The 49,825-nt window shown below is 65.7% G+C and carries 45 protein-coding genes and 6 pseudogenes (1 of these 51 running past the window's edge); 21 read left to right on the top strand and 30 right to left on the bottom strand.

The window, feature by feature from the left end; all coding sequences use genetic code 11:
- A partial coding sequence (locus MSIMFI_RS28140) for a hypothetical protein (RefSeq protein WP_263597380.1) occupies positions 1-187 on the top strand: 187 nt, incomplete at its 5' end.
- 35 nt (positions 188-222) lie between these two features.
- On the opposite strand, the gene MSIMFI_RS13860 is transcribed toward MSIMFI_RS28140, so the two are convergent.
- The 3 genes from MSIMFI_RS13860 to MSIMFI_RS13850 are packed head-to-tail and all read right to left on the bottom strand — an operon-like array spanning position 223 to position 1,958.
- Positions 223-657, bottom strand: coding sequence for a type II toxin-antitoxin system VapC family toxin (locus tag MSIMFI_RS13860; protein WP_191497627.1), 435 nt, complete (start codon positions 655-657; stop codon positions 223-225).
- A complete protein-coding gene (locus MSIMFI_RS13855; protein ID WP_191497626.1) occupies positions 644-910 on the bottom strand; it encodes an antitoxin in 267 nt (88 codons plus the stop codon). Before MSIMFI_RS13855 ends, MSIMFI_RS13860 begins: the two co-directional genes overlap by 14 nt.
- Positions 911-968: 58 nt before the next feature.
- Positions 969-1,958, bottom strand: coding sequence for a malate dehydrogenase (locus MSIMFI_RS13850; protein WP_191497625.1), 990 nt, complete (start codon positions 1,956-1,958; stop codon positions 969-971).
- 185 nt (positions 1,959-2,143) lie between these two features.
- Here MSIMFI_RS13850 and corA point away from each other — a divergent pair, with 185 nt between their 5' ends.
- On the top strand, positions 2,144-3,271 hold the full coding sequence (corA, locus tag MSIMFI_RS13845; RefSeq protein ID WP_191498190.1) for a magnesium/cobalt transporter CorA: 1,128 nt from the start codon (positions 2,144-2,146) through the stop codon (positions 3,269-3,271).
- A gap of 77 nt (positions 3,272-3,348) precedes the next feature.
- Here corA and MSIMFI_RS13840 read toward each other — a convergent pair.
- From MSIMFI_RS13840 to MSIMFI_RS13815, 6 genes and pseudogenes are all read right to left on the bottom strand, one after another.
- Positions 3,349-3,870 (bottom strand): annotated as a pseudogene (locus MSIMFI_RS13840) (suppressor of fused domain protein); the annotation flags it as partial.
- A complete protein-coding gene (locus tag MSIMFI_RS13835; RefSeq protein WP_191497623.1) occupies positions 3,867-5,045 on the bottom strand; it encodes an ABC transporter ATP-binding protein in 1,179 nt (392 codons plus the stop codon). The pseudogene MSIMFI_RS13840 and the gene MSIMFI_RS13835, both read right to left, overlap by 4 nt.
- Before the next feature lie 4 nt (positions 5,046-5,049).
- Positions 5,050-5,874: a carbohydrate ABC transporter permease gene (locus MSIMFI_RS13830; RefSeq protein ID WP_191498188.1), complete on the bottom strand. Its 825-nt coding sequence runs from the start codon at positions 5,872-5,874 to the stop codon at positions 5,050-5,052.
- 4 nt (positions 5,875-5,878) lie between these two features.
- Positions 5,879-6,760, bottom strand: coding sequence for a carbohydrate ABC transporter permease (locus MSIMFI_RS13825; RefSeq protein WP_191498189.1), 882 nt, complete (start codon positions 6,758-6,760; stop codon positions 5,879-5,881).
- A 14-nt stretch (positions 6,761-6,774) separates the two neighbouring features.
- A complete protein-coding gene (locus MSIMFI_RS13820; RefSeq protein ID WP_191497622.1) occupies positions 6,775-8,187 on the bottom strand; it encodes an extracellular solute-binding protein in 1,413 nt (470 codons plus the stop codon).
- Between the two features lie 31 nt (positions 8,188-8,218).
- Entirely contained in the window at positions 8,219-8,746 is a 528-nt protein-coding gene (locus MSIMFI_RS13815; protein WP_186244208.1) for a general stress protein, read from the bottom strand.
- Between the two features lie 181 nt (positions 8,747-8,927).
- Here MSIMFI_RS13815 and MSIMFI_RS13810 point away from each other — a divergent pair, with 181 nt between their 5' ends.
- The 5 genes from MSIMFI_RS13810 to MSIMFI_RS13790 all read left to right on the top strand — a co-directional run bounded on the left by MSIMFI_RS13810 (position 8,928) and on the right by MSIMFI_RS13790 (position 14,034).
- A complete protein-coding gene (locus MSIMFI_RS13810) occupies positions 8,928-9,476 on the top strand; it encodes a DUF4190 domain-containing protein (RefSeq protein WP_191497621.1) in 549 nt (182 codons plus the stop codon).
- Positions 9,477-9,537: 61 nt separating this feature from the next.
- Positions 9,538-10,845 carry a magnesium transporter MgtE N-terminal domain-containing protein gene (locus MSIMFI_RS13805; RefSeq protein ID WP_191497620.1) on the top strand — a complete coding sequence of 436 codons (1,308 nt, stop codon included), beginning with the start codon at positions 9,538-9,540 and terminating at the stop codon, positions 10,843-10,845.
- Positions 10,842-11,396: a DUF1003 domain-containing protein gene (locus tag MSIMFI_RS13800; protein WP_191497619.1), complete on the top strand. Its 555-nt coding sequence runs from the start codon at positions 10,842-10,844 to the stop codon at positions 11,394-11,396. The genes MSIMFI_RS13805 and MSIMFI_RS13800 overlap by 4 nt, the downstream gene beginning before the upstream one ends.
- Before the next feature lie 114 nt (positions 11,397-11,510).
- Entirely contained in the window at positions 11,511-12,851 is a 1,341-nt protein-coding gene (locus MSIMFI_RS13795) for a lytic transglycosylase domain-containing protein (protein WP_191497618.1), read from the top strand.
- A 31-nt stretch (positions 12,852-12,882) separates the two neighbouring features.
- On the top strand, positions 12,883-14,034 hold the full coding sequence (locus MSIMFI_RS13790) for an Mrp/NBP35 family ATP-binding protein (RefSeq protein WP_191497617.1): 1,152 nt from the start codon (positions 12,883-12,885) through the stop codon (positions 14,032-14,034).
- Positions 14,035-14,107: 73 nt separating this feature from the next.
- On the opposite strand, the gene tatB is transcribed toward MSIMFI_RS13790, so the two are convergent.
- The 4 genes from tatB to sigE form a co-directional block, all read right to left on the bottom strand.
- Complete coding sequence (tatB, locus tag MSIMFI_RS13785; protein ID WP_191497616.1) at positions 14,108-14,491, bottom strand: Sec-independent protein translocase protein TatB; 384 nt, start codon at positions 14,489-14,491, stop codon at positions 14,108-14,110.
- Between the two features lie 160 nt (positions 14,492-14,651).
- On the bottom strand, positions 14,652-16,187 hold the full coding sequence (gene htrA, locus MSIMFI_RS13775; protein WP_191497615.1) for a serine protease HtrA: 1,536 nt from the start codon (positions 16,185-16,187) through the stop codon (positions 14,652-14,654).
- A 77-nt stretch (positions 16,188-16,264) separates the two neighbouring features.
- A complete protein-coding gene (gene rseA, locus MSIMFI_RS13770) occupies positions 16,265-16,666 on the bottom strand; it encodes an anti-sigma E factor RseA (RefSeq protein WP_186244216.1) in 402 nt (133 codons plus the stop codon).
- Positions 16,667-16,824: 158 nt separating this feature from the next.
- Positions 16,825-17,574: an RNA polymerase sigma factor SigE gene (gene sigE / locus MSIMFI_RS13765; RefSeq protein ID WP_396819959.1), complete on the bottom strand. Its 750-nt coding sequence runs from the start codon at positions 17,572-17,574 to the stop codon at positions 16,825-16,827.
- Between the two features lie 186 nt (positions 17,575-17,760).
- Here sigE and MSIMFI_RS13760 point away from each other — a divergent pair, with 186 nt between their 5' ends.
- Positions 17,761-18,438: an O-methyltransferase gene (locus tag MSIMFI_RS13760; RefSeq protein WP_191497614.1), complete on the top strand. Its 678-nt coding sequence runs from the start codon at positions 17,761-17,763 to the stop codon at positions 18,436-18,438.
- Between the two features lie 77 nt (positions 18,439-18,515).
- Here the strand turns inward: MSIMFI_RS13760 and MSIMFI_RS13755 are convergent, their stop codons facing one another.
- Complete coding sequence (locus tag MSIMFI_RS13755) at positions 18,516-21,125, bottom strand: LuxR C-terminal-related transcriptional regulator (RefSeq protein WP_191497613.1); 2,610 nt, start codon at positions 21,123-21,125, stop codon at positions 18,516-18,518.
- Positions 21,126-21,395: 270 nt separating this feature from the next.
- Between MSIMFI_RS13755 and MSIMFI_RS29260 the strand changes: the two are divergent.
- From MSIMFI_RS29260 to MSIMFI_RS28130, 6 genes and pseudogenes are all read left to right on the top strand, one after another.
- Positions 21,396-22,872: pseudogene (locus tag MSIMFI_RS29260) on the top strand (PE family protein).
- A 98-nt stretch (positions 22,873-22,970) separates the two neighbouring features.
- Complete coding sequence (locus MSIMFI_RS13740) at positions 22,971-23,621, top strand: TetR/AcrR family transcriptional regulator (RefSeq protein WP_191498186.1); 651 nt, start codon at positions 22,971-22,973, stop codon at positions 23,619-23,621.
- On the top strand, positions 23,611-24,528 hold the full coding sequence (locus MSIMFI_RS13735) for an ABC transporter ATP-binding protein (RefSeq protein ID WP_191497610.1): 918 nt from the start codon (positions 23,611-23,613) through the stop codon (positions 24,526-24,528). The genes MSIMFI_RS13740 and MSIMFI_RS13735 overlap by 11 nt, the downstream gene beginning before the upstream one ends.
- Positions 24,525-26,171: an ABC transporter permease gene (locus MSIMFI_RS13730; RefSeq protein WP_191497609.1), complete on the top strand. Its 1,647-nt coding sequence runs from the start codon at positions 24,525-24,527 to the stop codon at positions 26,169-26,171. The genes MSIMFI_RS13735 and MSIMFI_RS13730 overlap by 4 nt, the downstream gene beginning before the upstream one ends.
- An 8-nt stretch (positions 26,172-26,179) precedes the next feature.
- Positions 26,180-26,854 carry a methyltransferase family protein gene (locus tag MSIMFI_RS13725; protein ID WP_191497608.1) on the top strand — a complete coding sequence of 225 codons (675 nt, stop codon included), beginning with the start codon at positions 26,180-26,182 and terminating at the stop codon, positions 26,852-26,854.
- 196 nt (positions 26,855-27,050) lie between these two features.
- Positions 27,051-27,332: pseudogene (locus tag MSIMFI_RS28130) on the top strand (CocE/NonD family hydrolase); the annotation flags it as partial.
- A 31-nt stretch (positions 27,333-27,363) separates the two neighbouring features.
- Here the strand turns inward: MSIMFI_RS28130 and glgC are convergent.
- Positions 27,364-28,578, bottom strand: a complete 1,215-nt coding sequence (gene glgC / locus MSIMFI_RS13720) for a glucose-1-phosphate adenylyltransferase (protein WP_191497607.1) — start codon at positions 28,576-28,578, stop codon at positions 27,364-27,366.
- A 295-nt stretch (positions 28,579-28,873) separates the two neighbouring features.
- Between glgC and glgA the strand changes: the two genes are divergently transcribed.
- Positions 28,874-30,037: a glycogen synthase gene (gene glgA, locus MSIMFI_RS13715; RefSeq protein ID WP_191497606.1), complete on the top strand. Its 1,164-nt coding sequence runs from the start codon at positions 28,874-28,876 to the stop codon at positions 30,035-30,037.
- A 7-nt stretch (positions 30,038-30,044) separates the two neighbouring features.
- On the opposite strand, the gene MSIMFI_RS13710 is transcribed toward glgA, so the two are convergent.
- The 7 genes from MSIMFI_RS13710 to MSIMFI_RS13680 all read right to left on the bottom strand — a co-directional run bounded on the left by MSIMFI_RS13710 (position 30,045) and on the right by MSIMFI_RS13680 (position 35,712).
- The gene (locus MSIMFI_RS13710) at positions 30,045-30,212 is read right to left on the bottom strand and encodes a DUF3117 domain-containing protein (RefSeq protein WP_003406247.1); all 168 of its coding nucleotides are present in this window, start codon (positions 30,210-30,212) and stop codon (positions 30,045-30,047) included.
- 177 nt (positions 30,213-30,389) lie between these two features.
- Entirely contained in the window at positions 30,390-30,971 is a 582-nt protein-coding gene (locus tag MSIMFI_RS13705; protein WP_191497605.1) for a DNA-3-methyladenine glycosylase I, read from the bottom strand.
- A gap of 5 nt (positions 30,972-30,976) precedes the next feature.
- Entirely contained in the window at positions 30,977-31,330 is a 354-nt protein-coding gene (locus tag MSIMFI_RS13700) for a DivIVA domain-containing protein (protein WP_191497604.1), read from the bottom strand.
- Between the two features lie 38 nt (positions 31,331-31,368).
- Complete coding sequence (locus MSIMFI_RS13695; RefSeq protein WP_191497603.1) at positions 31,369-32,337, bottom strand: glucosyl-3-phosphoglycerate synthase; 969 nt, start codon at positions 32,335-32,337, stop codon at positions 31,369-31,371.
- Positions 32,334-33,233, bottom strand: a complete 900-nt coding sequence (gene folP, locus MSIMFI_RS13690; protein ID WP_191497602.1) for a dihydropteroate synthase — start codon at positions 33,231-33,233, stop codon at positions 32,334-32,336. The genes MSIMFI_RS13695 and folP overlap by 4 nt, the downstream gene beginning before the upstream one ends.
- A 66-nt stretch (positions 33,234-33,299) precedes the next feature.
- A complete protein-coding gene (gene fadD6, locus MSIMFI_RS13685; protein WP_191497601.1) occupies positions 33,300-35,093 on the bottom strand; it encodes a long-chain-acyl-CoA synthetase FadD6 in 1,794 nt (597 codons plus the stop codon).
- Between the two features lie 55 nt (positions 35,094-35,148).
- Positions 35,149-35,712 (bottom strand): TIGR00730 family Rossman fold protein, encoded by a 564-nt coding sequence (locus MSIMFI_RS13680; RefSeq protein ID WP_191497600.1) that lies wholly within the window; start codon positions 35,710-35,712, stop codon positions 35,149-35,151.
- A gap of 89 nt (positions 35,713-35,801) precedes the next feature.
- On the opposite strand from MSIMFI_RS13680, the gene MSIMFI_RS13675 reads away from it, so the two are divergent.
- A complete protein-coding gene (locus MSIMFI_RS13675; protein WP_191497599.1) occupies positions 35,802-37,931 on the top strand; it encodes an AAA family ATPase in 2,130 nt (709 codons plus the stop codon).
- Between the two features lie 134 nt (positions 37,932-38,065).
- Here the strand turns inward: MSIMFI_RS13675 and MSIMFI_RS13670 are convergent, their stop codons facing one another.
- Genes MSIMFI_RS13670 through dapE form a run of 3 tightly spaced genes read right to left on the bottom strand, consistent with a single transcriptional unit; the run spans position 38,066 to position 39,806 of the window.
- A complete protein-coding gene (locus MSIMFI_RS13670; RefSeq protein ID WP_191497598.1) occupies positions 38,066-38,461 on the bottom strand; it encodes a type II toxin-antitoxin system VapC family toxin in 396 nt (131 codons plus the stop codon).
- Position 38,462: 1 nt separating this feature from the next.
- Positions 38,463-38,708 carry a type II toxin-antitoxin system Phd/YefM family antitoxin gene (locus MSIMFI_RS13665; protein WP_191497597.1) on the bottom strand — a complete coding sequence of 82 codons (246 nt, stop codon included), beginning with the start codon at positions 38,706-38,708 and terminating at the stop codon, positions 38,463-38,465.
- A 24-nt stretch (positions 38,709-38,732) separates the two neighbouring features.
- Complete coding sequence (gene dapE, locus MSIMFI_RS13660) at positions 38,733-39,806, bottom strand: succinyl-diaminopimelate desuccinylase (RefSeq protein WP_186242333.1); 1,074 nt, start codon at positions 39,804-39,806, stop codon at positions 38,733-38,735.
- Positions 39,807-39,891: 85 nt separating this feature from the next.
- Here dapE and dapD point away from each other — a divergent pair, with 85 nt between their 5' ends.
- A complete protein-coding gene (gene dapD / locus MSIMFI_RS13655; protein WP_191498185.1) occupies positions 39,892-40,845 on the top strand; it encodes a 2,3,4,5-tetrahydropyridine-2,6-dicarboxylate N-succinyltransferase in 954 nt (317 codons plus the stop codon).
- Here dapD and MSIMFI_RS13650 read toward each other — a convergent pair.
- The 4 genes from MSIMFI_RS13650 to MSIMFI_RS13635 form a co-directional block, all read right to left on the bottom strand.
- Positions 40,842-42,098: an MFS transporter gene (locus tag MSIMFI_RS13650; RefSeq protein ID WP_191498184.1), complete on the bottom strand. Its 1,257-nt coding sequence runs from the start codon at positions 42,096-42,098 to the stop codon at positions 40,842-40,844. The genes dapD and MSIMFI_RS13650 overlap by 4 nt on opposite strands.
- A gap of 119 nt (positions 42,099-42,217) precedes the next feature.
- The gene (locus MSIMFI_RS13645; protein ID WP_191497596.1) at positions 42,218-43,633 is read right to left on the bottom strand and encodes an acyl-CoA synthetase; all 1,416 of its coding nucleotides are present in this window, start codon (positions 43,631-43,633) and stop codon (positions 42,218-42,220) included.
- 39 nt (positions 43,634-43,672) lie between these two features.
- Positions 43,673-44,512: an esterase/lipase family protein gene (locus MSIMFI_RS13640; RefSeq protein WP_191497595.1), complete on the bottom strand. Its 840-nt coding sequence runs from the start codon at positions 44,510-44,512 to the stop codon at positions 43,673-43,675.
- A gap of 80 nt (positions 44,513-44,592) precedes the next feature.
- Positions 44,593-45,507: an alpha/beta fold hydrolase gene (locus MSIMFI_RS13635; protein ID WP_191497594.1), complete on the bottom strand. Its 915-nt coding sequence runs from the start codon at positions 45,505-45,507 to the stop codon at positions 44,593-44,595.
- A 257-nt stretch (positions 45,508-45,764) separates the two neighbouring features.
- On the opposite strand from MSIMFI_RS13635, the pseudogene MSIMFI_RS28125 reads away from it, so the two are divergent.
- From MSIMFI_RS28125 to MSIMFI_RS13615, 4 genes and pseudogenes are all read left to right on the top strand, one after another.
- Positions 45,765-46,034, top strand: a pseudogene (locus tag MSIMFI_RS28125) (PE family protein); the annotation flags it as partial.
- Positions 46,035-46,110: 76 nt separating this feature from the next.
- Positions 46,111-46,899: pseudogene (locus MSIMFI_RS13625) on the top strand (IS630 family transposase); the annotation flags it as partial.
- A pseudogene (locus MSIMFI_RS13620) lies at positions 46,890-47,570 on the top strand (NAD-dependent epimerase/dehydratase family protein); the annotation flags it as partial. The pseudogenes MSIMFI_RS13625 and MSIMFI_RS13620, both read left to right, overlap by 10 nt.
- A 148-nt stretch (positions 47,571-47,718) precedes the next feature.
- Positions 47,719-48,783, top strand: a complete 1,065-nt coding sequence (locus MSIMFI_RS13615; RefSeq protein ID WP_224770265.1) for a hypothetical protein — start codon at positions 47,719-47,721, stop codon at positions 48,781-48,783.
- On the opposite strand, the gene MSIMFI_RS13610 is transcribed toward MSIMFI_RS13615, so the two are convergent.
- Positions 48,767-49,825: the 3' portion of a peptidoglycan DD-metalloendopeptidase family protein gene (locus tag MSIMFI_RS13610; RefSeq protein ID WP_191497593.1), read on the bottom strand. The gene runs 162 nt beyond the window's last position; only the last 1,059 of its 1,221 coding nucleotides appear in the window; its start codon lies off the right edge, out of view; it ends in the stop codon at positions 48,767-48,769. The genes MSIMFI_RS13615 and MSIMFI_RS13610 overlap by 17 nt on opposite strands.

Below are 49,825 nucleotides of genomic sequence, written 5' to 3'. Positions count from 1 at the left end.
GGCCTATCCGGCGTTGTTCGGCCAGGCGGGCGGCTCCGGCGCCGGCGCCGCCGGGGGTCTCGGTGGCGCGGGCGGCGCGGGCGGCGCCGGCGGCACCGGCGGGGCCGGATTCAACCCTGGCACCAATGGCGCCATCGGCGGTCAAGGTGCCATCGGCGCCAACGGTCAGCACGGACTGAATGGCTGACTTGGAATCCGGAGTGCGGCCAGGAGCGGCAGCCGTCACCAGTCGCGCAGCGGATCGGTCCACCTCAAGCCGGCGAATCGGGCAAAGTCGGTGTCGCTCGAATGGATCTCGGCGTCGTGTTCGATGCCGTACGCGGCCAGTTGCACGTCGGTGGTCAGGTTGCCGGCGGTGCCGAGTTTTTCAAGCAGCCCCAACGCGATGTCCAGATGGCGCGGGCCCGCGGGGAGCAGGTCCACGTTCGGCTGCGAAAGCCAGTCGCGCACATAGGCGATCGCGTCCGTGGTAGCTAGCGGCGCGGCGAGCACGCGGGCGTTGGTGGCGATCCGGAGGAAGCCGAACAACGCCGGATAGGCCAGCCCGATGCGGGTGGGGCCGTTGACGGCGTCTTGCCACCACGCATGCGCGCGCTTGTGCTGCGGAAAGCCGGTGATGACCGCGTAGAGCAGCAGATTGACGTCAGGGATGATCACGGGTGCGCGCGGTGTCCAGGATCGCCTCGTTCTCCAGCTCGTCGACCAAGCGGTTGTAGCCTGCCAGATCAAATCCAGATCGCAGCGCGGACTCGTGCGGCTTCAACCGATACGGCGCCTGGCGTGCCGGCTGCGGCGCCAAGGCGCTCCGCAACGCGTCGTTGATGACGTGCTTCATGGGGCGGCGTTCGCGATGAACCGCCTCCTCGATCAAGCGGACCACATCGTCGTCGAGCGTCAAGGTGGTACGCATAAAAGTCATCATGATGCCGACGTGTACGCGCGTCAAGATGCTACATACACTCGACCGCTTAAATCAGGCCCAGCTCAGTGACCGCCTTGCGCTCGTCGGCCAGCTCGCCGGTAGACGCGTCGATGCGCCCGCGGGAGAAGTCGTCAATCTCCAAGCCCTGCACGATTGACCAATTGCCGTCCTTGGTGGTCACCGGGAACGAGGAGATCAGGCCCTCGGGCACGCCGTACGAGCCGTCGGAGACCACCGCCATCGACACCCAGTCGCCTTCGGGGGTGCCCAGCAGCCAGTCGCGGGCCGCATCCACAGTCGCCGACGCGGCCGAAGCGGCAGACGATGCGCCGCGCGCTTCGATGATCGCCGCGCCGCGCTTGGCGACGGTCGGGATGAAGTAATCCTCGATCCAGGACTGGTCGCCCACGACCCCGGCGGCGTTCTTGCCGCCGACCTCCGCGTGGAACAGGTCGGGGTACTGGGTCGCCGAGTGGTTGCCCCAGATCGTCATCTTCTTGATGTCGGTGACCGCGGCGCCGGTTTTGGTGGCCAGCTGTGAGATCGCGCGGTTGTGGTCCAGGCGCGTGAGCGCGGTGAACCGCTCCTTCGGAATGTCGGGGGCGTTGGTCATCGCGATCAACGCGTTGGTGTTGGCCGGGTTGCCGGTCACGCCGACGCGGACGTCGTCAGCGGCGACGGAGTTGAGTGCCTTGCCCTGAGCGGTGAAGATCGCGCCGTTGGCCTCGAGCAGGTCGCCGCGCTCCATACCTTTGGTGCGCGGACGGGCGCCGACCAACAGCGCCAGGTTCACGCCGTCGAAGATCTTGTTGGGATCCGCGCCGATTTCCACGCCGGACAGCAGCGGGAACGCGCAGTCGTCGAGTTCCATCACGACACCCTCAAGCGCCTTGAGCGCGGGCTCGATCTCGAGGAGTCGGAGCTCGATCGGGCGGTCAGGGCCCAGCAGCGAGCCGCTGGCCAGACGGAACAACAGGCTGTAGCCGATCTGGCCGGCGGCACCGGTGACGGCGACCTTGAGTGGACTTGCGCTCACGTCGGTTCTGCTCCTTATGGATCCTGGATTGGTTTCCGGTCGAAACTAGCGCACCTCGGCCGCGCCGAAATCGCCGGTCCATTACGCACCGCTGCTGACGGCCACGCTCCGCCCCCCACCGTTCGGCGAGGACGCGTACCATGGACGACCGCCCAGCCAGACCTGCGGTGCGATCGGAGGTAGATGTGTTTCCAGGATTCGACGCATTGCCCGAAGCTCTTAGGCCGATCGCGCGGCCCCGGGTTCACCAACCCCACCAGCACCCCGTCGCCGGCCGCGCCGAGGCCTTGGTCGATTGCGGGGTCTATGTCGACGGTCACCGATTGCCCGGCAAATACCCATATACCGAAGCCCTGGCCAAAGTCCGCGAAGTGGGACAGCCCGCACCGGAGGCGACCGAGCAGCCTGGGCCGGGCTCGTTCGTATGGATCGGCCTACACGAGCCCGACGAGCGCCAAATGCAGGAAGTGGCGGACGTTTTCGGGCTGCACCCGTTGGCGGTCGAGGACGCCGTGCACGCCCATCAGCGGCCCAAGCTGGAGCGATACGACGAGACACTGTTTTTTGTGCTGAAGACCGTCAACTATGTGCCACACGAATCGGTGGTGCTGGCCCGCCAGATCGTCGAAACCGGCGAGATCATGATCTTCGTCGGCAAAGACTTCGTGATCACGGTTCGCCATGGCGAGCATGGCGGGCTCTCCGATGTGCGCAGCAAGATGGATGCCGACCCGGACCACCTGCGGCTAGGTCCATACGCGGTGCTGCACGCCATCTCCGACTACGTGGTGGACCACTACCTCGCGGTGACCACCTTGATGGAGGACGATATCGACAGCATCGAGGAGGTGGCTTTCGCGCCTGGCCGCAAGATTGACGTCGAACCGATCTACCTGCTCAAGCGCGAGGTTGTCGAGCTGCGCCGGTGTGTGGCCCCGCTGTCGGGTGCGTTCGCGCGAATGCAGACCGAAAACAAGGACCTGATCTCGAAAGAAGTACGGCGGTATCTACGCGACGTCGCCGACCACCAGACCGAGGCCGCGGATCAGATTGTCGCCTATGACGACATGCTCAACTCGCTGGTACAGGCGGCGCTGGCGCGTGTCGGCATGCAACAGAACATGGACATGCGCAAGATATCGGCCTGGGCCGGTATCGTCGCGGTGCCCACCATGGTCGCTGGGATCTACGGCATGAACTTCCACTTCATGCCCGAGCTGGACTCAAGGTGGGGCTACCCGACGGTGATCGGCGCAATGATCGTTGTCTGCCTGTTCCTCTACCGCAACTTCCGAAAACGCGGCTGGCTCTAACGCGCGAGCAGACGCTAAATCGCCCTGGAACGCTCGGTCCAGGGCGATTTAGCGTCTGCTCGCGGCTACTACGTGCCGGCGCGCTTGAGCCGGATCCGGGCTGCCTCGGTCGCGGTGATCGGCGTCGCCGACAAGAATCGCACCGCGTCGCGCGGCGGCTGCAGCGGCAAATCCGGAATGTCACTGCGGCCCAACAACACCGCGGTAAACGGCACTTGTTGCCACAGTGGTTCCCCGAGGTCGATCAGTGCATCGGCTGTTAGCACCACACCGTCGACCGCAGGCGTCGCCGCCACTATCGCCAGGCTGCGCGCCAGCCCGGTGGCCGGCCCGGGATTGCGCAGGCTCAGCACAAGTTCGGCCCGCGGGCCACGTTGCGGATCGGCGACGATCTCGGTTGGATCGACCATGGGATGGCGTGAGCAGCCAAGCGACACGTAATGCACCAGCCCTTCTGGCCCGTCCGGTCCGTCCGTCCCGGAACGAAACCGGAGCACCTCAATGGGTTCGGTACCCAGAAATGTCACACTCGCGGCATCGGGCTCGGTCCCGAAATGCCCGCGCAGGTGTGCCCGTACTTGGTCAAGAATCCGGGTCACTGCGCTGCAGGAACTCCGATGGTCAGGTTGGCACCGGACTCGGCATCGAATACCGCCAGCTTGCTAGTGTCGACGGCCAACTCTATCGACTGACCGATAGCCGCCTTCGACTCGTTGGGAACCCTTGCCACGAACTGGTTTTCGTGCGGCTCCCCCTCGGCCTCCAGCTCGTCCAACTGGGTGGCGTGCACAGCCGGACCCGACGTAGTGAAGTACGCGTACTTGTCCGAGCCCAACGATTCGACAAAATCCACCTTGACCTCGAAGGTCAGCGCTTTGATGCGTTGGTAGCCGTCGATCAACGCGGCATCGGCGATGTGCTCGGGCCGGACCCCGACGATCACATTCTGTGGTTTCGGATGCTGCGCGATCGCCTCCTGAACCTCCGGCGCCAGGGTCACCTCACCGAAGGGCAGTGTCAGCCCGATCGACGTCAACGTGGCGGGAAAGAAATTCATCGCCGGAGAGCCAATGAACCCCGCGACAAACAGATTGGCGGGACGTTCGTAAAGCTCAGTGGGAGTGCCGATCTGCTGTGCGACGCCGCCGTGCATCACCACCACTCGGTCGCCCAACGTCATTGCCTCGGTCTGATCATGGGTGACATAGACGGTGGTAGTGCCCAGCCTCTTTTGCAGCCGGGCAATCTCACCGCGCATCTGCACCCGCAGTTTCGCGTCCAGATTGGACAACGGCTCGTCCATCAGAAACGCCTTGGGATGGCGCACAATTGCGCGGCCCATCGCGACCCGCTGTCGCTGTCCACCCGACAGTTGGGATGGCTTACGATCCAGAAGCCCGGTCAGGTCAAGGATTTTGGCAGTTTCCTCGACCTTCTGCGCGATTTCCGCCTTCCTCATCTTCGCCAGGGTCAGCGGAAACGCGATATTCTGCCGCACGGTCATATGCGGGTAAAGCGCGTACGACTGAAACACCATGGCGATGTCGCGGTCCTTGGGCGCCTTCTCGTTCACCCGCTCGCCGCCGATGCGCAACTCGCCCGACGAGATATCCTCAAGTCCGGCAATCATATTCAGCGTCGTGGTTTTGCCGCAGCCAGAAGGCCCTACCAGGATCAGGAATTCGCCGTCGGCAATGGTGATGTTGAGGTCGCGCACCGCGGTGTGACCGTCGGGGTAACTCTTGTTGACATGCTCCAGCACAATCTCGGCCATCGCGCTATCCCTTCACAGCGCCAGAGGTCAGCCCGGCGACAATCCGTCGTTGGAAAATCAGAACAAAGACAATGATCGGGACCGTGATCACGATAGCGCCGGCAGCGATCGATCCGGTTGGCTCCTCGAACTGCGAACTGCCGGTGAAGTTGGCGATCGCCACCGGCGCGGTGATCGCCGCCTTGGTGGCCGTCAACGACAGTGCGAGCAGCAGGTCGTTCCACGCGAAGATGAACACCAGGATCGCCGCCGTCACCAATCCCGGAGCCGCCAGCGGCGCAATCACTTTGCGGAAAGCCTGGCCCGGCGTGGCGCCATCCATCTTGGCCGCCTTTTCCAGATCCCACGGGATCTCCCGGAAGAACGCCGACAGCGTGTAGATGGCAAGCGGCAACGCGAAGGTGATGTACGGCAGGATCAACCCCGGCCAGGTGTCGAACAGGCCGACGGCGCGTTCGATGTTGAACAACGGCGTCACCAACGAGATCGCCGGGAACATGGTGATCAGCAAGGTGACACCGATCAGCAGCCGCTTGCCCGGGAAGTCCAGCCGGGCAATGGCATACGCGGCCATCGCGCCGAGCAGGACCGCAATCACCGTGGTGATCAATCCGATTCCGATGGAGTTGACCAGAGCCGAGCTAAAGAAGTCACCCCGGAAGATGCCACGGTAGTTGTCGAAAGTCACCGACGACGGAATCAGCTTGCCGTCCTTGACCATTGACGTCGGTTTGAGCGACAGGCTGAAAATCCACAGCACCGGAAGCAACGCGTATACCACCACTAAAGTGTCGACGACGGCCCAAAATGCGGCGCGCCGCGCGCCCATAGACTCAGCCGCCATTGGTAGCACCCCCAGGCGCTGATGCCCCGAACAGCTTGATGAAAATGAACGCGATCAGGGCCACGCAGCCGAAGATCAGCACGCTGATCGCCGAACCGAGGCCCACGTTGAAACCCTTGAATAGGTTGTCGTAGCCCAGGATTGACACCGACGCGGTGTTGTTCTCGCCCGCGGTGAGCACGTAGATGTTGTCGAAAATGCGGAAGGCGTCGAGGGTCCTGAATAGCACGGCAACCACGACCGCCGGCTTGATGATCGGCAATATGACCTTCGTCAGCCGGCGCCAGGCGCCCGCGCCGTCCACCTGCGCGGCCTGCAACAAATCCTCGGGGACCAGCGCCAACCCGGCCAGCAGCAGCAGCGACATGAACGGCGTCGTCTTCCAGACCTCGGCGATGACGACGACGGCCAGCGACGGGATCTGCTGGGTCAGCGGCGCTTGCCCAAAGGGCGAGCCGGTCGGCAGCAGGTTGGCCAGGTACCCGGTGCCCGGCGTCCAGGCGTAGTACCAGCTGTAGGACGCGGCCACGGTGACGATGCCGTACGGGATCAGCACGGCGGTGCGGACCAGTCCCTTGCCGATGAGGGTTCGGTGCATCACCAATGCGAGCGAAAGACCCAGCAGGAACTCGAAAGTCACCGAAACCACCGTGATCGCCAGCGTCACCGCAAGCGCCGTCCACCAGTACCGGTCGGACAGGATCGTTTGGTAGTTGCCCAGCCCGATGAACGCGGTGTCGTTGGGGGTGGCCAGGTTATTGCGCTGCAGGCTCAGCCACACCGCGTACCCGATCGGATAGGCCGTCACCGCCAACATCAAGATCGCCGCCGGCGCAACCAGCAGGAACGCCAACCGCCGCTCGGCGCTCATTGCCCCGGCGCGCGTCACGGCAGCAGGCCCTTGCCGTCGATGGCCTTTTGCACCTGCGTGGCGAGTTCGTCGGCCGTGCGTTCCGGATCGATCGCGGTGATGGGGCTCAGCGCCGTCGCGAGCCGGATGGACAACGCCTGGTAGACCGGAGTCGCCGGACGCACCGCGGCATCGGTGAGTTGCTGGCGGATGATGGTGTACATCGGATACGTCGCCTGGAATTGCGGGTCGGAGTACAGCGAAGACCGCACCGCCGGCAAACCCCCCTCGATCGACATGTACTTCTGATTCTGCAGATTCCGCAGGCACCTCACCGCCTCGAACGCTTCTGCTTTGTGACGCGTGGTGCTGGCCACCGCCAGGTTCAGCCCGCCGATCGTCACCTTGGCCGGCCGGCCGGGCAAGACACCCGGATAGGGCGCGAAACCGAACACCTTCTGGCTGGCCTGGTACGCGATGCGGAACTGTTCCTCGGTTGGCTCGAAGGTCCCAACGTTATTCACGCTGCCGGCCAACTCCGGAATCCGGTTGAGCGGCAAGAACGGTACGCCGCCCTTCACCGCATTCTCGAGCATCGACGCCAGTACGAACGGCCAGTTGACCTCCAGCGCGGCCTTACCCTGTTCCACCGCTAACCGGGCGCTGCCCTCGTCGGTGCGGGTTATCGAAGGGTCGGCGCCGGGCGCGGTGGCCACCGACTTCAGGATCTGCAGCGCGCTGACGGTGGCCGCACGGTGCGCCCGGGTATCGGTTAGGGTGACGCGCTTGCCGTCCTCGGAGAGCACCTGGCCGCCGGCGCTAACCAGCAACGTGTTGAACCACACGACCAGACCCTCGCCCTCGTTGGCCTGTACGGCGATCCAGCTGGGCTGACCCGCGGTGTGCAGGCGGCTCGCCTCGGACACCATGCCGGTCCAGTTCGGTGGCGGTTGCTTCACCAAATCTGTTCGGTACCAAAGCAACTGGGTATTCGTGGTAACGGGTGCAGCATATAGACGGTGCTTCCATGTGGCCGTAGCCAGAGGGCCCGGCAGCGTGTCAATGGTGGCGTCGTCCTCGGCTTGCCCGGCGGGGTCCTCCGATAGCGGCAGCGTCCACCCGGCTTCGGCGAACTCGGCGGTCCACACCACGTCCATCGCCATCACGTCCAGGGTGCGGTCGTTGCCAGTCAGCCGTCGAGCCAGTTGCAGCCGCTGTTCATCGGGCGATCTGGGCAGGCTGATCTGCTGGATGGCGAACCGGCCACCGAATTGCTGCGTGCAGCGCTGCGCAATGGCGGTAAAAGTCGTCCCGTCGGTGGCCGGTGTATAGAGACTGATCACCAGCCCGCCACCGCCGGATCCGCACGCCGACACCACCGACGCGGTGCTCAGCGCCGCCAGCACGATCGTGATTAGCTTGCGCGCGCGCCCGATGTGACTCACCAAAGACAAGCACAGTAACACCCAGCCACCCAGGTCAGATCGCCAGACGCGCCAACAGATCCCGTGCCTTCTCCGCGTTTTGCGGATCGCAGAGTACGTCGTAGCGGCCGGCAACCAATTGCATGGTCGAGCTGAAATCCCTGGTACCGCGGGCCATCGCGTACGGGACCGCGGAGGTGATCAGTCCAAAGAACACCCCTGCGACCAAACCCGTGATGAGCGCGGCCCATGGGTTGGGACTGAAGAAGCCGAGCACCAACCCGATAAACAAGCCAAGCCAGGCGCCACTCAGCACGCCGCCGCCCAGCACTTTGGCCCACGTCAGCCGGCCGGTGACGCGCTCCACCTGCATGAGGTCGACGCCCACGATGGTCACCTGCTGAACCGGGAACTGTTGCTCGGAGAGGTAGTCGACCGCACGCTGCGCCTCGGCATACGTGGGATACGACCCAACCGGCCAGCCTTTGGGCGGGGTCGGTAATCCGGGCACACCGTGCCGACCCGACGCCGCCGCGCCGGGGTTTGCACCGGGTACCTGTCCGGGCTGGAATGGGCTAGTCATCGGTCTTTATTCTCCTCTGCCTCAGCCATCGTTTCATGTCCAGGCAAGGTGCGGTACCTCCGCACACCGTCCACGACGCCGGCGAGCAGCCGTTATCTCGCGGATATCCCCTGGCCCGGGCGTTGTTTTTGCGGAGTTTCACGGCCACCCCGCCATCGGCGCATAGGTTAGGTTGAACTCCATGACAGCTCCCGGCGGCTCCTACGACGAGAGTGCGCACGGTGCACCAGAGGGCGCGGCTTGGGCCTCTCCGGCCGGTGAGCAGCCCTACCCGCCCCCGGCGTATCAACCACCCGGCTATCCACCTAGCTATCCCGTCGACCCTGCGGCCGGCTATCCCCCGCCCGGCTACCAGCCGTCATACGGCGGGCCGCAATACGGGGCGCAATACCCTCCGATGCCGCCGCCGTACGGCGGTTTTCCACCTGGTCCACCAGGTCCGCCCGGCTTTGGACCCTCGTATCCGGGCGGGTATTACCCGGACTACCTGGGCGGCTACGGGACCATGCAGACCGGGACCAACGCCCTGGCGATCGCATCGCTGGTCACGTCCATCGTCGGTGTGCTCAGTTGTGGCATCGCCTCGATCGTGGCCATCGTGCTCGGCGCGGTCGCGCTCAACCAGGTCAAGCAGACTCGGGAAGAGGGCTACGGCCTGGCCGTGGCCGGCATCGTGATCAGCGTCGCGACCCTGCTGGTCTTTCTGATCATCGCGTTATTCACCCTTTAGCGAAGCCCGCAGGACCCTGCGCCGGCTGCCAGCCCGCTCACGACTGCCTACGCTCTCAACCATGGGATCGGTCAACCGGGTCTATTTGGCGCGGCTCTCGCGGATGATGGTGCTGGGGCCACTGGGCGAATCCTTCGGGCGTGTCCGTGACGTCGTCATCAGCATCAGCATCGTCCGCCAACAACCGCGCGTCCTGGGACTGGTCGTCGATTTGGCGACCCGCCGCAGCATCTTCATACCGATCCTGCGCGTAGCCGCGATCGAGCCCAAAGCGGTGACACTCAACACCGGCAACGTGTCATTGCGTCACTTCGAGCAGCGCCCGGGCGAGGTGCTGGCGATGGGGCAGGTTCTCGACACTCCCGTGAAGGTCACCGATCCGGACCTGCCCGAACTCGCCGGCGCCGATGTCGTGATCACCGACCTCGGCGTCGAACAAACAAGAACACGCGACTGGGTGGTGACCCGGGTCGCCGTCCGCACCTACCGACGGCTGGGGCGGCGTGGTCCGGTGCACATCGTCGATTGGCAAAACGTGCACGGGTTGACGCCATCCGCCTTGGCAATGCCGGGTCAGGAAGTCGCGCGGCTGCTGGACCAGTTCGAGGGGCGGCGGGCGGTCGACGTAGCCGACGCCATCCGCGGACTTCCGAGCAAGCGCCGCTACGAGGTTTACAAGGCGCTCGACGACGAACGGCTGGCCGACATTCTGCAAGAGTTGCCCGAGGCGGACCAGGCCGAGGTGCTGTCACAACTGGGCACCGAACGGGCGGCGGATGTGCTGGAGGAGATGGATCCCGATGACGCCGCCGACCTGCTGGGCGTGCTGAATCCGACCGACGCGGAGATGCTGCTGACCCAGATGGATCCCGACGATTCCGATCCGGTGCGACGACTGCTGAAGCACTCCCCCGACACCGCGGGCGGATTGATGACCTCCGAACCGGTGGTGCTGACCCCGGACACATCGGTTGCCGAGGCGCTCGCCCGGGTACGCGATCCCGACCTGACGCCCGCACTGTCATCGATGGTGTTCGTGGCACGTCCGCCCACCGACACTCCCACCGGGCACTACCTGGGCTGCGTGCCGCTGCAGCGACTGTTGCGCGAGCCACCCGCCGAGCTGGTTGGCGGACTCGTCGACACCGACCTGCTTACCCTGAACCCGGAGACCCCGCTGGGTGCCGCCACCCGCTACTTCGCCGCCTACAACCTGGTGTGCGGGCCGGTGGTCGACGACGAAAACCACCTGTTAGGAGCGGTGACCGTGGACGACCTGCTCGATCACCTGCTACCCCATGACTGGCGCGTGGACGTGCAGAAGCTGGACCCCGCCGGCAGACCCGCGAGATCAGGAGGATTGCTGTGAGCAGGTCCTCAACGACGCGGGGCCTGTACACCCCCCGGACATCGCGCCCGTTTGCGCCGCGGCTCGATCCCGAGGCCGTCGGGAAGACGACTGAATCCATCGCCCGGTTCTTCGGCACCGGCCGTTACCTGCTGGTGCAGACGCTCTTCGTCTTGACGTGGATCGTGCTGAACGTGTTCGCAGTCCGCCTGCGCTGGGACCCCTACCCATTCATCCTGCTCAACCTGGCTTTCTCCACACAGGCCTCCTATGCCGCCCCGCTGATTCTGCTCGCGCAAAACCGCCAGGAAAACCGCGATCGCGTTGCGTTGGAGGAGGATCGTCGGCGGGCCGCGCAGACCAAGGCCGACACCGAGTACTTGGCCCGCGAGCTGGCCGCGCTGCGGCTGGCCATCGGCGAGGTCGCCACGCGTGACTACCTGCGCCACGAATTGGAGGGCCTGCGCAACCTGCTAGCCGAGCTGCAGCCGGCTTCCCAAACAAAAGCGCCCGAAGCCGGGCGGATCCGGCTGACTGACGGCGCGGAGCGGCGTGCTAAGAAATCCAGGTGAGAACCAACTCCGCCATTGCGCAACTCCTGTAACAAGAGTTATGTATGGTGATCTAGTTCACGAAGCTAAGAAAAAGGTCAGTTTCCGGACAGCTCACATACTGAGGACGGTCGAGTGCGCATAGGCGGACGCTGGGGTGCCCACCCGGCCGTCGCTGCGGTGCGGCGGCGGGCAATTCGCCTGGCGCAGCCGGCATTCGGTGTAGCGGTGATCACCCCTTTAGTGTTCGCCGGAGCGGTCGGCGGCGCGGCTCCCTCATTCCGCGGCAAGACCCCGCCGTTGCGCACCGCAATCACCCCGGTAGCCGCGGTCGCCCCCTCCCCGCACACTGACCTGTCCGGCCCGGTCGTCATCTCCGTCGAGCGTCCACCAACCAGCTTCCACGTCGCCGCCGCTACCACATCGGCCCCGCCACCGCCGATGATCGTGAATTCACCTGGTGCGCTGGGCATTCCGATCATGGCGCTGTCTGCGTATCGGAATGCCGAACAGAAGATGGCAGCAGCCGCTCCGGGCTGCGGCATCAGCTGGAACCTACTGGCGGGCATCGGGCGTATCGAGTCGATGCACGCAAACGGCGGCGCCGTTGATGCACACGGCACCGCTGTCAACCCGATCTACGGACCGGCGCTGGACGGGACATTGCCCGGCAACGAGATCATCATTCAGAGCAACGTCGGCAATCGCGTCACCTACGCCCGCGCGATGGGGCCCATGCAGTTCCTGCCCGGCACTTGGGCGCGATACGCGGTCGACGGCGACGGCGATGGCGTGCCCGACCCACAGAACATATTCGACTCGACGCTGGCAGCCGCCCGGTACTTGTGCAGCGGCGGGCTGAACCTGCGGGACCCGGGCCAGGTCATGGCCGCGATCCTGCGTTACAACAACTCGATGCCCTACGCCCAGAATGTGCTGGGCTGGGCCGCGGCGTACGCGACCGGCGTGGTCCCGGTCGACCTCCCACCAATCACCGGACCGCCGCCGCCGATCGGCGACGCACACCTCGAGCATCCCGAGGGACTCGGGCCCGACTTGCCGCTGAACCAAAACGGCCTCGGGGTCAACGACCCGCTGGGGCAACACATGCCGCTGATCGACTTCGGTCCGCCTCGGCCCCTCCCGCAATATCCCATGCCTCCGATGCCACCCATGTGGCCCTGGCTGCAGCAACCACCCACCCCTGCGCCAGTCGCGCCGCAGCCCGGATGCACCCTGATCTGCATTACCTCGCAGAACCTGCCTGACGCGCCCCCACCCGGAGTCGGCCCGATGCCGGCTGGTGGCATCGTGATTGCACCGCCGGCAGGAGTGCCGCCCGCCGGGGTGCCGCCGGCAGGAGTGCCGCCGGCACCGCCCGCGGGAGTGCCGCCGGTGCCGCCAGCCGGCCCGCCGCAGCCGCCGACGCCCAGCCCTCCGGCACCCGGCGAGCCGGCACTCGCGCCGGTCAGCTGAGCGGCCCGCGGGCCGCCTACACTCGGCGGTGATGTCCGGAACACAACATGATGCCGCCGATCTGACCGGCGCTATCCGCACGGCACTGTCGAAAGTGATCGACCCCGAACTCCGGCGCCCCATCACCGAGCTCGGGATGGTCAAAAGCATCGACATCGGCCACGGCGGCGCCGTGCACGTCGAGATCTATCTGACCATCGCCGGCTGCCCCAAGAAGTCCGAAATCAGCGAACGCGTCACCAACGCGGTCACCGACGTCCCCGGCACCGGAGCCGTAACGGTCAGCCTGGACGTGATGAACGACGAACAGCGCGCCGAGCTGCGCAAGCAGTTGCGCGGTGATGCACGTGAGCCGGTGATCCCCTTCGCCCAGCCCAGCTCTCTGACCCGGGTCTATGCGGTCGCTTCCGGCAAGGGCGGAGTCGGCAAATCCACCGTCACGGTCAATCTGGCCGCGGCGATGGCCGCCCGCGGCCTGTCCGTCGGCGTGCTGGATGCCGATATTCATGGCCACTCCATCCCCCGGATGATGGGCACCACTGACCGCCCCACCCAGGTTGAGTCGATGATCCTGCCGCCCATCGCCCACGAGGTGAAGGTCATTTCGATCGCCCAGTTCACCCAGGGCAACACGCCGGTGGTCTGGCGCGGCCCGATGCTGCACCGGGCACTACAACAGTTTTTGGCCGACGTCTATTGGGGCGATCTGGATGTGCTGCTGCTCGACCTGCCACCCGGCACCGGCGACATCGCCATCTCGGTGGCTCAACTGATCCCCAACGCCGAGATCCTGGTGGTGACCACGCCACAGCTGGCCGCCGCCGAGGTCGCCGAACGTGCCGGCAGCATCGCACTGCAGACCCGCCAGCGCATCGTGGGCGTGGTGGAAAACATGTCTGGGCTGATGTTGCCGGACGGTACGACAATGCAGGTATTCGGCGAAGGCGGCGGTCAGCAGGTCGCCGAGCGACTGTCGCGTGCGGTCGGAGCCGACGTACCGCTACTGGGTCAGATCCCGTTGGATCCCGCATTGGTGTCCGCCGGTGATTCGGGCACACCCCTGGTGTTGACCGCGCCCGACTCGGCGGTGGGCAAAGAACTGCTCAACATCGCCGACAGCCTGTCCTCGCGGCGGCGCGAGCTGGCCGGCATGTCACTCGGGCTCGACCCGACTCCGAAATAGTCTCGTCGCGAGCGTAACGTGGCTGCGATTTCGGGCCGCAGATTTCGCAGTGTGGTTACGCTCGCGGGATCGGCTACGTTGCGTCGGTGTCGAACGGAGTGTGGTCGCCGGGCCGTGGCTCGGCTGGCTCGGCCGGCGGTGCCGGCGTTCCGCTCACCGGCTGGTCGAAATTCCCCGTAAACAGGGAGTCGTCGCCGTCGAGGAGGTGCTTGGTCAGCGCCGCGCGCGGTGTCATGCCCCGAAGTTTCTGCAACTCGCCGAGGTGTCCACGGATGTCGTCGAATTCGGGTCCCATGTCCTCGCGCAGCTGGTTGGTAACACCGCTGAGGTAGTCGCGCGCCTGCCGCAGTGCACTCGCCGACCAGCGAATGGCGCCTGGGAGCCGCTCCGGGCCAAGCACCACCAGCCCGACCACTACGAGTACGAGCATTTCCCCCCAGCCGATATTGGCAAACATTAGGTCGGATGGTGATGACCCGCTGCGCCCGGCTGCGCCGCGCTTGCGATCATCACGGTCGGATGGTGATGACCCGCTGCGCCCGGCTGCGCCGCGCTTGCGATCATCACGGTCGGATGGTGATGACCCGCTGCGCCCGGCTGCGCCGCGCTTGCGATCATCACGAGCTGGTATCGGGGTCAGGTTTCACCGTCAGCGTGACGTTCCGACCGTCGCGGACCACCTCTATCGGGGCGTCCTGACCGATGGTCAGCTGGCGCACGGCGACGACGAACTCGTCGGAGTCGGCGACCTTGCGGTTACCGACCTTGACTATCACGTCGTTTTCCAGGATGCCGCCCTTCTGCGCAGGGCTTCCCGCCTTCACATTGGCAACCTGAGCGCCCGATGCGATCGCGTTGCTCACCGACCGGGTGCTGATACCGATTGTCGGGTGCACGATCTTGCCGTCTTTGATCAGGGTTTGCGCGACGAATTTCATCTCGTTGACCGGGATCGCAAAGCCCAGCCCGCTCGCACTGTCCGACAGCGACTTGCCGGCGGTGTTGATGCCGATCACCTGCGAATCCATGTCGATGAGCGGACCGCCGGAGTTGCCGTGGTTGATCGAGGCGTCGGTCTGCAGGGCGTCGATGACGGTATCGGTATCGGAGCCCTCCCCCGACAACGGGACGGGCCGATGCAGCGCGCTGATGATGCCGTGGGTGACCGTGCTGCGCAATCCCAGCGGCGCACCCGCGGCGAGGACCTCGTCGCCGACGCGCACCTTGCCGGAATCACCGAGCCGGGCAACCGTCAGATTGTCGACATTGTCGACCTTGAGGACGGCCAGGTCCGTCTTGGGATCGCGGCCCACCAGGTTGGCCGGCACTTCTTTGCCGTCGTTGAACACCACCGTCGTCTTGAACCGGCTGGGACTGTTGGCCGCTTCGGAAATCACGTGGTTGTTGGTGACGATGTAGCCGCGGCCGTCAATGATGACGCCGGAACCCTGCATGCCTTCCTGGTCGCTTTTCGATTCGATGGTCACCACCGCGTCGGCAATCGCGGCCGCAACCTTGGTGAATCGGCCAGCCGGCTCTTCGGCATTGCCGCTGGTCGACAACGTCACCTTCGATGTGGTGAACGCCTCGACCACTTCGGCCGTCTTGCGACCGATCACACCGCCGATCACGCCGATCACCAACGCGATCAACACCAGGATGGTCAACGCGAGGTAGGACACCTTGCCGCCGAACAACACGTCGCGCACGCCGAGCTTGCCGCCGTAGCCCAGTGCGCCGCGCGGAATCGGCGGAGCTACCGCCGGCCCCCCCAGGGCGGCCGCGGCGCCGGGATCACGCCACGGGTCCTCTTGCTCGTCGAGCGGCCCGCCATCTTTCTCGGCGGCCAGCGCGCCAGCATCGATCGGGTGACGCTGCAACGACTCGGCACCGCTGTAGGGACGACTGAATGCCTCCTCCAGCACCGGGTCGGCCGGTTGATCGTGTGGCCTGAACTCGGCCTGTTCCCGATACTTCTGCGGACGAACCCGCTCTGCCACAAAGGATCCATGGAGCCCGGAGGGACGCCCGAACGCTTGACGCGATGCGGGGTCGACCGGCGGACGAGCGATGGGCCGCGGCGCCAGGCGGGGCCCGTCAGGGCCATGAGGGGCGTCGTCTTGGCCGCTGTTATTGCCTTGGTCGGAGGTCATTCATCCTCTTCTGAGCGTTCGAGACAAGAAGCCGGTACACGCGCCATGCGGGCACGGCGATGTTCGTGTCCACCCTACTAGCGGCGCTTTCGCTGGTCGCGGACGTCGCCGTCGGCAAAGCCGTCGGATAACGGCGCCGGGTCGTCGATCCGGTGATGCGGAATCTCAGACAGCTGTCCGAGCAGCGTGCTGGGGATGCGGATCGGTCGGGAGTCGCGCAGTGCGGCGCGCGCCCGGCTCTGGTCGTCCACTTCGGCCGCGCATTGGGGGCACAGCGAGAGGTGGTGCGCGGCCCGCAAGTGTGCGTTCATGCGCAGCTCACCATCCACGAACGCCGCAATGGCCTCGATGGAGAGGTGCTCGGTAGACCGGAATCGACGCGGCGCGCCAACCGGCGCATCGCTCTGGGAGGCGAATTGTGCAGGAAGCCAGGAGAACGCGCGCCGGAACACATGTCCCACATGTTCTGGGCCGGCCATCACCAGCTCCTTCCCTAGCCCTGTTCAGCCATCGGTATTTCGAATGTAGCGCGGCGCGGTCCCTGATCACCATCATCCGACGACAAAACCCCAGGATTTGGGACCAGTCGGCAATCAAGCAGTGGCCAAACCGATGGCTCGGGCACTAAGCGAATCGCTTAGCTGGCCGAGGGGTGCAGCTCGCCTTGTTCGTGATGCGCGGCCAGGTAATCCCGCAGCGCCTGGCGGCCCCGGTGGATGCGACTGCGTACCGTGCCGAGCTTCACGCCCAGGGTGGCACCGATCTCCTCGTAGGACAGACCTTCGATATCGCACAGCACAACCGCGGCACGAAACTCAGGGGGCAGGGAATCCAGCGCTGCCTGCAGGTCCGGCCCAAGCCGTGAGTCGTGATAGATCTGCTCCGGATTGGGCTCGTCGGCTGGTACCCGGTCGTAGTCGTCGGGCAACGCCTCCATCCGGATGCGGGCCCGCCGGCGGACCATGTCGAGAAACAGGTTCGTGGTGATGCGGTGCAGCCAGCCCTCGAAGGTGCCGGGCTGGTAGTTCTGAACGGACCGGAAAACCCTGATGAAGGTCTCCTGCGTCAGGTCCTCGGCGTCCTGCGGATTGCCGGAAAGCCGATAAGCCAACCGGTACACCCGATCAGCATGCTGACGCACCAGCTCATCCCAGGAAGGCATGGTGGCCTTGTCCCCGGTCGCGTCGAATACCGCAGTGCCGCATAGCGTGTCGGACTGCTCCACCCACTCATCGTCGCGGACCTGTCGGGGATGCGACATGGTGGTCGTGCTCAAGGTGGTGATAATCAGGTCCTCCGGGTTTCCCTTGTCATCAGGGGTTGGCGATTCTTCACGGCGGGCAACGCGAGGTTGCCATTCCGTATTCCCGCGTTCTCCGCGTTCCATACCGATACCGTCGCGTACCGGCGTATGCGCGGTATATGAGCAATCTGAGCTTTAGCTGAGAAACCGTTTCGTTACCTGCGTTATCCAGCGCTTATCGACCGCCGAGTGATTTTTGTCCTGGTGGCCGGCCGGGCGTGTCTAGCGCGCCTGTCCGACTGCGTCGCGAGTCCGGCATACGCTGCGGTCATGGACGGTACCAATAACACTTCCGGCCAGGAGACCCGCAGTCGGGCTCCCAGTCAGGCAGAGGCACTGTTCGCCCACGCAGAGGAATCGATATCGGAAGATGCGATCCTGGCAAGCGCCCGCGAGCGGGCCATTGACATCGGAGCGGGGGCAGTGACACCGGCCGTAGGTGCCCTGCTGAGCCTGCTGACCAAGCTCAGCGGCGGCAAGGCCGTCGCCGAGGTGGGCACCGGTGCGGGTGTCAGCGGCCTATGGCTGCTATCGGGCATGAGCGACGACGGCGTCTTGACCACGATCGACATCGAGCCCGAGTATCTGCGGCTTGCCAAGCAGGCGTTCTCCGAGGCCGGCGTCGGGCCGTCGCGCACCAGACTGATCAGCGGGCGGGCCCAAGAGGTGCTCACCCGGCTCGCCGACGAATCGTATGACCTGGTGTTCATCGATGCCGACCCGATCGACCAGCCGGAATACGTGGTTCAGGGTGTTCGACTGCTGCGGTCCGGCGGAGTCATAGTCGTGCACCGGGCGGCGCTGGGCGGGCGGGCCGGTGATCCCGCGGCGCGCGACGCGGAGGTGATTGCGGTCCGCGAGGCGGCCCGGCTGATCGCCGAGGACGAGCAGCTCACCCCGGCTTTGGTGCCGTTGGGCGACGGCGTTCTGGCCGCGGTTCGCGAGTAATTGGGCGAGCAGACGCAAAATCGCTCTGGAACGCTCGGTCCAGGGCGATTTTGCGTCTGCTCGGCGGAGTTCGCGACTCAGTGATCGAACTCCTGGACGACCTTCGCCAGTTCTGCGCGAGTAGCGATTCCTGCCTTGAAGGTGGCGCGGTAGATGTGCCCTTCGACCGTGCGGACAGATAGCGACAGAACCTCGGCGATCTCCCGGTTGGTGAGGCCCCTCGACACCAGAAGTGCGATCTCACGTTGCCGGTGGCTGAACGGAAAAGCAATTTTGGCCCCCGCAAGCGCCGGACTGGTCGCGCGGCCACAACGTTTAGCCAGGCTCTCGGCGCGGGCGCCGGCCGTCAGGGCGCTGCCGCGCCGGTCGGCCACCCGATACGCCGACGACGCATGGGCGGCCGCGTCCGCGGCGGCAAGGAGATCGCCCATCGCCTCGAAATCCTCGGCCACGGCTTCGAGTTCCGCCGCGGCGTCGTCGGCCAGCGCTTTCGCGTAGCGCGCGGCGATCGGCGCGCGCGGCCCCTCGACCAGGGTGGCCAACTCGGCCAGTCGCTCCGCGACCGTGGCATCGCAGAACTGAACCGAGGTCTGCAGGCAGAGAACTTCAGTGGCCAGCTGGCCGTGCCGGCGTGCGAAGGTTGCGGCCTGCGCGGAAATGTCGCGTGCGCGTTCGATCTGCCCCTGCGCCGCAGCGACCCAGGCCTGGGCCAACAGGTAGATGGCTTCGACGTACAGCAGATGGGGGCGGCGGACATCGGCGGCCCGCTCGAGTGCCTGTACCGCGTCCTCGACATTTCCCGATCGCGCCAGCGCGGTGGTGTAGTGCACCTGGTACCGATACGTGTGGCCCGTGATCACCCCAAACTGCCCCAACTCGACCTGGCCGGGATGCAGGCGACGCCGTGCCACCGCGAGGTCGCCCGCGGCCAGGGCCACCAGACCGATGGTGGCCGAGCAGAGCGTACGCGCAACCGGCGCCGACCTGGCGCAGCGCCGGTACGCATGCTGAGCCACCTCGGCGGCACCGGCAATGTCTCCAGCGAGAACCAGTACATGGGTCTGCAGCTTGGCGAGATTGGCCACCATGAACGCATCGGGCTGGTCGTCGAAAACTCTCCAGCCCCGTGCCGCCTCCTGGCGCAGCTTGCTGAGCTGCCCGCGCTCCCCATGGGCGAGGGTTCGTATCCCAAGGCAGACGACGGCACCGAAGCTGTCGAATTGATCAGGATCGACGAGCTGTAGGGCATCGATAGCGCCAACCGGGTCGGCGGCGAAACCCAGGTGGAAACCGCGCAACAAATTGAGTTCCTGCGCGCGCATACCCGTCGAACCCTTCTGTGCCCCCTCGATCAGGCGGAGCGCTTCGTCCGGTTGAGCGAACCCAAACTGCAGGTTCATCACCATCAGATTGAATTCGTTGAGGAAATCGTTGCCGCGCAGTTCATCCGGGCGAATGCGGCTCAGCTCGGCGTGGGCCTCACTACTCCTGCCGAGAAGAAACAGACAGTAGGCGTGCTGGAGTTTCGGCCCAACGCCGCCACCGGCGTCGACGGCGGCACGCGCGCAACGTTCGGCGAACTCGATGTCGAGTAGCGCGAGGGCGCTCTCCGCCGCATCCTTCAAGATGCCGGCGTCGGGCGGCAGGTCCGATTCGAGCCAGAGCAACCCCAGCTGGGCGGGATCAACCGGGGCTGTGTTGTGTGGGCTGGCCATCGCTGTGGCAAGGCGACCGCGCAGACGACTCTGCCGCAGCCGACCGCACTGAGCCAGCCTGATAGCGGAATACAGCGGGTGCGCGACCCGGATGACGTCAGGCGTTGACTCATCGGCGCGGATCAGTCCGAGCCGCTCCGCCTCCGCCGACGCCTCAAGGTCGGCGAGCGAATTGAGCAAGGATCGACCAATCGATCCGGCGACCGCGACCAGATCGACGACCTCCTGCACGGATTCGGCAAGAGCACCGAATTGCATCTGCACCACGTCACGCAGGGACGGTGACACCGTCGGAGCCGCACGCAGGCTCCACATGCCGTCGTCCTCGACAAGATTTCCAGCGGCACGTTCCTCGCCGATGATTTGGGTCAGGTAGGCGGGGTTACCGCGTGTCAACTCCCAAAGCTGTTCGGCACAATCGCCGCTAACCTGTCCGAGCAATGCGCTGCGAAGTAGATCCTCGCTTTCGGACTGTGATAGTGGCGGCAAGTCGACGCGGTGAAGGATCCCTTCTTTCCACGGCTTCATTACCGCGTCGGGCGCGAGGGCGCCGCTGCGGGCTGTGATGAGTACTTTGACCCTCGGACGCTGCAGGACGCTATACACGACGAAGGCCGACAGGTTGTCGAGCAGATGCGCATCGTCGATGCTGATCAGGATCCGGCCGGACGCGCCGGCGTCAGTCATGGTCGCAACCACGTGGTGGGCAGCGTTGTGCGGGTCCTCATGGCTCCCGCTTGACCATTTGGTGAAAGCGCCCAACTCGATTGACTGCGCGGTGACGCTAGCGGTGACACGGTGCACAAGCCAGCCCAGTGCCTCAGCTGCTGCGGCTGCTTCCTCGGCAAGCCGCGTTTTGCCAACCCCCGCATCACCGACCATTAGCACGCCTCGACAGTCGTCCGCACCGAGTGCGTCGGCAATCACCCGCAGTTCCTTGCCCCGACCGATTAAGGGGCAACGGTCCGTCACATGACGACTGTAGGTTCTAGCGTCAGTCCATACCTGCCGTTCGGGCAATATTTCCGTGTATTTCGTATGCCATATTTTTCCGTTGCGCATTCATCGGACAGTCCGACCGACTTCACCTCTGCTGGTCTGAAATGGGGTAGTTCGATAGGGGTCGAGGGTTGAGGGTGAGGTAGTCGGCTACGGGCCCCTGCATGCGTTTGCGGGTCAACGATTCGGACCGTCGGAAGTTTCTGCGTACGAGGGTTGGGCTCGTCGTGATGGGGGCCGCTGATGTCGTCATTTGTGATCGCGACGCCCGGGTCGTTGGCGGTGGCCGCGGCGGATTTGACCGTGATCGGGGACGCGATCGGGGCAGCCCGTGTGGCCGCGGCCGGCTCGACGACCCAGGTGCTGTCGGCGGCCGGTGATGAGGTATCGGCAGCGATTGCGCAGTTGTTCGGCACCTACGGGCGCGAGTACCAGGCGCTAAGTGCTCAGGCGGCAGCGTTTCACGAGCAATTCGTAGCCGCTCTGAACGGGGCCGGTGCCGCATACGCCGCGGCCGAAGCCGCCAACGCCAACCCGTTGCAGACCCTCGAGCAAAACGTGTTGGGCGCGATCAACGCACCCACCGAATGGCTGCTGGGGCGCCCGCTAATCGGCGATGGCGCCGACGGGGCGCCCGGAACCGGGCAAAACGGCGGGCCGGGCGGATTGTTGTGGGGCAACGGCGGCAACGGCGGCTCGGGGGCGCCCGGCCAGGCCGGCGGCCGGGGCGGCGACGCCGGGCTGTTCGGTCATGGCGGCAACGGTGGGCTCGGCGGGGCCGGCAATGTCGGGCAGGCCGGCATCGACGGCAGTGGCGCTGCCGGCGGTAGTGGCGGTAACGGGGAACGGAGGTCAGGGCGGAAACAGCGGCAGGCCGGGTAACGGCGGCAACGGCGGGGCCGGTTTTAGCTTCTCCGGCAACGGCGGGGACGGCGGGGACGGCGGCGACGGCGGCGACCCCGGCTTCGTCGGCACGGGCGGCGGAGGCGGGCAAGGCTCCACCACGGGTGACCGCGGCGCGAACGGCACCGTCCCCGTCACCATAAACGACCTGACCTTTTTCGGCAGAGGCGGTCACGGCGGTGACGGCGGCAACGGTGCCAGCCCCGGCGCTGCGGGAGGCAACGGCGGGGCCGGCGGCAACGGCGGACTGTACGGCATCGCAGGTGCCGGTGGTAACGGCGGCAACGGTGCCACCGGCGCCACCGGTAGTGCGGGTGGCGTTGGTGATAGCGGTGGCCCCGGCGGCACAGGCGGCGCAGGAGGCGACGGTGGCGCCGGAGGATATTCAGGGGTCTTCTCCCTCGGGAAGGGCCTCCAACTTAGGAGTGGCGACGGCGGGGATGGCGGGGCTGGCGGAACCGGCGGTGCCGGCGGTACAGGCCACAGCTCGCTAGGCGGCACCATGGGTGCAAGTGGGGGCCGCGGTGGTGACGGCGGTCCCGGCGGTAACAGCGGCCCAAGCGAGACCTTGTCGGGTGATGGCGGCGCCGGTGGGGCCGGGGGTACCGGCGGCAGGGGCGGCGACGGTGGCAGTGGAGCCTTCGGCCAGGGTCCGGGCGGCTTTGGTGGGACTGGCGGTAATGGGGGTGACGGCGGCGACGGTCGTGCGGCAGGTGCCGGCGGCGCGGCCGGTAACGGCGGTCCGGGCGGTGACCCCAATGGCGGCTCCGGCGGGTTCGGCCAGCCCGGGGACCCTGGTGCTGTTCTGCAAAATTAGCCCACGGTCCGGCCCCAAACGCCCCGAACCAATCTTTACGACTTCCTTACGGAGCACCTCCTTGACGACAGGCTGAACGTACGTTTAGTGTCCTGAACATACGTTCAGCCGATCTGACCGCCGCTGCCCGAATCCGCGAGGCGGCCATCGAGCAGTTCGGACAGCACGGCTTCGGTGTCGGGCTACGCACGATCGCCGACGCGGCCGGGGTGAGCGCGGCGTTGGTCATCCACCACTTCGGCTCCAAGGAAGGCCTGCGCAAAGCTTGTGACGACTACATCGCCGAAGAGATCCGCAGCACCAAGGCCGAGACCCTGCGATCCAACGATCCGGCCACCTGGTTCGCGGCCATGGCCGAGATCGAGTCCTACGCCCCGATGATGACCTACCTGGTTCGCAGCATGCAATCCGGCGGCGATCTGGCGAAGATGTTGTGGCACAAGATGATTGATAACGCCGAAGAGTACATGGACGAAGGCGTGCGGGCCGGCACCATCAAGCCCAGCCGGGACCCGCACGCCAGGGCCAGGTATCTGGCGATCACCGGCGGAGGGGGCTTTCTGCTGTACCTGCAAATGCATGACACCCCAACCGATCTGAAGGCCGTGTTGCGCGATTACTCCCGCGACATGATGCTGCCCGCCCTCGAGGTCTATACCGAAGGCTTGATGGCGGACCGCACTATGTACGACGCCTTCCTTGCAACAGATGGTTCCGTCGAGAATCAAGGAGAATCACGTGTCAGTTGACAACACACCCATCGACATCCGCGGTCTGACGAAGAACTTCGGCACGGTGCGGGCCCTCGACGGCCTCGACTTGACCGTGCGCGAAGGCGAGGTGCACGGCTTCCTCGGTCCCAACGGCGCCGGCAAGTCGACAACCATCCGTGTTCTGTTGGGCGTGGTCAAGGCTGACGGCGGAATCGCGCGACTACTGGGCGGCGACCCGTGGACCGACGCCGTAGAGCTGCACCGCCAGATCGCCTACGTCCCAGGCGATGTCACCCTGTGGCCCTCACTTACCGGCGGCGAAACCATCGACCTGCTGGCCCGCATGCGGGGCGGCATCGACGAGACACGCCGGGGCGAGCTCATCGAGCGCTTCGAGCTCGATCCGCACAAGAAGGTGCGGACCTACTCGAAAGGCAACCGCCAAAAGGTGTCCCTGGTTTCCGCGTTCTCCTCGCGAGCCCGGCTGCTGCTGTTGGATGAGCCAAGCAGCGGCTTGGACCCATTGATGGAGAATGTGTTTCAGCAATGCGTTGCCGAAGCACGCGACCGCGGTGTCACCGTGCTGCTGTCCAGCCACATCCTGGCGGAGACAGAGGCGCTGTGCGAACGGGTGACCATCATCCAAGCCGGCAGGACCGTCGAAAGCGGATCCTTGGAATCCATGCGGCATCTCAGCCGCACCTCGATCAAGGCCGAAATGATCGGTGACCCAGGAGATCTCACTCGGATCAAGGGGGTCGAGGACATCACCGTCGACGGCAACACGCTCCGTGCTCAGGTCGACAGCGAAAGTCTCGGCGAACTCATCCGGGTGCTCGGTCACGCCGGTGTGCGCAGCCTCGTCAGCCAGCCTCCCACCCTTGAAGAGCTGTTCCTGCGCCACTACAGCACCAACGGCCAAAAGGAGGTGCCGGCAATATGAGCACCGCAATCCTGGATCGCCCAAGCCCCTCGCAACACCCTGCGCCGCAACGTGGTTCGCACTTCGTAGGCACGCTCGGGCTGCTGCGGCTCTACCTGCGCCGCGACCGGGTTGCGTTGCCGCTGTGGGTGATGTTGCTGTCGGTGCCGTTGGCCACCGTCTACATCAAAAGCATCGAAACGGTTTACCCCGACCAGGCCGCCCGCGCCGGAGCCGCGGCCGCCATCATGGCCAGCCCGGCCCAGCGCGCGCTGTACGGGCAGGTCTACAACGACAGCCTTGGGGCGGTCGGAATCTGGAAGGCCGGGATGTTCCACCTACTCATCGCGGTAGCGGTCATTCTCACCGTGATCCGGCATACCCGCGCCGACGAGGAAACCGGTCGTGCCGAGCTGATCGACTCCACCATCGTCGGACGGTATGCCAATCTCACTGCAGCGCTGTTGCTGTCGTTTGGGGCCTCGGTCGCCACCGGCGCAATCGGTGCGGCCGGGCTGCTGACTACCAACGTGGCTCCGGCCGGATCGCTTGCGTTCGGCGCGGCGCTGGCCGCCTCCGGTCTGGTGTTCGCGGCCGTCGCCGCCGTCGCGGCGCAGCTGTCGCCCAGCGCGCGAGTTACCCGCGGCGTCGCGTTCGCTGTGCTGGGCACCGCGTTCACATTGCGCGCCGTCGGCGATGCCGGCTCCGGCACACTGTCCTGGTTCTCCCCGCTGGGGTGGTCACTGCAGGTCAGACCATACGCCGGCGATCGCTGGTGGGTACTGCTGCTGCACCTGGCTACGACAGCCGTGCTCACCGTGCTGGCCTACCGATTGCGAGCCGGCCGCGACGTCGGCGCCGGGCTCATCGCCGAACGCGCCGGTGCCGGCACCGCCGCACCCACGCTGAGCGAGGCCTTCGGGCTGGCATGGCGGCTTGACCGCGGCGCCCTGCTGCTGTGGACCGTTGGCCTGTGCCTGTACGGCCTGGTGATGGGCAGCGTGGTGCACGGCATCGACAACCAGCTGGGTGACAGCACAGCGGTGCGTGACATCGTAACCCGGATGGGCGGCAGCAGCGCGCTGGAGCAATCCTTCGTTGCGTTGGCCTTCACTATGATTGGCATGGTTGGCGCGGCATTCGCAGTCTCGCTGACCTTGCGACTCCACCAGGAGGAAACCGGGCTACGCGCCGAGACCCTGCTGGCCGGAGCCGTTTCCCGGACTCGTTGGCTGTCAAGTCATTTGGTGATGGCCCTGGCCGGATCGGCGGCGGCAATCCTCATCTCGGGAGTAACGGCCGGACTCGCCTACGGCGCTGCAGCGGGCGACGTCGGCGGTAGGTTGCCCACCGTGGTGGGATCGGCGGCGGTACAGCTACCCGCCGTCTGGCTGCTGGCCGCGGTGACCGTCGGGTTGTTCGGAGTTGTACCGCGGTTCGCGCCGGTGGCGTGGGGCGTGCTGGTCGCCTTCATCGCGTTGTACCTGCTTGGTTCGTTGTCGGGATTCCCGCAGTGGTTGCTCGACCTGGAACCCTTCGCGCACACTCCGCGCGTCGGTGGTGGCGACTTCACCGCGATTCCGCTGTTATGGCTGCTGGCCATTGACGTAGTGCTAATTGTGTTGGGAGCCGTCGCTTTTCGACGGCGTGATCTGCGCTGCTAGGAGATGTCATGAAAATTGGATTCAAGACGTTGATATGGACCGTGTGTGGACTTGTCGTATTCGGCGCTGTCCTATTCTGGCCGGCCGGCACGTTCAACTATTGGCAGGCATGGGTTTTCCTTGCCGTATTCGTCGTCGCCACGATTGCCCCCAGCCTCTATTTGGCTCGGACTGATCCGGCGGCACTACAGCGGCGGATGCGTAGCGGGCCATTCGCGGAAGGCCGAACTGTTCAGAAGTTCATCATCATCGCCGCGTTTCTGGGGTTCTTCGCGATGATGGTGGTGAGCGCATTCGATCGTCGTTTTGGTTGGTCGTCAGTGCCGGCCGCGGTGTGCGTGATCGGCGATGTCCTAGTGGTGACCGGCCTTGGCATCGCCATGCTGGTGGTCATCCAGAACAGCTATGCCGCCTCCACGGTCAGGGTGGAGGCGGGCCAGAAGTTGGCGTCCGATGGTCTGTATAAGCTTGTGCGACACCCGATGTACTTGGGGAACGTGGTCTTGATGACGGGCATACCGTTAGCACTGGGCTCCTACTGGGCACTGCTAATCCTCGTCCCCGGCGTACTGGTGCTGGTGTTCCGCATCCTCGACGAGGAGAAACTACTTACCGAAGAACTGGTCGGATACCGCGAATACCGGCAGCGGGTGCGCTATCGGTTGGTGCCATACGTGTGGTAGGGCCCGAATCGCCCTAGGGTAACGGGCGTGGCTCGAACCCGTCACCTGCCCCGAACCGCCCGTGGCGACGTCCCGGCACCATCCGGTATGCCGCGCCGACCGCGAGTGGCCTCGCCGTGGTCAACGCAGACTCGCGCAGCTGCGGCCACTCCGACGGTTTCCGCGACGTACTGGACGACACCCCCGGTTCCGGCACGAGCCGCCGTCGGCTCCTGGCAGCATCACCTTCGAAACACGCTCTCGTGCAGCAGCATTCGATTGGGTGATCCTTGAGGACATGGAACTGACTCGATGGCCGCGCGGTGGCATTGAGAATCGGCGTGACGGGCCATTCGCTGCCTTCGAAGGGTTCCTACGGCTACAGCCGTGAGAGCCGGCGCCGACATTCGCGCGGCCGCAGCCGGTTACCTCCGAGGTGGTCGCGGTAGATGTGGCGCTGGGCCCATCGGCGACGCTGTTCCGCGCCAGCGAGCAGCTGAGTAGTCGGCGCGAGCAGGTAGGACCGGGCCCTAGATCCAAACGCCCTTGCCCACCGCGACCACACCGCCGGCACTAATCGCGAAGCGCTCCCGATCCTTCTCCAGATCAACTCCGACCATCTCGCCCGGCCCGACCACGACGTTCTTGTCCAGGATCGCGTGGCGCACCACCGCACCGCGGCCGACCCGAGCGCCTGGCATGATCACACTGCCCTCCACAATCGCGCCGTCGTCGACCACCACGTTGGACGACAGTACCGAGTTGCGCACCGAGGCCGCCGAAATGATGCTGCCGGCACCAACCACCGACTCCTGAGCGGAGCCGCCATTGACGAACTTCGCCGGCGCCAAGTTCTCCGACTCGCCGCGAATAGGCCAGCGCTTGTTGTACAGGTTGAATACCGGGTGCACCGACACCAGGTCCATGTGCGCGTCGTAGAACGCGTCGAGCGTCCCGACGTCACGCCAGTAGGCCCGGTCGCGGTCGGTTGCGCCGGGCACTTCGTTGTCGCTGAAGTCGTAGACCGCGGCCATTCCGTCGGCCACCAAATGCGGGATGATATCGCCGCCCATGTCGTGATCGGAGTGGTCGTCATCGGCGTCAGCACGAATCGCATCGATCAACACCTTGGTGGTGAAGATGTAGTTGCCCATCGACACGAACGTGGTGTCAGGGTCGTCGGGAGTTCCGGGGGGCTCCAGGGGCTTCTCGAGGAAACCGCGAATACGGCCCGAGTCGTCGGAGTCGATGCAGCCGAAAGCGCTCGCATCGCTGCGCGGGACTCGGATCCCGGCCACCGTCGCGCCAGCTCCGCTGTCGATGTGGAACCGGACCATCTGCTCGGGGTCCATCCGATACACGTGATCGGCGCCGAAAACCACTATGTAGTCCGGATCTTCGTCATAGATCAAATTGAGTGATTGATAGATCGCGTCGGCGGAGCCGGTGTACCAGCGCGGGCCGAGGCGCTGCTGCGCTGGCACCGGGGTGATGTACTCACCGGCCAGACCCGATAACCGCCAGTTCTGGGAGATATGGCGGTCCAGCGAATGCGACTTGTTTTGGGGGAGAACGCAGATCCCCAAGTACCGGGCATTGACGAGATTGGAGAGCACGAAATCAATGAGCCGATAGGCGCCGCCGAAGGGAACCGCGGGTTTGGCCCGGTCCGCAGTCAACGGATAAAGCCGCTTGCCCTCACCGCCGGCCAAAACGATGCCCAGCACGTGTGGCACTTCCCTCATGGCCTCAAACCTATCGGCCACTGCGAGACGCTGCCAGGGGGAACCCCCGGTTGGACCGTGGTCTGCATTGTTCTGACGGGCTGTCCGTCAAGGTATTTGGCCCACTTCGGATCCAGTTCACCGACTCCTCAACGGCCCGCCATGCGGGCCGCATCGTCGCCGAACTCAACCCCCATCGTCCGACTCCTCAACGGCCCGCCATGCGGGCCGCATCGTCGCCGAACCCAACCCCCATCGTCCGACTCCTCAACGGCCCGCCATGCGGGCCGCATCGTCGCCGAACTACGGTGCCCTCATGCGGGTGGCAATGTTGACTCGGGAGTACCCACCCGAGGTCTACGGCGGAGCCGGGGTACACGTCACCGAACTGGTGTCGCAACTGCGCCGCCTGTGCGCGGTCGACGTGCACTGCATGGGCGCACCCCGCCCGGGCGCCGCCGCCTATCAACCCGACCCCCGGCTGCGAAACGCCAATGCGGCCCTGTCCACCCTGTCGTCGGACCTGCTGATGGCCAATGCCGCCGGCGCGGCCACGGTCGTTCATTCACACACCTGGTACACCGGCCTAGCCGGGCACCTGGCCGCGCTGCTTCATGACATTCCACATGTTCTGACCGCGCATTCGCTTGAGCCGATGCGGCCGTGGAAGGCCGAGCAACTCGGCGGCGGTTACCGGCTGTCGACATGGGTGGAGCGCACCGCGGTGCTGGCCGCCGACGCGATCATTGCCGTCAGCTCCGGCATGCGCGATGACATCTTGCGGGTCTATCCCACGCTGGATCCAAGCGTGGTGCACGTGATCCGCAACGGGATAGACCCTGAGGTGTGGTATCCGGCCGGGCCCGTGCGCATCGGGTCGGTGCTCGCCGAGCTTGGGGTCGATCGGAACCGGCCCATGGTGGCGTTCGTCGGGCGGATCACCCGCCAGAAAGGCGTCCAGCACCTGGTGGCGGCCGCACACCGATTCAGTCCGGACGTGCAGTTGGTGCTGTGCGCCGGGGCCCCCGACACCCCGGAGATCGCCGCTGAAGTCCGGTCCGCTGTAACCCGACTGGCCCGCAATCGCACCGGCGTGTATTGGATAAAAGAAATCCTTCCCATCGGAAAACTACGTGAAATAGTCTCGGCGGCAACAGTTTTCGTTTGCCCTTCGATATACGAGCCGTTGGGCATCGTCAACCTGGAGGCGATGGCGTGCGCAACCGCGGTGGTGGCGTCAGACGTCGGTGGTATACCCGAAGTGGTCGCCGACGGAATCACCGGTTCGCTAGTGCACTACGACCCAGCCGACCCGACTGGTTACGAGGCCCGTTTGGCCGATGCGATCAATGCCCTGGTCGCCGACCCCGCAAAAGCCGAGCGCTTCGGCCATGCAGGACGCCAGCGCTGTATCCGCGAGTTCTCCTGGGGACACGTCGCCGAACAGACGCTGGACATCTATCGGAAGGTGTGCGCGTAACGCAGACCTAGCTAGTCACGCCCTTGAGCTCGTCACCCAGCGCGGCAGCTTCGTCGGGCGTGAGCTCGACCACGAGGCGACCCCCACCCTCAAGTGGTACCCGCATCACGATGCCGCGCCCCTCCTTCGTCGCTTCCAAAGGACCGTCTCCGGTCCGGGGCTTCATCGCCGCCATCGAGTGCTCCCTCCAGATTCGAGCTGGCCCGCAGTCGCAGACCTGGCCGGCGCCGAGCATGCCCCGCCAGTGGATTTCCAGTCATACCCGACATTGAACTGCCAAATCACCCCCCTATTGTTCCCTATTCGGGTCACCAGGTGCACGAGACCCGGTTCTCTGGCCATTTTCAGGGCCTCAGCCGGTCGGCGCCGGCACCCAGCAATCACGGATGTGATCGTCGACCATTCCGGTCGCTTGCATCAGCGCGTAGGCAGTAGTAGGCCCAACGAAGCGGAACCCGCGTCGTTTCAATTCGCGCGCCATGGCCTTCGATTCCACGCTGGCCGAAGGAATTTCGGCCAAGCTGGCGAACCGGGGCCGAGGCGGCGGTGCGAACGACCACAGCAGCTCGGACAGGTCTTGCGGCGATCCCAGGTCAGCGGCGGCACGCGCGTTGGCGATCGTCGCCTCGATTTTGGCTCGGTTGCGGACAATTCCCTCGTCGGCCAGCAGCCGTTGCACATCGGCGTCGGTAAAGCGAGCGACCTTCTCGATGTCGAAGCCGGAGAACGCCCGCCGGAAGTTCTCCCGCTTACGCAGGATGATCAGCCACGACAGCCCGCTCTGGAAGGCCTCCAGGCTCATCCGCTCGAACAACGCCGCCCCGCCGCGCACCGGACGCCCCCACTCGTGGTCGTGATAGTCGCGATACAGCTCGAAGTCGGGCCCCGGACGACCTTGCGCCCAGCCGCAGCGAACCAGCCCCTGATCGGTCATGTCGCTCACCCGGAGTCCGGACGGTCCTCGACGACGGGCCCGGGCTCCGGTTTGTCGGACCTGCCGGCACCGGCGGCCGCCTGGATCGCCGCCAACTCGCCGCGCAGCGCCTCGAGCTCACGGCCGAGCCGATCCAGCACCCAGTCCACCTCGCTGGTCTTGTAGCCACGCAGCACCTGGGTGAACTTGACTGCGTCGACGTCGGCGCCGGTGATACCGAAAGCGGGCAGCACAGTCGCCGTCGTGGCTCGGGGCAGGGGCGGCAACTGCTCGCCACGGCCAAACAGCAGGCTGGCCGCCCCGAACAACACGATCGCCACCAGGACTAGCACCACGAGGTACAGCAACACCAAAGCCACGTCGTCGATCTTGCCCTACTGCACCGACACTTCGGTGTTCAGCGCGGTCGCACCAGATTCATCGGGGGCCGGTCCACCAGCGACACCGGCCTGGTGTGCTGGGTGTAGCCCTCGAAGTCGGAGCCGACCGGGAAGAACTGGGTCAGACCGACCCCGGAGTCGGGGATACCGCACCGGGAGAACAGCGTCGCGATGACCTGACGGCTCATTACGCCAAGCTCGGCCAGAGGCCGGTTGCGGTGCGCCCGCACACCGAGATTGACCTGCGCTATCGCGTCCAGGCCCATCCGATCAAAGGTATCGACCAGGAGCCCGATCTCCACTCCATAACCCGGGGCGAACGGCAGCGACGTCAGCAGCTCCCGACTCGCCGCGTACTCACCGCTCAGCGGCTGCAGCACACAACCAAGCTCCGGCCGTAGCGCCGCCAACAAAGGCCGCGCCACCAGCTCGGTGACCCGTCCCCCGCCGGTGGCGTCGGCGCCGCGCGCGTCGCCGGAAGTTAGCGGCCGTCGGTAGAAGCTTTTGACCAGGTGCACACCCTCGCCGGTGAGCAGCGGCCCGACCAGCCACGGCACAAACATCGGATGTGGATTGATTAGGTCGGAATCGACGAAAACCACGATGTCGCCGCTGGTAGCCGCCAGGGAGCGCCACAACGCCTCCCCCTTGCCGGGCCGCGTCGGAACCTCGGGCAACGCCTGTTCACGGCTGACGACACGGGCTCCGGCGGCGATGGCACGGATCTCCGTGTCGTCGGTGGAGCCTGAGTCCAGCACGATCAGCTCGTCGACCAGGCGATCTACCAGCGGCGAGATGCTGTCGATCACCGATTCGATGGTTTCTTCCTCATTGAGGGCCGGCAGCACCACCGAGATCGTCCGCCCTGCCTTGGCGGCCACCAATTCGCCGATAGTCCAGCGGGGGCGGTTCCAGCTACGGTTGGACAACCAGGTGTCCCGTGGCAGCGCGGCCAGGACTCCATCAACTAGGTCCGACGTTGTCATGCGAGCCCCCTCACCGTGCGCGTCGGTGGGCGCGTCCCCCGGATCGAGGCAACCATCTCCAGCACCCGCCGAGTAGCCGTGACCTGGTGCACGCGGAACATCCGCGCGCCGGCGGCCGCGGCCAGCGCGGTGGCTGCCAGCGTCCCCTCGAGCCGTTCGGTCACGTCCACGCCCAGAGTCTCCCCGACTACGTCCTTGTTGCTCAACGCCAGAAGCACAGGCCACCCGGTCTTAACAAGATCGTCCACGTGCCGCAACAGGAGCAGCCCGTGGAAGGTGTTCTTGCCGAAATCGTGGGCCGGGTCAATCAGCACCCGGTCACGGGCTACTCCGACCGCGACCGCCCGCTCGGCTGCGCCGGTGACCTGGCGGATCACGTCGTCCACCACGTCGCGGGTAGTCGTACCGTAACTCACCCGGAAGGGGCGCGTACGGGGCTGCGCGCCACCGGTGTGCGTACACACCAGGCCCGCACCGAATTCGGCGGCTACCTCGGCGATGCCCGGGTCGACACCTCCCCACGTGTCGTTGATCAGGTCCGCACCCGCTGCGCAGGCCTTCTTGGCAACCTCCGAGCGCCACGTGTCCACACTGATCAGTTGATTCGGGTAGGCGCCGCGCAGCCATTCGATGAACGGCACCAGCCGGGCAACCTCGGTGTCGGCATCGACGATGTCGCCGGGTCCCGCCTTGACGCCGCCGACGTCGATGACATCAGCACCCTCGGCGATGGCCCGGTGGGCGGCGTCTCTGGCGGCCTCATCGCTGAAGGTCGCGCCCTTGTCGAAGAACGAATCCGGGGTGCGGTTCACGATTGCCATGATCAGTGGGCGGTCCGCGGCGACTGGGCGGCCGCAGAAGGTTGACTGCACGCCCTCCATAGTGCCTGGGAGCATCGAGACCGCGTCCAGGGCTACCCGATGGCGACGAAATGCGCCTTCAGCGCAGTCTCGACGGCGACGCTAGCCCTGCGGTCGCTTACCGGAGGCGACCTCCTCGGGGTATTCGGCGTAGTACGGCACATAACCCTCGTCGCGGCCGGCCAGCACATACAGCGGATCCGCCACATCACTGCCATAGGCTTGGCGGCGCAGGTCTAGCTTGCGGCTCTTGAACGTCGTGGTGTGTTCCAAGGACTCCACCACCCGCACGAAGAGCGGAAGCGCATAAGCCGGTAGCTGCCCATAGACTCGGCGGGCCAAAGATTTGCCGTCAAACTCGGCGCCATCGCGCAGCTTGACCGCAGCCATCCCAGCTCGGCCACCGGTACGTGGGATCTCGACGCCGTAGACGGTGCTCTCCTCGATGGCCGCTTCGGATGCCAGCGCGGCCTCGACCTGTGTGGTGGCCACATTCTCGCCCTTCCAGCGGAAGGTGTCGCCGAGCCGGTCGACGAACGCGGCATGACCCATGCCCTGCGGGCTCATCACGTCGCCGGTGTTAAACCAGCAGTCGCCCTCGCGGAAAGCGTTGCGCACCAACTTCTTTTCGCTGGCGGCCGGGTCGGTGTAGCCGTCGAATGGCTGGAATCTGTTGACCGGGCTGAGCAACAGGCCGGGCTCACCGGCGGGCACCCGACGCACCCGTCCGTCGTCGTCGCGCAGCGGTTCACCGGTATCCGGGTCGTATTCGACATAGGCCAGTGGTATCGGCGATACCCCAGTGGTCCTGGGCAGGTTAAAGATATTGATGAAAGCCGACGTGCCTTCGCTGGCGGCGTAGAACTCACACACCCGCGCAATGCCGAAACGCGTCGTGAACTCCTCCCAGATCTCCGGCCGCAGTCCGTTGCCGCAGATCACCCGCACCTTGTGGGCCCGGTCGGTTGGCTTGGCCGGCTGGTTGAGCAGATATCGGCAGATTTCGCCGATGTAGATGAAGGCGGTGGCCCGGTTGCCGATCACCTCATCCCAGAACCGCGACGCCGAAAACGACTTCCCCAGCGCCAACGTCGCCCCGGAGTTGATCACCGACGACACCGCGACCGTCAACGCGTTGTTGTGGTACAGCGGCAGGCAGCTGTAGAGCGTGTCGGAGGACTTCAGCCGTAGCCCCATTCCGCCAAAGATCGCTAGCGCCCGCAACCAGCGCTGATGGCTCATCACGCTGGCTTTGGGAAATCCGGTGGTGCCCGAGGTGAAGATATAAAACGCGGCGTCTTTAGCCCGTACCGCCGACGCGGCCGCCGGGTTGGTGGCGGGTGCGGTCGCGGCGAAGCGCTCCAGGTCCTCGATCGTGAGCACGTCGCCAGTTGCGGGATTGGCCGAGGCGCCGCATTCGCTGACGGCGCTAACCAGGTCCGCCTCGGCGAGCAGCACCTTCGCTTCCAGCAGCCCCAGGCTGTGGGCCAGGACCTCGCCGCGCTGGTGGTAATTGAGCATGCCGGCGATTGCGCCGCACTTGACCGCGGCCAGCATTGCCAGCACCGCGTTGGGCGAGTTACGCAGCATGATGCCGACAACGTCGCCGGGGCCGACACCGCGGGCCGCCAACACCGCGGCATACCGGTTGGCGGTCGCATTGGCGTCGCGATAGCTCACCCGCTGATCGCCGAACTTTAGAAAGACCCGGTCACCGTAGCGAGCGGCACGATCCTGGAACACGGTGCCGATTGAGACTTTGGTTGTCGGCGTGTTCAGCAGCCCGGTCCGCACTCCGCGCACGATCGAAGGCGTGTCGACCAACAAGCCCGGCAATCGTGACGCGATATCGGTGAGCTTGACCGTTGCGCGCGCGCCACCGTCGCGATCGGACACCAAATCCCTCAATTCGTTCGCCAGACGTCAAGTTCGGCGCTCAGCATGGGCCAGCTCACGCCGGTGCGCAGGCCTCCAGCGCCTCGCTGACCTTATCGACCACCAGCAGCCGGTCCACGGCTACCTGTGAGATATACCCACTGTCGACCAACCCGTACATCCATGCTCGCAGGCCGTCGTAGTGGCCCCAGGGATCTAGCATCACGATCGGTTTGTCGTGCACCCCGAGGTATCCCTCGGTCCACGCGTTCAACAGCTCGTCCAGGGTGCCGACGCCACCTGGCAACGCAATGAAGGCGTCGGCGCGATCCTCCATGACCTGCTTACGCTCCCACATGGTGTCGGTGATGATCAGCTCGTCGGCGTCGTCGTCGGCTAGTTCCCGGTGCACCAGCAACTTGGGAATCACACCGACGGTCCAGCCGCCCCGAGCCCGCGCCGCAGAGGCGACGGCCCCCATGGCCGAAACGTGACCGCCGCCCCAGACCAGGGTCCAGCCCCGCTCGGCAAGCGACTCTCCGAGTGTGGCGGCCAGTTCCAACAGCTCTGGGTAGGTAGGTCCGGCCGCGCAGTACACAGCCACCGTCCACGCACCAGGTACAACGCTTTTCGCGGGCATACACCGAAAGGTAGACCACAGGGCCCAGACGCCGTGCAGATTTGGGGCCATCACCGTGAAAAGCGCATAGCGAGCAATAAGATTCGGCAGTGCCGATTCGATGGAACGTCCCTCAGCATGCCGCTGCCTTGGAGCAGCTGGACAATTCGCTGAGTGACACCGCACGCCCCGGCGCAGCGGTACTCGGACCCGACGGTGTCGGCAAATCCACGTTGGCCCGATTGGCCGCCGAACGATACTGCGCCCGGCATCCGACGACCGTCACACGCTGGGTCATCGGGACCCCAGCCGAGCGCGTGGTCCCATTCGGGGCCTTCGGCCATCTGGTGGCCATCGCCGACATCGGGAAGCCGGCTGCGCTGTTGCGGGCGGCCCGGGCGTCGTTGGGAGCGGACGGCGACCTTTTGCTCGTTGTCGACGATGCGCATCACCTCGACATTCTGTCGGCCACCCTGGTGTATCAGCTGGCACTGGCCGGCACCGCGCGGATGATCGTGACCGCTCTCGGTCCGGATTTTGGGCCCGCACCCGACGCCATCGCCGCGCTGTGGACCGACGACCTGCTGGATCGGATCGACGTCGAACCGCCCAGCGCGACGGCCCCAGCGCAGGTCGACGAATTCATCGCCGAGTTGCCCGGCCCGGCCCGGTCGGTGCTCGACTATCTGGCCGTCCAGGAGCCACTGTCACTGGCCGACCTCGCCGTCCTCGCCGGCGACGGCGCGGCGGAGCAAGCCGAGGAGTGGGGCGCCGCCGAAACCCGGGTCCGCGCACAGGACGATCCGGTGGTGTACACGGCGCACCCGCTGTTCGCCGAACGAGCGCGGGCCGCGCTCGGCGACGACGGAGCGCGACGACGGCGCACCGAGTTGGTCACGCTGCTGTCGCAGCACCCGCGCGACCATCTCAGCGACCGGCTCCGGCTGGCGTCGTTGGCGCTGGATAGCGATGCCCCGCAGCCGGTGAGCGAGGTCATCGAGGCCGCGCGGGAGGCGCTGCGGCTGGGCGACCTCGCGCTCGGCGAACGCCTGGCCCGCTGGGCGCTGGAGCACTCCGGCGACCTGGCGGCGCGACTGCATCTGGCACAGGCACTGGGGTTCCAAGGTCGCGGCCGCGAGGCCGACGCGGTGCTGGCCGCGGTGGACCCCGCCGCGCTTTCGGAACCCGAGCTGATGGCCTGGACGCAGCTGCGGGCCGCCAACCAGTTCTTTATGCTCAGCGAACCGGAGCGGGCCACCGCGTTTCTGCGGACCACCCGCAGTCGGATCACGGATGCCAGCCAGCGCATCACCCTCGACGCGCTGAGCGCCACCTTCGCGATGAACGCGGGCAACCTCGGGCACGCCGTGGAAATGGCTCGCGAGGTGCTGGCGTCGCCGTCGGCCGACGACCAGGCGGTGGCCTGGGCGGCCAGCGCGGGCGCATTGTGCGCGGCCCGGCAGGGGCGTTTCGACGACGTCGAGCCGCTGGCGCAGCGCGCGCTGGACGCCGAGCATCCCGGCGTGCTGCGCTTCACCATCGGACTGGGCCAGACCACCGCGCTCTTGATGGCGGGTCGGCTGGACGCGGCCCGGCAACTCGCCCAGCAGTTCACCGATTTCGCCGAACTGCAGCAACCGGGCCGCGCGATCGGGGAGGTGCTGTTGGCGCATGTGCTGATCGCCAACGGCGAATTCGGCCAAGCGAAGGCGCTACTCGAGCCGGCGGCGGCCACCCTGGAACGCACCGGCTACTCGTGGGGACCGCTGTCGCTGATGCTGCTGGCTACCGCGCTGGCGCAGCAGGGGAATATACCCGAGTCCGCAAAAGCGTTGCGGCGCGCGGAAACCCGGCACGGAACCAAGTCGGCGTTGTTCGCGCCCGAGCTCGGGCTAGCGCGCGCCTGGGCCAGGTCGGCCGCCCGGGACAAGACGGGCGCCGTCGCCGCGGCCCGGGAGGCGGCCCGCACCGCCGAGCGGGCCGGACAGTCGGCGGTGGCGCTGCGCGCTTGGCATGACGCGGTTCGATTGGGCGACCTGCGCGCCGTGGACCCGGTTAGCCGGCTGGCCGCCGAGATCGATTGCGCCGTCGGCAATATCGTCGTGCGCCACGCCCGGGCGTTGGCCGACGGCGATGCCGCGGCACTGACCGCGGTGGCCGACGAGCTGGCCGCGATCGGGATGGCCGCCGCGGCCGCCGATGCCGCGGCACAGGCACGCCGCATTGTGCGTGAACCGTAATCGCAAACGGATATCCCGTGAGCGTCAAAGGCGGACAAGCCATTTCGGCGCCCAACGCTCCCCTGCTGACGGTTGTCGCCGACGGCGGCGCGGACACCGTCGAGCTGGTCCTAACGCCGTGAGCGTCAGAGGGCTCAGATGGTGACGACCCGGACGAGCCCTTCCAGGCCGGTGAAGTCATCGCCGTTTCGGGTGTACAGATCGAGGCGACTGGCATGTGCGGTCGCCGCAATCAGTAGGTCTGCGAATCGGCTTCGCGGCTTCCGTCCTTCGCGGACAACCGCGGCAACGATGAGTCCGTAACTGCGTGCGGTCGATGCGTCGAACGGGATCGGTTCGAGTACCGATTCGACCTCCTGCAACCGAGCCTGCCGCTTGGCGGCTTCCACCGGGCTTGCGGCCAGTTGGGGACCAGCCGCCAATTCAGCCATGGTGATCGCGGATACGGCCATCTCGTCGGGCAGCGCGGCGATCACCGCCGGGTCGTGCCAGTCGACGACGACTGAAGTGTCGATCAGCCCGGACGCCACGTCAGAGTCCTTGGTCGATCGACCGGTCCAGGTCGGCGCGGAATTGGCGATGATCGATACGCACCGCCGCCGCCGCTAGCGCCGCGACCTCATCGCGGGAGATGAAGGAGCGCCGACCGGCTCTTATCGGACGAAGCTCGGCCACGGGTTCACCGTTGCGGGTAACGACGAAAGTCTCACCTGCCGTCACGGCCTCGATCACCTTGGCGTTGTCGTTGCGCAGTTCACGCTGTGCGATGGTTCGCATGTGGGCCGATTGTAGCAAGAAGCGCTACAGTGAGCTACACCTCAGGTACCGGCGCAGCATGTCCACCGCGGCGGTAATCTGGCCGACCGGCACCCGCTCGTCGCGCCGGTGCGCCAGATTGGGATCCCCCGGACCGTAGTTGACCGCAGGTACGCCCAGGGCCGCGAAGCGGGACACATCGGTCCAGCCGTACTTGGCCCGGACCTGCCCGCCAGCGGCCTCGACCAGTGCCTTGGCGGCGGGCTGGGACAGCCCGGGCAGGGCGCCCGCGGCGGAGTCGGTCTGCTCGATCTGGACGTCGAGCCCGTCGAACACGTCGTGGACGTGTTGCAGTGCTGCAGCCGCCGACCGGTCGGGGGCAAAACGGTAGTTGACCGTGACCGAGGCCGCGTCGGGAATCACGTTGCCGGCGACGCCGCCGTCAACACGGACCGCCGATAAGCCCTCGCGGTAGGTGCAGCCATCGATGTCGACGCTGCGTGCCCGATACCCCGCCAGGCGGTCCAGCACGGCGCCCAGCTTGTGAATTGCGTTGTCGCCCAGCCAGGAACGAGCGGAATGGGCCCGGGTGCCGGTGGCGCTGATGACGACCCGCAGGGTGCCCTGGCAACCGGCCTCGATCCAGCCGGCGGTGGGCTCGCCCAGGATGGCCACGTCGGCGGACAGCCAGTCCGGCAACTCGCGTTGGATACGGCCCAAACCGTTTGCCGCCGAATCGATTTCCTCGCAGTCGTAGAAAACCAAAGTCAGGTCGTGCACCGGTTCGGACACGGTGGCCGCCAGATGAAGGAAGACCGCGTCACCGGATTTCATGTCCGCGGTGCCGCAGCCATGCAGCTCGCCATTGTCGATCCGGCTGGGCAGGTTGTCGGCCACTGGCACGGTGTCCAGGTGTCCGGCCAGCAGCACTCGCGAAGGCCGGTTCAGCGCGGTGCGCGCCAGCACCGCGTTGCCGTTACGAATGATCTCGAAAGCGGAAGTCTGCGCGCGCAGCGCTGTCTCGACCTCGTCGGCGATGCGCGACTCGTTCCTCGACTCACTCGGGATGTCGACCAGCGCCGCGGTCAACTCAACGGGATCCCCACGCAAGTCCAACACGGACCCAGTATGCCGAGCAGACGCAAAAGCCCCCACTTCGGCACCAAAAAGGGGGCTTTTGTGTCTGCTCGGCAGGTTAAGTAACCTGACCGCCGTGACTGGAGCTGCAGGCATTGGCCTGGCGACCCTCGCCTCCGACGGATCGGTCCTCGACACCTGGTTCCCCGCACCGGAACTGGCGGAATCGGCCACCAGCGCTACCACGCGACTGGCGTTGTCCGACGTGCCCCCGGAGCTGGTCGCTCTCGTCGGCCGCGACGACGACCGCAGCACCGAGACCATTGCCGTTCGCACGGTCATCGGCTCGCTGGACGACACTGCCGCCGACGCCTATGACGCCTACCTGCGGTTGCATCTGCTCTCGCACCGCCTGGTGGCGCCGCACGGGCTGAACGCCGGCGGCCTGTTCGGGGTGTTGACCAATGTGGTGTGGACTAACCGGGGCCCCTGCGCAATTGACGGCTTCGAAGCGGTGCGGGCGCGGTTACGCCGCCACGGACCGGTGACGGTGTACGGCGTTGACAAGTTCCCTCGAATGGTCGACTACGTCATGCCCTCCGGGGTGCGCATCGCCGATGCCGACCGGGTACGACTGGGCGCCCACCTGGCGCCCGGCACCACTGTGATGCACGAGGGCTTCGTCAACTACAACGCCGGCACCCTGGGCGCGTCGATGGTGGAGGGTCGTATCTCGGCGGGCGTGGTGGTGGGCGACGGCTCGGACATCGGTGGCGGGGCATCGATCATGGGAACGCTGTCCGGCGGTGGCACACAAGTCATTTCGATCGGCAAGCGCTGTCTGCTCGGCGCCAATTCCGGCTTGGGCATCTCCCTGGGCGACGACTGTGTCGTCGAGGCCGGGCTGTACGTCACCGCCGGCACCAAGGTCACCACGCCCGACGGCAACTCAGTCAAGGCGCGTGAACTCTCCGGCAGCAGCAATCTGCTGTTCCGACGCAACTCCGTGACCGGCGCGGTCGAGGTGGTGGCCCGCGACGGCCAGGGCATCGAGCTCAACGAAGATCTGCACGCCAACTAACTGCTGGCCAGCGCTGTTCCGGCGGTTTCGGGCAACAGGTACGTGCACACCAGGCTGGTAACCGCAAACCCGGCCAGCATGAGCCCGATCGCCCAGCTGCCACAGGTTGCCGCCAACGTGCCTGCGAGCAACGGCGGCAGCGTGCCGCCAACGATGCCCGCCAGATTGACGGAGAGCGCCGTGCCCGTGTAGCGCCACCGAGTCGCGAACAGTTCGGGCAGGAACGCCGGCACAGGACCGTAACCAAACGACGCGATGGCATACATGCCGACGAGCGCCACGGCAAACAGGGTGGGGTCACCGGAATCGATGAGCGGCATGACCACAAATGACCAAGGCAGCGCCGCCGCCCAGGCGATCAACACGATGCGTCGCCGGCCAACTTGATCGCTGAGCACGGCCGCGAACGCACCGAACACAATGCACGTCAACCCACCCAGCACACCGTCGAACAAGATGAGACTGCGCGAATACCCCAGGTTTGCGTGGGCATAACTGGCGAGATAGGCGCTGGCCAGGTAGACGAAGCCAAAACAGGTCATAGTGCTGCCCGCGGCCAAGATCATTTCACGGCGTTGTCTGCGCAGCACTTCGACGACGGGCACATTCGGCCTGATTTTTTCACGCGCGAACACCGGTGTCTCGTTGATGTTGAGTCGCACATACAGGGCGATGACGATCAGCACCGCACTAATCAAAAACGGTATGCGCCAGCCCCACTGCATAAATGCCGGGCTGCTTTCGCCGACGGTGTAGGTCACACCCAGAAACGTCAGGCTGCCCAGTATCAGCGCGATGCCACCACCGACGAGGGTGAACATGCCAAACAGGCCGCGTTTGGCAGCGGGGGCCGATTCGGCGCTCAACAACGCAGACCCGGCCCACTGGCCACCGAGGGCAAATCCTTGTAACAACCGCAGCACAGTCAGGATCAGTGGGGCTGCCCCACCGATCGTCGCCGCGCTGGGAACCAATCCCACGGTCACGGTGGATAGCGCCATCACCAACAGCGTGGCGACCAGGGTCTTCTTGCGGCCCAGGCGGTCCCCGAAGTATCCGAAGACACCCGCGCCGAGGGGGCGGGAGATAAACGCCGCGGCAAACGTTCCCATCGATGCCACGGTGGCCACCGCCGGACTGAGGTGCGGAAAGAATACGGTGGGAAACACCAGCGCCGCCGCAGTGCCGTAGATGAGGAAGTCGTAGAACTCGATTGCCGAGCCGACAAGGCAGGCGACCGCCACGCGTTTCATCGATGTGACCGCCGGGCTGGGGCTAATCGTCCCAACGAGTGTCACGGTAAATCACGATATCTGGCCCTACTGTGGCCTCGTCCCGGGAAGATGCTGCCAAGATGCTGTGTAGGCGGCTCTTAGCCCTCCGCAAGCAATTGCTTCTTGAGGACCTTGCCCAGTGCGTTGCGCGGCAGCGCATCCACGATGCGCACCTCGCGTGGCCGCTTGTGCACCGAAAGCTGTTGGGCGACATACTGAATCAGCTCATCTTGGCCAGCCGGTCCGACAACGTAGGCGACGATACGCTGGCCCAAATCCTCGTCGGGCAGTCCGACGACGGCCGCCTCCGCCACATCCGGATGACCGAGCAGCACCGTCTCGATTTCGCCTGCGCCGATGCGGTATCCACCCGATTTGATCAGGTCGACCGACTCGCGTCCCACGATGCGGTGCATGCCACCACCGTCGATGACCGCGACGTCGCCGGTGTGGTACCAACCGTCGGCGTCGACCGCCTCGGCAGTGGCTTCCGGACGATTTAGGTAGCCGTCGAACAGCGTCGGGCCGGTTACATGAAGCCTTCCAACGGTTTGCCCGTCATGCGGAACCGGATCGCCGTTGTCGTCGACCAGTCGGGTCTGTACACCGGTCAGCGGCAGGCCCACCCAACCCGGCCGACGTTCGCCGTCGGCCCGCGTCGACACCGTAATCAATGACTCCGAAGCGCCATACCGCTCGATGGGCCGATGCCCGGCGAGCTGCTCTAGCCGGTCGAACACCGGCACAGGTAGTGCGGCACTCCCCGACACCAGTAGCCGCGCCGATCTGAGTGCCTCGGCAGCAGCATGATCGGCCACCACCCGCGACCACACCGTCGGCACCCCGAAATACAGCGAGCCGTTGGCTTCCGAAGCGGCCTGAGCGTAGTTGGCTGGCGTCGGTTTCCCGGTGTGTACCAGGCGATTTCCGAATCTCAGCGATCCGAGCAAGCCCAGCACCAGACCGTGAATGTGATACAGCGGCAAACCATGCACCAAAACGTCGTCGGCGGTCCATTGCCAGGCTTCGGCCAACGCGTCCAGGTCGGCTGCGATCGCGCGACGGCTCAATTGCACGCCTTTGGGCGGTCCGGTGGTGCCCGAGGTGTAAACCACCATTGCGACGGCGTCGGGTGACGGCTCGGGGTAGCGGTGCCAGGAACGGGCGTGCAAACGCACCGGTATGTGCGGCAGCCCCTCGGCGTCCTCAGGCGCCGGGCCCAGCCACGCCTGCGCGCCGGAATCGGTCAGCATATGCCGGCGTTCGGCCACGCCGACGTCGGCAGGTACCGGGACGACGGGCACACCGGCAATCAGGCAGCCGGTGATCGCCAGCACCGTCGACGCCGTCGGCGCGGCCAGCACCGCGACCCGGTGGGCGCCGGCGACCCGTTCGGCCACTGAGGTTGCCGCACCGACGAGGTCGCTGCGGCTCAGCGCGGCGCCGTCGATGCGCACCGCGTCGGAGATGTCGTTGGTGTTGACGACCGAGGGATTCAGCGAAGCCAGCAGCACGTGAGGCAGGCTACCTGCGTCCCCGATGGACCTGTCGCGTCAGGCTGGGTTGCGTCGCAACCGCATAGTGTCGGCCGCGTCCCGCCGTGGCGGCGTGTCCGGCCGCGGGAAAAATGGCCGCAGCACCGCTGGCGCCTGGAACGGCGCCCATTCGCCCTGTGGCTGCGCCAGCCGGTCTGCGATTGCCCAAACCACGGGCGGATTGTGGCCGTAACCGATGTGACTGCTCCGCACCGCGATATTTTCCGCGCGCTCGGCTGCCGGGTTCATACACGTCTGCCAAGCGACCATGCCGTCGAGGCGCGAATAGATCGCGCTGGTCGGCACCGGCAGGGCTTGGCTTTCCGATTCCAGCGGCAACTCGTGCCGCTCGGCGTGCAGGTGTGCGTAGCGGTTGAAACTCCACGTGGAACGCGATTCGCTGCCGTCCCGCATGCCAAACGGGCTGCCGAGCGTGATCACCTGGCGCACCGCCGACGGATAATTGCGGGCCAGATTCCGCGCGAAAATGCCGCCCAGGCTCCAGCCGATCAGGCTGACCGGAGAGTCGTATCGGGTGTGCAGCTTGTCGAGGAGGTCGGTCATCCCGTCCACCGCTTTGGCAGTGGGGCCGATGTTGCGGCCGAGCCCCCAGCCATATGCCCGATACCCGAGGCGGCGCAATATCCGCCGCAGTATCCAGGTGGAACCGTCACCAGCCAGCAGGCCGGGCAGCACCAGGACCGGATGCCCGTCACCAACCGGTAGCACCCGCTGCAGCGGGAGCACGCTGAGCAATTGCCCGTACTCGATCCCGGCCCGCGGTATGTCGGTCAGGTAGAGAAACCATGCGGGGGGTTCGGATGGACGATCAACAAGCTCTGACACGCGCATCAGCATGTCATATCGCGGCGGCCAGTGGTCACAAATAGCGACACACGCAGCTCAGGGCCAGTTATGCGAGCCTGGTCACAAACGGGTCATTTGCGCAAGTCGCTGTCCCAAATCTTCATCAGGGTGGCCAGTATCTCCTCGCCGCGGCCCAGCCCGGCGAGATGACTCTCGCCGGGCAAGTGGTACAGCTCGGCGTCGGGCAGCCGGGAAACGACGTGCTCGCCGTGGGAGAACGGGATGATGTGGTCGTGGTCGCCGTGCCACCAGCGAACCGGGACTTTCACCTCGTCGAGTCGAAATCCCCAGTCGCGGGCAAAGGCGATGACGTCGGCGAACGGGGCGGCCAGCTGCTTGCGGCTGCCATTGAGCAAGTCGTCGAGGAACATGGCCTTGAACTCGGGACGGGCCAGCAGATGCCGGTCGGCTTGGGGCGAGAGCAGCGCATATACGTCGAGCGCGGGCGACGCGACGGGGCGAGCCGCCCGGATCAGCATGCTCGCGCCGAGCCGCAGGGGACTTCCTCCCATTCGAAGTAGCGGCGCGACCCGCAAACCAAGGGTCATCAGACCGCCGCTGATCGCATCGGGACCGCACGTCGGTGCCACGCCGCCGAGCACACCGGCCGCCACCACCCGGTCTTGCAGGCCCGCGGCGCAGGCCAGGGTGTACGGACCGCCGCCTGATAGGCCGACGACCGCCATCTTGTCGATCCCGAGCGTGTCCGCGATGGTTCGCAGGTCGTCGGCGAAGGCGGAAATGGTCTCGTATTGGTGCGGCGTCGAGGAGCCGATTCCGGGGCGGTCGACGCCGATCAGGCGGACGTTGTGGTGTTCGGCGTAGACGCGGGCCTCGGTCGGAATTTGCCGGCGCGCGCCGGGGGTGCCGTGCAGCCAGAAGACCGCACGTCCCTGCGGGGCGCCGAACTCGGCAAATCCGATCCGACGGTCGTCGCCGACGGCGATGTTTCCTTCGAGCTTGGGTCGGGCAATAGCTACGGACATGCCGGAGAGCATCGCACGCAGGGACGCTGTGGTGCACATTCTGGTGAACTCTCCGAGTTTCACGGCGGTTAGCACCGATGCTGGCTATCTCGACACATTTTGCCTCCCGGCCAAAAGACAAAGACGTCCTAGCTAGCCAGTGACTATGATGCGTATTGACACATGTCAAGACACATGTCAATACTTGCCCGGGTCAGTTCGGACGGTAAGGCGATCGCTATATTTCACGCTCGCCGTGGGACGTTGGGAGTCGCTCGATGTCGTTTGTAGCGGTCTCTCCGGATTTGATCGCGGCGGCCTCTCAGGATTTGGCCCGCATCGGTTCGGCTGTGAGCGCGGCCAACAAAGCGGCGGCGCGGGCGACCACGGCGCTGCTTCCCGCCGCCGGTGATGAGATCTCCGCCCAGATCGCGGCGTTGTTCGGCTTACACGGTCAGGAATATCAGGCGGTGAGCGCCGAGGCGATGAGCTTTCACCAACAGTTCGTGCAGGCGTTGGATGCCGGGACAGGCTCCTATCTGGCGACCGAGCTGACCAACGCCGAGCAGCACCTGCTCGGCGCGATCAACGCGCCCACCCAGGCATTATTCGGCCGGCCGATCATCGGCAACGGTGCCGACGCAACCGTCCCCGGTGGGGCTGGCGGCGACGGCGGGCTGCTGTTCGGCAGCGGTGGCAGCGGCGCGGCTGGTGCCGCTGGCCAGGCTGGTGGGGCGGGCTCCGCACAAACAGGATTCGTGGAAGCTGTCCAAAGATCCGCTGTTCGTGGCCAAGGTCCGCGACATCGTCGGGCTCTACCTCGATCCGCCCGAGCGGGCCATGGTGCTCTGCGTGGACGAAAAGACCCAGATCCAGGCGCTCAACCGCACCGCGCCGGTGTTTCCGATGCTGCCCGGCACCCCCGCACGAGCCACTCACGACTACGTCCGCCACGGCACCTCCAGCCTGTACGCCGCGTTGGATCTGGCCACCGGCAAGGTCATCGGCTCACTGCATGCCCGTCACCGGTCTCAGGAGTTCCTGGCGTTCCTGAAGAAGATCGACGCCGAAGTGCCCGACGATCTGGACTGCCACGTCGTACTCGACAACGCCTCCACCCACAAGACGCCCGCGGTGAAGCGCTGGCTGACCAACCATCCCCGGTTCGTCCTGCACTTCACCCCGACCAGCTCATCGTGGCTCAACCTCGTCGAACGCTGGTTCGCCGAACTGACCACCAAGAAACTGCGCCGCGGCACCCACACCTCAGTCCGCCAACTCAACGCCGACATCCGCGCCTGGATCGAGCACTGGAACGACGATCCCAAGCCCTACGTCTGGACCAAGACCGCCGACCAGATCCTCGAATCAGTCGCCAACTACTGCAAACGAATTAATGACTCAGGACACTAGAGGCGGTACGGCGCTACAAGAACCGGTTGATCTACGTGTCAACCTGCGAAGTGTACGGCGACGGACACAATCTGAAGGAGGGCGAGCTTCTTGACGAGAGAGCGGAGCTGAAACCGAACAGCCCCGACGGCGCCTCCAAGGCGGCGGCCGATCGGTTGTGCTACTCCTACTACCGCTCCTATGGTCTTGACGTCACGATTGTTCGGCCATTCAACATCTTCGGGGTACGCCAGAAAACCGGGCGATTCGGTGCGCTGATTCCACGACTCGTCCGTCAGGCCATCAACGGTGAAAACCTCACGATCTTCGGCGACGGTTCGGCAACACGCGACTATCTGTACGTAAGCGATATCGTCAATGCGTACAACCTGGTATTGCAAAACACCGCGCTTCGCGGACAGGCGATCAATTTCGCGAGCGGCAAAAACACCCGGGTGAAGGACATCGTCGAGTACATCGCCGGAAAGTTCGACGCCAAAATCGCGCGTCGCGAAGCACGCGCCGGCGAAGTCGCGCGCTTCCCGGCCAACATCGATCTCGCAAAGAGCATCGGATTCAGGCCCGAAGTCGATATCTGGGATGGCATCGACCGCTATATCCACTGGGCGAAGGATCAGCCGCAATACGCCTACGAACAAGACGGGTTCAGCGGCGTCTTGTCTCCCCGGTGATCCCCGCGATTACGGGCCTGGCGGAAAAGCGCGTCTTGGCCCGGTTCGCCGCCGTTAGGCTGTCAAAGGTTGCATTCCACAAGCGGCGGGCGTTGTGGCGCGTTCAGGGAGCAAGGAAATAGAAGTGAACGGTCCGGCTGAGGTGTCGATGCGTGGCGGCGAGTTGAATGGAGAGTTTTTGATGTCGCTGCGCGGGGAGATCGACGCGTGGAGTGCACATGACGCGCTGGTGCAGTTGGTTGCGATGTTCGGCGGAGTTTTCCCGCGGCACGACAATCTGGCAGCCCGGTTGGCCTCCCTGGACGAGTTCAGCGGGGTATGGGATTACCGGGGGCGGACGAGGGCACGTCGGAGCGGGGAGCAGGTGCGGTGCCAAGACGCCGACGGCGGGGCACGGTGGATGATCCCACGTCTGGACTTATCGGACGGGCAACTGCACACGATCACGACGCTGGCGCAACAGCTGGGCCTTACAGATGAATCATGGCCCACTGAGACAACATTCGACTACATGCTGGTGATCGGCACCGGACGTTACTCGAACATGCTTCGGGCCCGGTGGGCGCGGGACCTGGCTGTGAAGAATCGCGTCGGTCATATCGTGCTGGCCGCCGCTTCTCGGCGGCTGTTGCCGTCCGAAGACGACGCAGTCGCGTCCTGCGCGCCAGGCGCGCGTACCGAATTCGATCTCCTGGCGGCCGCCGCGGCCGACGCGTTCGGGATGGATACTCGCGAAGTGGTACGGCATGGGCGGCAGCGGGTCGGCGGCCCGCATCGGGGCGAGATGGTCTGGCGCTTCGGCAAAGACAGCAATGACCTCGGGCTGCCCATCACTCTGATCGAAGCACCGTCGCCGGACCCAAACAACCGCCGCGCCACCTCCGCGGATACCTTCACCTTTACCGCGCGGACACTGGATATGCGGCAATCGAGTTGTCTACTGGTGACCGGCCAGCCGTTCGTCCCCTATCAGAACTTTGACGCGCTGCGAACTCTGACCCTGCCGTTCGGAATTGGTATCGAGACGGTGGGCTTCGGTATCGACCGCTACGAAGGACTGCACGACATGGATCTGCAGCATCCCGCCAAGCTGCTGCAGGAGGTCCGCTCGACGATCCGGGCCGGCCGCAGTCTGCTGGAACGGGTCGAGGCTCGCCAACGAACAGCGCAACGCGCCGCGCTGAGGTCGCCCAAGATTACTCGTCGGCGGTGATTGTGCATGGTGTGGCGGGCGGGTAGGTGCCCGATACCGCGCGTAGCCGCCCCGGCGGCGGCCAGGGCCGCAGCCCCACGTTGCCCAGATAGCGCAGCGGATTGACGTGCGCGCGCCGAACCCACGTCTCAAAATGCAGGTAACCGTCTGTTGATTGGTGTTCCGCGCCGAGGCTGCCGATCCGGGTTCCCGCGCTTATTCGATCACCGACTGCGATCTGTCTGTCGTCACCGGGCCGAAACACGTAGCGGATTTCGGTATCGCCGTTCGAAATGATCACCGAGTAAAGGTGGTCGACATCGCTTGCGCAGCAAACAGTTCCGGATATGACGGCGTAGATCGGGCTGCCGGGGTCAGCGGCGAAGTCGACGCCCGGATGGAAACCGTCCACGCGAGGTCCGTATCCGCGGCCAATCGCGCGTGGCTCCGCCTCGATCGGCAGCCGTGCACACGGCTCGATCCAGTCGAAGTCGCCGCGCACTCGCCGCTGGTAGTCCGCTGTGAGGAGGCCGACCTCGTCGAGTGCGTAGCCGAACAACAGGGATCGATCATAGGCCACACCGAAGTTGTGCCGAAAATCCGGATCGAGTCGCATGTAGTGCCTGACTCGCGAGATCCGTTCCTCCAGCGTCGACCAGCCGTTGTGCGTCAAGCGGATTCCGTCCAGCTGCCCTATCCGACCGTGATCGGTGATGTTGGCCGGCCAGTGCGTATTGTGCAGCAACTTGGGTCCCGCATACAGGTCCGGGTACCAACGCCAAAACGGCCCGCGCAGCGCCTCGGCGGTGCCCATCACCGGCACCATGTCCGGGTATTCCGGATCATCCCAGCGGGAAACCATCGGACACATCAGCGCCGCTACGTCGTCCGGTGTGCGCGTAAGCACCTCACGGATGTCGACGTCGATCTGGAAAGTCCAGTCGGCGTCGACCATCACCATCCAGTCCGGGCGACAGAAATCGGCCATCCGGTACAGCAGCTCCAGCCCGGTGGACTCGGGGATCAACCATGGTGTGGACGGCAGATCTGCCCGGGCGCGAAC

Source organism: Mycobacterium simulans, from assembly GCF_900232995.1.
GTDB classification, from domain to species: domain Bacteria; phylum Actinomycetota; class Actinomycetes; order Mycobacteriales; family Mycobacteriaceae; genus Mycobacterium; species Mycobacterium simulans.
Note: the sequence above shows the minus strand (reverse complement) of the source record. Positions and strands in the feature narration are given on the sequence as shown.

Coding starts and splice junctions, on each gene's coding strand:
- rseA (WP_186244216.1), bottom strand. CDS start 16,666: ATGGCCGGCCCAGAACATGTGGGACATGTGTTCCGGCGCGCGTTCTCC.
- MSIMFI_RS13710 (WP_003406247.1), bottom strand. CDS start 30,212: ATGGCGGCGATGAAGCCCCGGACCGGAGACGGTCCTTTGGAAGCGACG.
- MSIMFI_RS13835 (WP_191497623.1), bottom strand. CDS start 5,045: ATGGCCGAGATTGTGCTGGAGCATGTCAACAAGAGTTACCCCGACGGT.
- glgC (WP_191497607.1), bottom strand. CDS start 28,578: ATGAGGGAAGTGCCACACGTGCTGGGCATCGTTTTGGCCGGCGGTGAG.
- MSIMFI_RS13810 (WP_191497621.1), top strand. CDS start 8,928: ATGACAGCTCCCGGCGGCTCCTACGACGAGAGTGCGCACGGTGCACCA.
- MSIMFI_RS13635 (WP_191497594.1), bottom strand. CDS start 45,507: ATGTCCGTAGCTATTGCCCGACCCAAGCTCGAAGGAAACATCGCCGTC.
- glgA (WP_191497606.1), top strand. CDS start 28,874: ATGCGGGTGGCAATGTTGACTCGGGAGTACCCACCCGAGGTCTACGGC.
- MSIMFI_RS13815 (WP_186244208.1), bottom strand. CDS start 8,746: ATGACTAGCCCATTCCAGCCCGGACAGGTACCCGGTGCAAACCCCGGC.
- MSIMFI_RS13680 (WP_191497600.1), bottom strand. CDS start 35,712: ATGCCCGCGAAAAGCGTTGTACCTGGTGCGTGGACGGTGGCTGTGTAC.
- MSIMFI_RS13805 (WP_191497620.1), top strand. CDS start 9,538: ATGGGATCGGTCAACCGGGTCTATTTGGCGCGGCTCTCGCGGATGATG.
- sigE (WP_396819959.1), bottom strand. CDS start 17,574: ATGGAACGCGGAGAACGCGGGAATACGGAATGGCAACCTCGCGTTGCC.
- MSIMFI_RS13705 (WP_191497605.1), bottom strand. CDS start 30,971: ATGACCGATCAGGGGCTGGTTCGCTGCGGCTGGGCGCAAGGTCGTCCG.
- MSIMFI_RS13665 (WP_191497597.1), bottom strand. CDS start 38,708: ATGCGAACCATCGCACAGCGTGAACTGCGCAACGACAACGCCAAGGTG.
- htrA (WP_191497615.1), bottom strand. CDS start 16,187: ATGACCTCCGACCAAGGCAATAACAGCGGCCAAGACGACGCCCCTCAT.
- MSIMFI_RS13730 (WP_191497609.1), top strand. CDS start 24,525: ATGAGCACCGCAATCCTGGATCGCCCAAGCCCCTCGCAACACCCTGCG.
- MSIMFI_RS13650 (WP_191498184.1), bottom strand. CDS start 42,098: ATGAAACGCGTGGCGGTCGCCTGCCTTGTCGGCTCGGCAATCGAGTTC.
- MSIMFI_RS13640 (WP_191497595.1), bottom strand. CDS start 44,512: ATGCTGATGCGCGTGTCAGAGCTTGTTGATCGTCCATCCGAACCCCCC.
- tatB (WP_191497616.1), bottom strand. CDS start 14,491: ATGTTTGCCAATATCGGCTGGGGGGAAATGCTCGTACTCGTAGTGGTC.
- folP (WP_191497602.1), bottom strand. CDS start 33,233: ATGCTCCCAGGCACTATGGAGGGCGTGCAGTCAACCTTCTGCGGCCGC.
- MSIMFI_RS13825 (WP_191498189.1), bottom strand. CDS start 6,760: ATGAGCGCCGAGCGGCGGTTGGCGTTCCTGCTGGTTGCGCCGGCGGCG.
- MSIMFI_RS13790 (WP_191497617.1), top strand. CDS start 12,883: ATGTCCGGAACACAACATGATGCCGCCGATCTGACCGGCGCTATCCGC.
- MSIMFI_RS13695 (WP_191497603.1), bottom strand. CDS start 32,337: ATGACAACGTCGGACCTAGTTGATGGAGTCCTGGCCGCGCTGCCACGG.
- MSIMFI_RS13760 (WP_191497614.1), top strand. CDS start 17,761: ATGGACGGTACCAATAACACTTCCGGCCAGGAGACCCGCAGTCGGGCT.
- MSIMFI_RS13615 (WP_224770265.1), top strand. CDS start 47,719: ATGCGTGGCGGCGAGTTGAATGGAGAGTTTTTGATGTCGCTGCGCGGG.
- MSIMFI_RS13725 (WP_191497608.1), top strand. CDS start 26,180: ATGAAAATTGGATTCAAGACGTTGATATGGACCGTGTGTGGACTTGTC.
- MSIMFI_RS13830 (WP_191498188.1), bottom strand. CDS start 5,874: ATGGGCGCGCGGCGCGCCGCATTTTGGGCCGTCGTCGACACTTTAGTG.
- MSIMFI_RS13855 (WP_191497626.1), bottom strand. CDS start 910: ATGCGTACCACCTTGACGCTCGACGACGATGTGGTCCGCTTGATCGAG.